This window comes from Flectobacillus rivi (assembly GCF_030056655.1).
In the GTDB taxonomy this organism is placed as follows: Bacteria; Bacteroidota; Bacteroidia; order Cytophagales; family Spirosomataceae; genus Flectobacillus; species Flectobacillus rivi.
In genome coordinates, this window is the sequence record NZ_JASHIE010000021.1 from 57,672 (window position 1) to 115,342 (window position 57,671).

Genomic DNA, 57,671 nt, shown 5'->3' on the forward strand with positions numbered 1-57,671 from the left:
TACGAATGTACGTAAGCACATTAGCAATGTCTTTATCACTTAAAAAATCATGAGAAGGCATTTCATTTGAATAACTTTCTCCTGCAACTTCTACGCCTTTCAAGCCATTTAGAACAACTTTAATCAGTCGTACTGAATCACCCAAAACCCATTCATTTTGAATCAGTGGAGGATTCAGATTGGGTACTCCACTCCCATCTTCTTGGTGACAAGCCAGACAATAGTTTTCATAAACTAGCTGACCTGAGTCTGCCTGTATGGCTTTATGTATTGTATTTTTTTGACCGTATCTTGCTGAAACTGCCGAACCTAACATTCCTACCAACAACAGACCAGTAACAATATATTTGAACATGAGATGATGTTTAGTTTTTGATAACTCTCCAAACTTTTCCTTTCACCGAATCACTGATATACAATGAACCATCAGGACCTTGTGCCAAGCCCATCGGGCGCGCCTTTGCTTCGTTAGGATTTTTGATTTCGCTACCACCAGCAAAACCTTCTGCAAATACTTCATATTCTCCTGATGGTTTTCCATTTTTACCAAAAGGAACAAAGGCCACAAAATAGCCTCCTTGTTTTAATGGAGCGCGGTTCCACGAGCCATGAAAACAAATAAATGCGCCATTTTTATATTTAGCTGGCAATAGATTTCCTGTATAAAACAACAAGGCGTTTGGTGCCCAGTGAGCAGGAAAAGCCATAATAGGCTGGTCTTTGCCTTCGCAACGTTCTTGAATTTTACCATCACCACCATATTCTGGCGCTAACATTTTTTTGTTTTGGAAACGATCATGGTAACAATATGGCCAACCGAAATCAGAGCCTTTTTTCACTAAACAAAACTCTTCAGAAGGTAATTCTGCATTTTGTTCGGCATTATACAAAGTCGAGAACATGGTATTCAACTGGTCACGACCGTGTTGCATTGCATACAATTCACCTTGTTGTTTGTTCCAATCCAAGCCTACTACGTTACGTAAACCCGTTGCATAACGCACGCCATCAGCTTGTTTTTGGTTTTTCTTGTTGGCATCAAATTGCCAAATACCACCATGCCATTCCAAAATAGGACAAGGATCCATTCCTTTAGAACCTTTTTGGCGGTTTTTCTCCTGACAAGCGTTTGATGGTGCACCAAAAGTTACATACAAATGTCCTTTGTCATCCAACTCGATAGACTTTGAACCGTGTTCGCTGTAGTGTTCCAACCCAGTTACGATTGTTTCTCCAGCAGCCTCATCGAACTTTCCGTCTTTCATTGGATAGCGCACTACCGATGTATCAGACGAAGCATATAAATAGCCGTTACCAATGACGATACCAGTACCCAAAAAATTACCAAAAGATGTATTTTGGTCTGCTTTCCCATCACCATCAGTATCTTTCAATACAACAGTACCTTTGCCGTTTACCAATTTGTTCAAACGAACATATACGTCGCCATTAGGAGCTACAGCCAAGTGACGAGCTTTACCCAAACCATCGGCTACTACTAGGGCGCCAATACCTTTTGGGAGTGTCAAACCACCGTTATCAACATCAGCTTTTAACTTAATAGATTTCTGTGCTTTAGGAGATTTCTTAGGAGCTGTGTTGGCCAACAAGGAAGTGTTTACTAATAGCCCAAACAAAGCGGAGAGAATAATGCTTTTTTTCATTGGAAAATGATTTTAATGCTGATTTTTAGTCTTTACCTATGGACATACGCCATAAGCTTGGTTAATGATGTTTTAACCAAAACTACAAAATTCGGTAAAATGTTCTATTGGGCTTTATTGGTTATGGCTGAATCTGGGGAAATACCTCGTTTTCTAAGGCAATAAAATTGACTAGCTCATACGATTTATTGAACATTGGAATAATCTGCACTTTACACAAATAAGGCTCTCCATCAGGTCGATAATTCGTCAAAACACCTTCTACAGGAATTCGCTTTTGGATATGCTCACGTATCAAAGTTCGCACTTCAGCTTCGGTATCTTTTCCTTGTAAAAACTTGGGCTTTTTACCTCTGGCAAATTTAGGCGTATAACCAGTCATACGCTCAAAACCAGTACTGGCTAACAGAATAGTTTGTTGAGGGTCTGTAATCACAACGGCATGAGAAGGATTTTTAAGGTGTAAACGAAAATCTGCCCAGCGAATCCAACCTTGTTTGATGGCATAACGGCAAATTAGTTCATAATCATTTTGTGCCTCTTCGGACAAGGCAATAGGTGGTGTCATAAATTCATTGCCAATCAGTAGTGGATGAATTAATCGGATGTTCATAAAAGCATCCGAACTACTGTCTGAGGACAAATCAAACATACAAGTTTTGTTTAAGGTCTATCGATATTTTTAGTAAAGAATAAAGAATGAATGTCTAAAAAAGGTCGATTTTGTTTGAGCTTTTTATAAAACAGTCAAACAAAACACAAAATTAATACATTGATTATCAATTACTTAATTTTAAATATACATGAAAACTTGCTATTTGATTCTCATTAGACCAAAGAAATTTTTTAGAGCAATACTCTAAACTTCCTTATATCTATTTGAAAGTCAGAGTGGTTATGGGAAGGGTTAGTATAAATTGTAGAGATATGAATCAGGACTATACAAAAGTTTTTATTTTGCTCATAAGAAGTCTGATTTATTGGTATTTTCTATCGTAGTGTCAACCTTTTAGATCAATTAAAACCTTTTTGTTACGGGCGAATAAATTCACCCACTAAGTAGAATCACATATTCACAATACAAAAAAAGAGTCCGTAAAACCCTAGTTCCACGGACTCTTTTTTATTGAAAAATCATTCACAACTCACTCATTCATCATTCACAATTATTCAATCGTTACGATTTTAGATAAGTGATTCCAGAAACTTGGATATGATTTTACTACCACATCTGGCTCTTCGATTACTACATCTTCTACCAATGCCAACGGAGCAAAAGCCATTGCCATGCGGTGGTCGTCATAAGTGTGCACCGATACAGGCACCACTTGACGCTCAGCCGCAGCAGGAGTCAATTGGTATTTATGATTGGTTTCGACTTCTTTTAAGGTTGCGCCAAACTTGATTAACTCATTTTGAAGCGCCATGATACGGTCTGTCTCTTTTACTTTCAAAGACTCAATTCCTGTCAAGGTCAATGGAATATTTTTAGCAGCAGCCACCACACAAATCGTTTGTGCTAAATCTGGACAGTTCGTAAAATCCCATTCTAATGAAGTAGCAGGCTCTATTTTAGTCAATTTAAACCCACGACCCGTGTACTCTGATTTCACGCCCAAGTGACTCATAATGTCAGTAACTACTGAGTCGCCTTGTAAAGAGTTTTCTTTTAATCCTAACAATTCCAAAGAAGCATCAGCATTATCTGACAAAGCCACTACCGAGAACCAATAACTCGCCCCAGACCAGTCTGATTCTACGGCATACTGGATAGGATTATAGGCTTGTGGTGCTACAGTGATCGTTTTTGCGTCCCAATCTGCCTGAGCTTGTACGCCAAATGCTTCCATTTGTTTCAAGGTCATTTCGATATAGGGTTTTGAACCCAACTCTCCTGTAATTTCCAAAGTTAAGCCTTCTGGCAACAAAGGCGCTACCATCAACAATGCCGAAATATATTGTGAACTTACATCGCCACGTATCGCCAAACGATTGTTTCCTTTAAAATCAAAACCATTTAATTGTAATGGAGGATAGCCTTCAGTTTTTACATAGTCAATTTGAGCACCTAACTCGCGCAAGGCATCTACCAAAATACCAATAGGGCGCTCGCACATACGAGGTGTACCTGTCATGGTTTTGATTTGACCAGTTACCGCATAATAGGCTGTCAAAAAACGCATGGTTGTACCAGCATCAATAACGTCAGCAATAGGGTCATTGGACGCTAATAAACGCATCATGGTTTGCGTATCACGAGCCTCTGCCAAGTTTGACAAATTATCATGCCCTTTGGCAAGTGCGTTGATAATCAAAGCACGGTTAGATTCTGATTTTGAAGACGGTAAAGGAATTTCCGTTTGGAAAGACTGTTGTACTTTGTGTAATAATAACTTTTTCAAGGTCAATGTCGGATTGTGGATGTCAAAGTCGAGCCTTGGCATCGTTTATTTGGTTAATTAGAATCTTCCAAAGCATTAGCAAACGCCAGCGTTTGGATTCTTTTCAGAAGAATAACAAAATTAATCCATGAACCTAATCTTTCCTAATTTGTTACATGAATCGCACGACCAAGCGTCGTTTCTGGCTGATTTTGTATTGAGGATAAGATAAAGGTTTGGCAATAAGACCTATTCCAATACATACCCCGCTAAACGCCAATAACCCTGGACTAAGTTTAATGGGTTGGTTGCGCTGCACTTGGTTAAGGACATCAATTAATGAAAACATTATCCCTCCTGCTGCGATAGTCCCCGCTCCTTTGGATACAAAAGGAATATGACGATAGGGTGAAAATATCATTGCGATATTCTTCAAGGCTATTTCGGAAGTAACATGACTTTCTTCATCTGTAAAGAAAAAAGTACTATCAGCAATCTGTTCAATACGACCAGTATAGCGGGTTTTGTTTCCATTCAATTGGAACGATATATCGCTTTCCTCAAAGAATCTTAGCTTTCGAGCATAGCCTTTAGCATACTCTATTGCCAAATATTTGATTGGTGTGTATTTACCCGTACTATCCACTGCTTTCCGAATACGCCCCAGACGAGTATTTTGGCTCAAAACACTCCAACTTATTAAACTCAATAATAATACAAGCAAAAATCTCATGGTGTAATGTTAAAGATGTTATCAGTTAATGGTATATCTGTTACAAAATCAAAAAAGTATCTTGTCGCTTGCCTAAGGGATATTGCCATTGGAAGTTACGGCTTGGAAGCCTTAGCATTTGCTAGTACTGGCTTGGAAGCCAGCACTAGCAAGACAGATATACCAATAACAGATAACGATTCATCCTATTCAGGAAACTGACTTTTATCTAATCCTGGAATAAGTCTTAAGGCATTTTTATAATAAACTTTTTTCAAGATACTATCTGAAAGACCTAAGCCATACATTCTCCAGAATGCGTGATATTTCTTGTGATAAGGAAAATACTCGTCGTTGGTTTCTAATACTCTAAAATAAGTAGCATACTCAGAAGGTACCCATGAGTCTTTTCCAAACAGGATTCGGTCTTGACGTTTTTCAAAAAATCTTTTAGCCGTATGTGGCTGACGACCCAACTCCGCTATCACCGCTCCAATTTCGACATACATATTGGGCATTTCGTCCATCAAGCTATCCAATTTGGGTAAGTTATTCGGATACCAGCCCATGTGCGCTGCGATAAAATTGGTTTTAGGATTTTTCTTAAAAACATTATGTTGTTGCTCAATAAGCTGCTCCCATGTAAAGTCATTAGACTTTTCGCCTGCATTTCGCTTTCTGTCTGGGTGCAATTTAAGTTCAAGCCAACGCTCATTAAAACGGTCGACAGGTTGCCAAAAACGCTCTGGGTCAGCCGTATGAATTAGTACAGGGATGCCTAATTCACCTGCTTTTTTCCAAATTGGATCTAGTCGTGGGTCATCGACACGCACCAATTTATCTCCATCTTTTACCGAAAAACCAAGGTTTTTATAAATTTTCAACCCTTTAGCACCACGCAGCTTTACATCTTCTTCTAAAGTTTTAACCGCTTTTTCAGTCCAGCCTTTGGTATTGATATTGGCAAAATCAATATTCGTAAATACCGCAAAACGACTTGGATAATACTGTTTTATCTGCTCGATTTGCTTGGTTAGAGTTTGAGTACTTTTGGCTTCGTCGCTTGTCCAACCTCTACCGCTCAAATTGACCATCAACTTCATATTGAGGGCATTCATATCGGTAATTAACTTGTCCAAATTTTCTTTTTCTTCATGCAAATTCCATTGATGATTATGAACGTCGATAAAAGGAAATTTGGCTTTTGTGGTAATATGCTCGGGTACTACTAAGGTAGATTTGGGCTCGTACTCTTCAAAATTTACTGTGATTTGTTGAGCATAAGAGCTCATACTCAGTAGTAAAGCAGACAATAGTAAATAATTAGATTTCATACAATTGGAGAAATTAATTCAGGTAGTTATGAAGGGGAAATATGATACAGACTATAACTATTCAAGGGATAATTGAGGTTTTTCTTCATCGTCGGGCAAAATCGTAACGGAGCCATAACGGAAACGGCCTTGATATATTTCGAGCAAATGCTCTAATCGCCACGAAGTAATATCGAGTTGGCTGATGGGTATTTCTTGAATTCGTCCGTTATTGACAAAAATCAGGTTTTCGGTATATACATTTTTCTTTACCTCTGGCTTGATATGTAACCCATGCACCAAAGCCCACGAAACAAAAGGTTGACCAAGCAATTGTATGCCTTCTTGCGAAAGAATAATTTTAGGTTGTGGTTTATTATGTTTCACATAAATCCAACCCAAATAAGAAGATAGTATCAACATGCAAAGCCCTGACCATAGTTCTGCTTGATTCAAAAAATACACCATATATAGCAGCGCCCCCAAAGCTCCAACCAATAACATATAGCGGTCTTGTGCTTTGGTAAAAATTGTGGTAAGCTCTGGAATATCTGGGTCATCTTCAAATACAGATAGTTCGTTAGGGTCCGTCATACTTGATTAATTATGAATTAGTGAATGATGAATTGTGAACTTTTTAACCTATTTCGAATTTGTTTTTTTGATTTCTTAAGTATAGCCAGTCCCCCGTTCACAACTTCGTTTTGGACTTACTTTTAAACAGTTTACAACTGTACTAATAAAAGTTGAGCGATCAAGTCTAAACACCTGAGTACTCCTTACTCGGTTTGTCCAGTAATAAGACTATTACCTAATCACTTCTTTTACTTATTCTGAATTATTGCTCTAAATAAAACATTTTCTTACCAGAATCATTCCATTTTTAGATACTTTAACATTTGTCTATAAAAATAGGGCAGCCAACAAACCTATTTGTCAGCTGCCCTATACTATGTCAAAAGTCTATTTCGAAAGCACACAACTTAGGGTGTTACAATTCCTCCAATATTAATTCAGTCGCGGATCTGTAGGATAATTGGCCATTACCTTAAAATCACCGCCCATTCCTTTAAGAACAGTTCGCCAAAAAGAATCTGAAGGCGTATCAAATACAATTTCGGAGGTAGCTGAAGCGACAATCCAAGAATCTTGTTCAAGTTCATTTTTGAGTTGCTCGCCACTCCAACCCGAATAGCCCAAAAAACAACGAATATCTTCGGGGTGAAGTACTCCATTGTTCAAAAGACGTTTGACTTGTTCGAAATTTCCACCCCAAACAACGCCTTTGAGTAACTCTTGCCCACCATCTATCAAATCAGGTCGACGATGCACAAAATGTAGGGTATTTTGTTGGACAGGCCCTCCGATAAACAAAGGAACGTCAGGATATACATTTTCTTCTAGGACATCGGCTAGTACTAGATTAGAAGTTTGATTGAGCACCAAACCAAAAGACCCGTAGGAATTATGATGCTCACAAATTAACACTACGCTTCGCTCAAAATTAGGGTCGCCCAAGAAAGGCTCTGAAATAAGCAAGTTGCCCCTATTTACATTCCTGTTCTTCATAATATTCCACGTTTGAGTGTTAAACTAGTACTACAAAAACTAACTTTGTACTGCTTTCTGGCAATAGAGTAAGCATCCAAAAATTAATTGCTGATAGGTTTATCAGCGTATATCGTTTATATTAAAAATACAATGCAAGCGCCAAAACTCCAAACGCTTTTTCTGTCTCTGGGCTCAAATTTGGGCAATCGTGAAGAGAATTTGAATCAAGCAATACAACTTATTAGACAAAACATAAGTACAAATCTTTCTATTTCAAATATTTATGAAACAGAGCCTTGGGGCAACTTAAATCAAGCAGGTTTTTTGAATTTGATATTAAAAATTGAAAATTCTTCTTTACTTCCACATGAGGTTTTAGAAAAAATCCAAAAAATAGAAATTGAACTAGGGAGAGTACGTGTAGAAAAATGGGGCGAACGTTGTATTGATATTGATATTATTTATTTCAACGACTTAGTTCTTGAGGATACTCAACTGGTGATTCCTCATCCATTTGTACAAGAACGCAAATTTGTGTTAGTGCCTCTTGCCGATGTTGCCCCTGATTGGGTTCATCCTGTTTTGCAAAAAACAACCTTACAAATGCTACAAGATTGCCCTGATGGCGGTTGGATTAAAGTATATGCAGGATTGTGATATTGGATAGCGGATTGGGAATTTCGGAAGTGACCTCACTTCATTAGGTAGATGGTTAAAACTAATCTATTACACCATAAAGAAAAGTTTGTTTGCAAGGAAAAATATCAAGAACGAATCATAAAAAAAGGCGGTCGAAATGAGTTTTTCGACCGCCTTTTTTTATGCTAAAACTTATGATGACAAACCTTTAAACGCAAATAGTGCGTCTCTACGGATGAAGTACATATTAAAAGTTCATCTATATTTCTTACAAGTTTTCTGAAACTTTTGATTTGTCCATAGTATCCATTGTACCAAAAACATAATCCCAAAGTGGAGAAGAAACCCCAAATACAGCATTACCATCTTTGTAATGGTGTACTGCGTGGTTAATCCACAATTGCTTCAAGAAATTTTTTGGTGGTGCATACGCATGAACCGCATAATGAACCAACAAATAACTAGCATATCCCCAAATAAAGCCAGGGAAGAAAGCATAAGCAGCCTCGCCCATCAATACAAAAAATAATGAAAACAAGGTTACAGCCACTACTATAGCTAATACAGGAGGCATAGCCAAACGAGTTTTATCTTTTGGATATTCGTGGTGTACGCCATGTGCTACATATTGGAATTTGGCACGAGCCTCAGTAGTTGGGTCAATATGATAAACACTTCTATGAACCCAATATTCGATAAAAGTAAATGTGATAGCACCAACACCAAACAGCGTACCTATCAAAGCGTTTGAAAGGTCTGTATAAGTAAAGGCATACCATCCTAAAACCGCTCCAGATACAAAGAACATCGTTACAGGAACAGCAATGTGAGTTCTAGACAGTTTCTCTAAAATTGGGTTTTCAAACAATTGTTTGGTTCCACTGTTTTTGGGTCTCATTTTTTTCTGATTCGCTTCCATATCGTGATATACGTGATGAGTAGTCCTTCTATTAAAATTGCACTAAAACAATAATTTTAATAGGAATGAGGTCTTATTATTGAATTATAACAACAAAGATACAAACTTTTAAAGTTCCTATTTCCTAATTTTTATTGATTTTTGTCACAATTCACTTTTTTTCCTACTGTTCTAATCTGTTTTATTCTTCATCAATCATCTACTTTGGGCGATTTTTGTTTGATGATTAGTCGCAAAGACTGATCATAGGTAACATAATTCCAAAGCCAGTTGATGAAGATTAAAAGACGATTTTTGACACCTACAATCGACATAAGGTGTACAAACATCCATGTCAACCATGCAAAGAACCCCTGAAATCTCCAGAAGGGTAAATCCACTACAGCCAAGTTACGCCCAACCGTAGCCATCGAACCCAAATCTTTGTAGGTAAATTCTTCCAATGGATTACCTCTTAAAAGTCTTGGAAGGTTTTTAGATAGTAACTTTCCTTGTTGAATGGCTGGCTGTGCCACTTGCGGGTGACCGTTTGGATAGGCATCCTCGGTCATAAAGGCAACATCGCCAATGGCAAAAATGTTTTGATAACCTTCTATTTGGTTGTATCTATTGACCTTAATTCGTCCTCCGCGAGCCAGTATTTCTGGGTTTAGTCCTTCGATAAAATTAGCTTTAATTCCTGCTGCCCAAACCAAATTATTGGTACGGATTTTTTCACCATTATTCAAATACGCATACTTGCCATCAAAGTCAGTTACACGGGTATTTAGATAAACGTTAACACCCAATTGCTCTAAATATTCCTTCGATTTGATTTGTGCATTTTTTGACATTGGTCCCAACAATTCCCCTCCTGACTCAACGATATATACTTTCATTAAATCAAAATCTAATTCAGGGTAGTCCTTCGGCAATACATGGCGTTTCATTTCAGCCAAAGTACCTGACACTTCCACACCCGTAGGTCCTCCTCCCACAACTACCACTGTCATCAATCCTTGACGGACATCGTCACTATCGGAAACCAATGCATTCTCAAAGTTTTCTAACAGCCTATTTCTCAAACCTAAAGCCTCTCCCACTGATTTCATCGGTAGTGCCTTTTCTTGGATATTTTTTTGTCCAAAAAAATTGGTATCTGCCCCTATCGCCAAAATCAGATAATCATAGCGAATAGCGCCCAATTGCGTAATAATCTCCTTCGAGTCGGTACGCAATTCGGTTACTTCGGTAATACGGACATGTACGTCTTTGTGATGATGAAAGGCCAAGCGAAGCGGAAATGAAATGGCCGATGGTTCTAAGCCTGCGGTAGCTACTTGGTAAAAAAGAGGTTGGAACTGATGATAGTTGTTTTTATCGATCAACACTATCTGAAAGTCTTCGCTATCGGCTAGGTCTCTGGCAATTTTTAAACCACCAAAACCTGCGCCAATGATTACCACACGCTTTTTGGTAGTTTCAGGAATATTGGGTGTCATAGGCATCAATGGAAGTGCTGAAAGTTTTCTATACAACACTCACGGTCTAGTTGTTAATGGATAACGAATCTTGTTAATATTAAATCGGATTTTTGACATCAAACTACAAGCCTAAATCTGATCTTTTTAGCATCCTTTTACTTTAAAATAGAATGTAGAGTGACCCAGTAGTCCCTCTACACTCATCTATACACTTTGTGCCTATTGTACATTTAAGTTTTTGCTATTTTAGTTGCTAGCATAAACAGATTTTAGTCTACAAACATTTTTTCGGGAAATTTCCAGCTCTTTGCTGTAATCTGTTCGTAATACTGTTCGTACAAAGGTAAAATATTAGCAATGTCAAATTCTTTAGCTCGGTCGAGGGCATTTCTCTTGAAGGTTTGCAAACGTTCTTCATCTTCAAGAATGTAAATAGTGTTTTTGGCCATATCTTCTACATCGCCAATTTCACTGATAAACCCAGTTACACCATGAACATTTACTTCAGGAATACCGCCAGCATTTGACGAAATCACAGGCACTTCGCAGGCCATAGCTTCGAGCGCAGCCAAACCAAAACTTTCTTTTTCTGACAATAGTAAAAAAATATCTGCTAGTGACAAAACTTCCTCAATAACATCGAGTTTACCCAAAAAGCGTACATCGTTTTGCACCCCTAACTCACGACAAAGCATTTCGATAGAAGTACGCTCTGGACCATCACCAACTAATAGCAATTTGCTTGGTATTTTCTGATTTACCAAATGAAAAACTCTCACGACGTCTTCAATACGTTTTACTTTTCTAAAGTTGGACGTGTGCATGAGCAGTTTTTCGCCATGTGGACATATCGCAATTTTAAAATGGTCTTTTCTGAGTTTTTTAAAACGCTCTAAATCGATAAAATTGGGAATCACTTGAATATTACTGATAATTTCAAACTCCTCATAAGTATCATTTTTGAGACTTTCAGACACGGCAGTCACTCCATCAGACTCATTAATTGAAAAAGTTACCACAGGCTCGAAAGAAGGGTCTTTTCCCACCAAGGTAATATCAGTACCATGAAGCGTAGTAATAAAAGGAATATGTACCCCTTTGGATTTCAGAATTTGCTTTGCCAAATACGTTGCCGAAGCATGTGGAATCGCATAGTGTACGTGCAACAAATCGAGCTTTTCAGTCAATACCACATGGACAATTTTACTCGCCAAAGCCGACTCATACGGCAAGTATTGAAACAAAGGGTAGCTTGATACACTTACTTCGTGGTAATAAATATTTTCATTAAAAAAATCTAAACGCGACGGTTGACTGTAGGTAATAAAATGTACTTCATGCCCTGCTTTGGCAAGTGCTTTTCCAAGCTCTGTGGCTACAACACCACTACCGCCATAAGTGGGATAACATACTATTCCGATTTTCATTGAATTACTTGAGATTGAGTGTTTGATGGTAGTCTGATGTACTTCACATTAGATAGTCGAGATAACGAACAAGCTAATGGGGATCGATTTTTATTACTCGTTACTGTTTAAAACTACAAAATAGAATAATATTTATGGAACAGTTACCATTTGGTATCATCATTTAGCCAAGAGTCTTAATCTCTGGGCTGTAATCATTTGGGAATAAGCCAAAAGGATAACGGATATATCATGAATCCTGAAAATCTTTTTGCTTAACAAGCGTAATTTATAATTTTCCTCCTTCTTTATTAAAACATGATTTGAGAATACAACACCGAAAAATCAAAATTTTCTCCCTAATCAATAGAATTTCTTCAAGGGTATTCATGTTAGGTAGATAATTAGTCATATTGCAGATAGCTAATAAATCTATTTTGTAAAAAACATTAGATTTTTTGTGGATTAGCTTTTAACAGATACCTCGTTAACTCATAACAACAAATAAAACAAAGCGTGTAATTTTGTTTTCATGGAAAATACTTCTCATAAAGTCACTTTGGGTCAATCTATCTTGGCATTTGTTCGGCTTATTCGATGGCCTAATTTGCTGATTATTGCTTTCACCCAATACTTCACTCGAATCTTCTTGATCCTAGAAGCCGATTTGACGTGGAGCAATGTAATCGAGGTATTGTTAGACTACAAGCTTGCACTGATTGTATTATCAACGCTTTTTATTGCGGCATCTGGCTATATTATCAACGACTATTATGATATAAAGATAGACTTAGTTAACAAACCTCATCGGGTTGTTATTGGACGATATATCAAACGCCGTTGGGCTATGGTTATCAACCAAATCTTTAATGTAGCAGGACTTCTTTTAGGTTTATTAGTGGGCAAAAAAGTCTTCTTAGTCAATCTTTTAGCCGTATTTTGTTTGTGGTTATATTCCAATCAATTGAAACGTTTGCCGTTTTGGGGTAACTTAATGATTGCAATTCTCACGGGATTTTCGTTGTTGGTATTGGCAGTACACTATCCTGGGCATCAGCGCGAGGTGTGGATTTATGCAATATTCTCTTTTGAAATCACCCTAATTAGAGAGATTATCAAAGACATGGAAGACCTCAAAGGTGACGAAAAACACGGTTGCAAAACTTTGCCTATCATCTGGGGAATCGCCCGCACCAAATTACTCCTTTATGGCCTTATCGCCATCTTCACTGCTTTACTTTTCATTTTGGCAACCCAGCTCCCACATAGCCGTATTGGATATGTTTTTATGGCATTGATGCTTCCTTTAGGCTTTTTGACCTACCGCTTGGTATATGCAGACAAATCAAAAGATTTTGCTTTTTTGAGTGATGCCTGCAAAATTCTTATGATACTTGGCGTGCTAAGTATGATGCTGGCTTAGGAAAGAAAAAAGGTTTCTCAAATTGCACTAGAATGCTGATAAGTTTTTCTGTATTTTTGTGGGAATTGGTCTTTTATTAACCAGAGAAAAAAGTAGGCCTTATTGCAAATAAGGGAACAGGCACAAAGGCACAGAGTTATTGGAGGGAATCAAGTACTCGAATAACTATCACTTTATGCCTTTGTGCCTTTGGTACTTATCCCTTAACTTACTTTAATCACTTCATACCCTAAAAATCATGTATCACGAATCTGTAATGCTTCATGAGTGCGTAGAAGGACTCAATATACGCCCCGATGGCGTGTATGTTGACGTCACTTTTGGTGGAGGCGGGCACTCTAAAGCAATTTTGGACAAACTTGGCGAAAAAGGCAAACTTTATGCTTTTGATCAAGACCCAGATGCTAAAAAGAATGCCAATCTTATTGAGGATAAACGCTTAGTTTTTATTGAAGCCAACTTTAGATATATCAAAAAATATCTTCGCCTACACGGTGTCAAACAGGTAGATGGAATATTGGCTGACTTTGGTATTTCATCGCACCAAATCGACGAGCCAACTCGTGGATTTTCAACTCGTTTTGACGGCGAGCTAGATATGCGTATGAATCAAAAAGCAGAAGTATCGGCCTATACTGTTATTAATAAGTACCCTGAAGAGCAATTGCATAAAATTTTTGGTATGTACGGCGAAATCAAAAACGCTCGTACACTTGCTGGTGCTATCTGCTCTGAACGAATGAATCAGCCTATCAATACTACTGGTGAGCTCAAAGCAATTTTGGAAAAATATGCGCCAAAATTTAAGGAGTTCCGCTATTTTGCACAGGTATTCCAAGCTATTCGTATTGAAGTAAATCAGGAATTGGATGTCATTCAGGAGTTCCTTGAACAAACACCAGAATTATTGCGCGATACCGACAGTCGTTTGTGTATTATGACTTTCCACTCGTTAGAAGACCGTCTTGTGAAAAATTATATCAAAGCAGGCAACTTCTATGGCGAACTTCAAAAAGACATCGTTTACGGAACTGTTGACAAACCGCTCGAAGCTGTGTCTCGCAAACCTATTGAGGCCTCTGCTGATGAATTAGCTCGCAACAACCGCTCTCGTAGTGCCAAACTTCGTATTGCAACATTGTCTAAGTAACGACTCTCAACCTTCTCCTACAATGGCAAGAAACGTTTCGAAGAATGTAACACCCAAATCTAGCTCAACTCGCAAGGGTAATGGCAAGGGACTATTTTCGATTATTGATGCAATTTTCAATATGGATCGCCTCCTTGGGGGGGAGTTCCCTGCTTATCAATTGCGCTATCTGCTTTGGCTATCTTTTTTGATTGTACTCTACATTGCGTCGTCGCTACACTCTGAGAGTTTGATTCACCAAATAGACAAAACCAAAGCTGAAGTAGAAGAGCTACGTGCTGACTATACCACTCAACAAGCTGATTTTATGAAAGCAGGAAAACAGTCTGAAATCATCAAAAGAGTGGAGTCTATGGGCATTGAGGAAAACAAAACCCCTCCTACCAAAATCATTGTTAAAGATTGGTAAGCTTTAAGCCTAATTCCTATGGCTTACAGTCCAAAACGTAATAAGGCACTCAACCAATAGAAGTTTATATCTATCAAGCATTTTGTAATCTCGTCGAGCCTGTATTAATGGGTTCTTCAATCAATAATCCCTTTGTTATGAATATCAAGAAAGACATCGTCATACGTATTCGTGCTATGTTTTTGTTTATGCTCTTATTGGCTGCGGGTATTATCTGGAAGATATTTTTTCTACAAACTATCGAGGGTAATAAATGGCGTGAAAAAGCAAAAATGTCTTATGTAGAAGAGCGTACGATTGAGGCTGTTCGTGGAAATATATTTGCCGATGATGGTAGTTTATTAGCTACTTCTCTTCCCAAATACAAATTGGGTTTTGACCCTTTGGTAAGTAGAAGGAATAAGAAAAATGCTAAAATCTATGACGATGGTATAGACTCACTTTGTCATTCTTTAGCCAATTTTTATCATGATAAAACTGCCGAAGAATATTATTCTCAAATTGACCTAGCAAGACGTCGTAAAATCACCTATATCGTCCTCAACAATGACTTAATTTCTTATCAGGATGTTAAGAAAATGAGAAAATGGCCAGTGTTTCGAGCTGGTAAGTATAAGGGAGGCGTTGTATTTGAGAAAGTAAATGTGCGCTATAATCCATTTGAAAAAATGGGTGTAAGAACCATTGGCTATAAAAAAGATAAAGAAAAAGTAGGTATCGAAAATGCTTTCGATGTTGAGCTTTCGGGAACATCTGGCAAAGGTGTCTTCGAAAAAATTGTCGGAGGAAGTTGGCGACCTGTAGAAGGTGGCGAAAAAAGTATTCCTGTGCAGGGGCTAGATGTTCACAGTACGCTCAATGTCAATATTCAGGACGTTGCCGAAACATCGCTCATGAATGCACTTCGCAAGTACCGTGCAGACAAAGGCTGTGTGATTGTGATGGAAGTAGCCACTGGCGAAATCAAGGCAATGACCAATCTCTCAAAAGTTGGCAAAGATAGCTCCTATTATTCCGAAACTTATAACCACGCCGTACTCAATCGTACCGACCCAGGCTCGGTATTCAAACTTCCATCAATGATTGCCATTATGGAAGAAGGAGGTTTAGAAAATACTGAATTGGTCAATACGGGCGACGGTACTATCAAAATCGGAACACTCACCACCGAAGATTCAAAAAAGGGCGGTCATGGAATGATTCCTGCGCAAGAGGTTTTTGAAGTATCCTCCAACGTAGGGATTATGCGCTTGATGCAGAAATATTTTGGTGATGCAAAGCAAAAAAAATATTATGAGTATCTGAAAAAGTTTCACTTAAATGAACCACTCAAATTTCAGCTCAAACCAGATGTTTCTCCCGTAATCAACGAGCCAAAAGCTGGTGACAAAACAGCCATGTATTGGAACTCTATTGGTTATGGCGAACTTATCACGCCATTACAAATGCTTACTTTTTACAATGCCGTGGCTAATAATGGCAAATGGATTCAACCCATCATTGTGAAAAGCACCAAAATTGCGGACGAAGTTGTGCAAGATTTTCATGTTGGGCAAACAGTTTATCCAGACCCAATATGTTCAGAAAAAACTTTAGAAAAAGTTCGTAAGATGCTAGAAGGTGTTGTTGAGCACGGCACTGCCAAAAACATCAACAATCCTATGTACAAAATTGCTGGAAAAACGGGTACTTCTCAAAAACTCATCAATGGCAAATACCGAGAAGGAATGTACTATACCTCATTTATGGGTTTTTTCCCTGCCGAATCACCCAAATATAGTATTGCCGTAGTGATTGACAACCCTCGTGGCGTTAAGTTAGAAGCCCTCTATGCCAGTGATGCCTGTGCTCCTGTATTTAAAGAGATTGCGGATAAAATTTATGCTAATGATATTCAAATGCATAAGCTATTGATTAAGGAAGACGGCTCAAAACTAAATTTTGCTAAACAAAAAGTCATTGCACATTCGTCAGACATTAAGGTATTCAATGATGAAATGTCTATCGACAAAAGCCCTCAAACTGAAGGCTGGACTGCTGTAAAACAAGACAGCCAAAACTCGTTCAATTACGAAATCAAATACAATAAGAAGAACCGTGTACCCGACACTCGTGGTATGTCATTGCGCGATGCTATGTATGTCTTAGAAAATAAGGGTTTAAAAGTACGAGTAAAAGGAATTGGGAAAGTCACAAGTCAGAGTATCCCTCCTGGCGCAAACTTTACCTCAGGGCGTACCATCGAGCTTATTCTTCAGTAAACAAGAGACGTTATTAGTTAATAGTAATTCGTTATTTGAAGACAGAAATAATAGGAGCTTCAGGCAGCATCTATATGCCATAGGCTAAAAATTGTGCTTGCCTAACGCCTACGGCTTATAGCCTAGAGCGTATTAATGCATTTTTTGCTATTTTTTCAATGTATGTAGGTAAATATTCGTATTTTTAGTTTCCCGTATTAAAAATCACAAGCTATTTATCAAGCCATTAATCGCATGACATCTTTTGTGCCGAACCCACAATCAACCGAACCACCACAAAAAAATAAGACCATACGAAACAGCGTTATAGTTGGAGCAGGTCTACTCCTAGGATACTTTCTTTATCATCAATATATCCAAGCACAACTCCAAGTGAGTCAGATGCAAATGAATACTGAGGAAATCAAAACCATCAATACCGATATGGGACGACTCAGGGAAGATATTCAGGATAACAGAGATGGAATTCAAGAAAAGCAACGTAAAATCGATGAGCTAAAACAACAACTTGAGACAGTTCAAAAAGAAAGTAAGGAACAAAGCGAAGAACAACGTAGAGAAATGGTTCAAATGCTCCAACGCCAAATCAATCAGCTTTCAAAAGAGAAAGATGAATTGCAGGTTCGTTTGAATAAAACAATTGGTGAATACGAAACTAAAATCACCAGTTTCCAGAAAATTATCAAGCAAAAAGATAGCATTATTTCAGGGCAAAATACTACCATTCATCAGCTAGAAGATGTACTTGCTCAAAAGCAAAATGAGGTAAAAAAGCTTGAATTTGAGCTGAAAGAAACCAATGATGTCATAGAATCTCTCGACGATAAACTTCACGTAACTATTACCAACGTGAGTTTTTATGCCAACGGTTTTGATGATGCCGACGACGACCTGAGCAATAGCAATAACAAATCAAAAATTACCGAAGTTGGGGTATTTTATTCGCTTAGTCGTGAAATCCGTGGCGCTGAGCATATTCTCGTAGAGCTATCCCTTGGTAATCAACGCATTATTGGTAAGAAAGAATTTTCGAGTAAAGATATTGAAGAAATCCAGAAACAATCAAAGCAAAACGGCGTAGAACGTCCTCTGAGTATCAAAATTCAGAAAGGCTCTTTTGATGTTCCGCTCAAAATCAACTTCTATGTCAAGGTAGGTAGCCACAAGCAACGACTATTCTTGATTGACTCGAAAGTGATTCCTGCGATTAAAAGTAAAAAGTTTATATAATTCCTGAAAAGCGCTCACAAAGCGCTTTTTATGTTACCTTATGAAAACAGTTACACAAATTTTCCAACAAGTAAAAACAATCTCTGTTTTGGGTAATCCCGAAGTAGAGATTTCTCAACTCACCATCGACTCTCGTCAGGTTGGTCCACAAACGCTTTTTGCTGCCCTAAAAGGCACTCAAACCGATGGTCATTCGTACATCGAAAAAGCCATAGAATTGGGTGCTAGCGCGATTCTATGTCAGGACTTACCAGAAGTGATTCATCCTAATGTAACCTATATTCAAGTAAGCGATTCGGCCGAATCGTTGGGTTATGCTTCATCCAACTTTTATGATAATCCTTCTAGCAAACTTAAGCTAGTAGGGATTACTGGCACAAATGGTAAAACGACCACGGTTACATTACTGTTTAGACTTTTCAGAAAATTAGGATACCGTTGTGGTTTGATTTCGACAGTTCAAAACCAAATCGACGATACCATAATTCCTTCCACGCATACCACTCCCGATTCTATCAATTTGAATAAGCTTTTGGCAGAAATGGTAGAGGCGGGTTGTACCTATGCATTCATGGAGGTGAGCTCACACTCGGTTGTTCAGCACCGTATTACGGGCTTATCATTTACAGGAGCAATTTTCTCAAACATTACCCACGACCATTTAGATTTTCACAAAACTTTTGACAACTATATCAAAGCCAAAAAAGGATTCTTTGATATGTTGCCCAAAACAGCTTTTGCTTTGGTCAATATCGACGACCGTCGTGGCTCAGTGATGGTACAAAACACCAAAGCAAGCATTAGCACTTACTCGCTCGAAACGCTTGCTACCGTAAAAGGTCGTATTGTTTCAGACAGTATTTATGGATTGGAAATGGAAATTGACAACAAAGAAGTTCATTTCCAATTAATTGGTACTTTCAATGCCTACAATCTGATGGCTATTTATGGCGCAGCGATACTTTTGGGTGAAGACAAAGATGAAGTACTCATTAATATGTCGAGTCTACAAACTGCACCAGGGCGTTTTGAGCAAATTGTTTCGCCTGATACTCGCAAAGTTGGTATTGTAGATTATGCACACACACCAGATGCACTCGAAAATGTTCTGAAGACCATCAAGCAAATCAAAGATGGAAATCAGCAAGTAATTACGATTGTAGGCTGTGGAGGAAATCGTGATGCGACTAAGCGCCCAATTATGGCAAAAATAGCCTGTGAGCTCAGTGATAAAGTTATTCTGACCTCAGACAACCCTCGTTTTGAAGACCCTGAGGAGATTTTGGCACAAATGCAAAAAGGTGTCCCTCCTATCGACTTCAAAAAAACTAAAACTATTATCGACCGAAAAGAAGCGATTCATTTTGCCATTAATGAGCTATCTGAAAATGGAGATATTATTTTGGTAGCAGGTAAAGGACACGAAACCTATCAAGATATTCAAGGAGTAAAACACGATTTTGACGATAGAGTTATCATCCGTGAAGCTTTTGGTATATAGTCTAGACTTGAGACGATCAAAATATTTAGCGGCAAATTGTCTTGTAGATAGCGCAATGCTCCTGTTTAGGCAAAACTTTTCCATTTTTTAACAAAGTTTATTCAACAAAAAAGTAGAAATTTGACAAATAAAACATCCCTTTTTCATCAAATTTCTATCCACTGAACCATGCTTTATTATCTTTTTGATTATTTAGATAAACATTTTGACTTCCCAGGTGCAGGGGTATTTCAATATATCACATTCCGTGCCATTGCTGCCACGATAACCTCATTGGGTATTGCAGCAATCTGGGGCAAAACGGTTATTAACATGCTCCGTAAACTTCAAATCGGTGAGGATATCCGCGATTTGGGTCTTGAGGGACAAATGCAAAAAAAAGGTACGCCTACTATGGGTGGCTTTATTATCCTGTTATCATTGTTGGTACCAACCTTACTTTTTGCTAAGCTTCACAACGTCTATATTATTTTGTTGATTACAACAGCCGTATGGTTAGGCGCAGTGGGCTTTTTAGATGATTATATCAAGGTATTTCGTAAAAATAAAGAAGGACTTTCAGGACGATTTAAAATAGTTGGACAAGTTGGGCTTGGACTAATTGTTGGACTTACAATGTGGTTTAACGACGATATCAAAGTACGTACTTACGAAAAAGCGACTATTGCTGCCAATATTGGAGAAGTTCAAAAATTTACCGATTCCAAAGACTTAATCACTACGGTTCCTTTCTTAAAAAATAACCAGTTTGACTACAGTTATTTGTTGCCCGATTCGATGGACCAATACACATGGATCCTATATGTTCTTGTAGTTATTATCATCATTACAGCTATTTCAAACGGTGCTAACATTACTGATGGTATCGATGGACTCGCTGCAGGTACTTCAGTTATTATCGGTATAGGTTTAGCGATTTTGGCTTATGTGTCTGGGAATAAGGTTATTTCACAATACCTCAACATCATGTTTATTCCAAACAGTGGCGAGCTGGCGGTCTTTTGTGCCGCCTTTGTGGGAGCTTGTGTCGGATTTTTGTGGTATAATGCCTATCCTGCACAAGTATTTATGGGAGACACGGGTAGTTTAATGCTGGGTGGCGTAATTGCTACATTGGCCATCGTAATCCGTAAAGAGCTCTTGATTCCTGTATTGTGTGGTATTTTTGTAGTCGAAAACTTATCCGTAATCATTCAGGTAAGTTATTTTAAATACACCAAGAAAAAATATGGCGAAGGACGTCGTGTTTTCTTAATGTCACCTCTCCACCACCACTACCAGAAAAAAGGCTATAACGAATCCAAAATCGTAACCCGCTTCTGGATTGTATGTATTATCTTGGTTGTGGTATCATTGGTAACCTTAAAATTACGTTAGAAATAAAGGATAGACTATCTTTAGTCCCAAGAAATAGAGACATTTGTTATTCGGTTGTGACAAATTTCTCACCTAAAAAGGAGTTAACGCACAACGTTAACTCCTTTTTTTATGTCCATAATTATGGAGGTTCACCTCCGAATACAAAATCATTCGGCATTGATACCTTTGTTTATGCCTGTGGTCTAATCAAACAACCGTTTATAAAAACTTGTTAATTAGCCATAAAGTCAACTAAACATTTGATTAACTTTGATGTCAAAAGCCCAAGAAACCATTAATGGGAATTTATCGGTCATTTATCAAAACTGTTTATTGAAATGCTCAAATTCGTTCTTATAGTAGTGCTCATTTTCTTTGTATTTCCAAAATTATTGAAATGGGTATTGAGAGGCTTTGTGGTTTCACAAATCAACAAAGCCCAACAGGATTTTCAACAACAATATAATCCCAATACAAACACCAACCGTCCTAAAAAACGTGATGGTCAAGTAGATGTGGATTTTGTACCACCAAAGTCAGGCAAAAACTCAGATGACTTTAATGGCGGCGAATATATCGATTACGAAGAAGTAAAATAATAGTATTAGCGATTGGTAGTCAGCTTTCAGCAATATCCAAAGCATATTCCTTACAAGGTATCTGCTTTTTCATTTCTAGCTTTATAGAATGTTGTTATTTATCTGATAGCTGACTGTCCAAATCATTTTACTTAAAGACTAGCAAGTACTTGATTAATTGGATAATTCAAATATTACCCAACCACGATTTAAATACCTATTTTATCAGTGAACATCATTTTTCATCTATAAAAATAGGCTTTTCAAATCCTATTTTTATTCATTTATCTAAAAAATCACACAAACATCGACTTTTATCAACTATAAAATCGTATTTTTGTAAAAATCAGTAGAATGATTAAGTGTAAACCACATATAATATTTTCTATTTTCATTCTATTATTGATGTTCATACACATTAATTCAGTTGTAGCTCACAATAGTCAAAATTGTACAAAAGAAAGATTTTATACGCCAAAACGATTATACAAGTCTTTTCAATTGGCTCCTCTTAGCTCACAACAAACACAACATCCATCGGATGATTTTGACCTAACGACTTCTGATTCAAATCAAGAAGACGAAAATCAAGATTTTTCATCCAATACAAATTTGTGTTTGTTAGAAGAACCGAATCATTGGTTAGGAGTATCAATATTGACACGAATCACAACTGGGTATTTCTTAAACTATTATGGTGTAGAACTAAAGCAGTTTACACCCCCTCCTCGGTTATAACATATTATCTTTCCACTAGAATACCTACTAGATTCAAAAAACAGCCTCTGTTTCAGAGATGAAATAGAAAATGATACTTTTTGAATTATACTTCATCCAATTAATCAACAAACAAAAAACAACTGTTGGAGGTGCTTGTCGGAGCATCTCCAGCTACTTTCCTATTCAACACAGTAGGCTATAGCTCATAATTTCTCCTTTCCATAATCTTTGAATTTATAAAATTGTTACAGTTTGTTAGTAATAGCGTAGCATTGAAAAACCACATAATCAATGGTTTAGCTCCATATGACACCTTAACTCAACTAAAGCAATAAGCACTTTGATTCAATATATTGATAAGCTCAAAAGACAGGAGGAGTACATCCTTTTGTCACTTGAAGATTATCTCATTCAGACAAATAGAAAAATTATGAAGAGAATTCTGTTCGCAGCCAGCCTTTGCGTACTATTGGCATCCTGCAACAAAAAGGAAGAAAAAGCTGACATCACGCTTGAAAACTTTACAGTAACCTCGCCAATTGTGGTAGATACTTTTTTGCACAATGATTACGTAGCCGAAATCAATGCGGTACAAAATGTAGAAATCAGAGCTCGCATTAAAGGCTATTTAGAGAAAATTTACATCGATGAAGGTAAATATGTACAACAAGGTCAGTTGTTATTTACCATCAACAACCCCGAATTGAAAGAAGAGTACATGCGTACCAAGGCAGTAGTCAGAAGTACCATGACAGAACTCAAAGCCGCTGAACTCGACTTTAGTAATGTAAAAAAACTAGTTGATAAAAACGTAGTTTCGAAAACTGAACTTGAACTTGCTCAAAACAAAGTAGAGCTTGCTAGCGCCAAAGTAGAAGAAGCGCAAGCCAATGAGTCTTTTGCCAAAATCAAACTCACTTATCTTCAAATAAAAGCACCCTTTAATGGGATTGTCAACCGTATTCCAAACAAACCTGGGAGTTTGATGGAAGATGGAACTTTATTGACAACCATTTCTAAAAACGATGAAGTTTTTGCCTATTTTGATGTTTCTGAAAAAGAATATTTAGACATTGCTGATAATGCTCGAAAGCAAAAAGACACAGCACCACAAGTAACGCTCCTACTAGCCAACGGTGAAGAACATGATTACAAAGGTCATGTAGAAACTAGTGAAGGGGAATTTGATAAAAGCACTGGTAATATTGCCTTCCGTGCACGCTTTCCAAACCCTCAAAAAGTCTTAAAACATGGTGCAACGGGTAAAGTTCGCATTTTGCAACGCTACCGCAATGCAATGATTATTCCTCAAAAAGCTACTTTTGAGATTCAAGACCGCATGTATGTGTATGTAGTCGATAACAAAAACAAAGTAAAATCTAGGGCTATTAAAACCTCCAAACGTTTACCACATTTCTATATCATAGACTCAGGACTAAACACAGACGACCGAGTGGTATATGATGGTATTCAAAACTTAAAAGAAGGTTCGGAGATCAAACCGAAGTTTGTGGCACTCAAAACGATTGCCAAAGAGCTTTCTAAAACAGATTCCAATTAGTAGAGACCCTAAGATTTTTCACTATGTTTAGTAATTTCATCAATAGACCCGTGCTATCGTTGGTAATATCCATCTTCATTGTGATTTTGGGTTTATTATCAATGACTAGCCTCCCTGTGACGCAATATCCAGATATTGCTCCTCCAGCCGTAACTGTTACAACCAAATATACAGGCGCCAACGCCGAAGTTTGTGCCAAAGCTGTAGTGACTCCTCTCGAACGAGCCATCAATGGTGTGCCTGGCATGACCTATATGACTTCGGTATCGGGTAACGACGGTACGAGTATTATTCAAGTGTATTTTGAAGTAGGTACCGATCCCGACGTAGCAGCGGTAAACGTACAGAACCGTGCGACTACCGTGCTTGATGAATTACCTGAAGAAGTAATCAAAGCTGGGGTTGTAACCGAAAAAGAAGTCAATAGTATGCTTCTTTACATCAACTTGATTAGTGAAGATACTACGCTCGACGAAAAATTCATTTACAACTTTGCAGACATCAATGTTCTTGCCGAGTTAAAGCGTATCAATGGTGTAGGTTTTGTTGACATCATGGGTTCCCGAGAATATGCTATGCGTGTATGGCTTAAGCCAGGGCGTTTAGACGCCTATCAACTTTCGGCAGAAGATGTTATCAAAGCACTTCGTGAACAAAACGTAGAAGCAGCCCCAGGTAAAATCGGTGAAAGTTCTGGTCGTCAGGCTCAATCACTTCAGTATGTATTGCGCTATACGGGTAAAATGACCCAAAAAGAACAGTATGAAAATGTAGTGATCAAAGTAACTGATAGTGGTGAAATGCTCCGTCTAAAAGATGTGGCTGATATTGAATTTGGTTCATTGGATTATGATGTACTATCAAAAGAAAATGGAAAGCCATCAGCTGCTATTGTACTTAAACAGCGCCCGGGCTCGAATGCAAGTCAGGTTATTGCAGATATTAAAGCTCGTCTGGAATTTTTGAAGGAAACTTCTTTTCCTCCAGGAATGACTTATACGCTAAGTTATGATGTATCCAGATTCCTAGATGCCTCGATTCATGAAGTAGTCAAAACTTTGTTTGAAGCATTTATCTTGGTAGCTATTGTGGTATTCTTATTCTTACAGGATGTCCGTTCTACCTTGATTCCTGTGTTTGCTGTACCTGTGTCGTTGATTGGTACATTTGCTTTTATGCAATTGTTTGGCTTTTCGATTAACCTACTTACTTTGTTCGCATTGGTTTTGGCGATTGGTATTGTAGTCGATGATGCCATTGTTGTGGTAGAGTCTGTCCATGCCAAAATGGAAGAAAAGCATCTGAGCGCTAAACTTGCCACTATCGAATCTATCAACGAAATCAGTAGTGCTATTATCGCTATTACGTTAGTAATGTCAGCCGTATTTATTCCTGTAGCATTTTTGGATGGTCCTGTTGGGGTATTCTATCGACAGTTTTCAGTGACTATGGCGATTGCGATTGTAATTTCGGGGGTCAATGCTCTTACGCTTACACCAGCTTTGTGTGCCCTGATTTTACAGAATCCTCATCATGGTGAGAAAAAGCAAAATATTGTAACTCGTTTCTTTGATGCTTTCAACCATCAATTCAACCGACTGACTGGTCGCTATGGCTCATTACTCAAAGCGATTGTCAATCGTAAATTGGTTACGTTGGGAGTACTAATCGCATTTAGTATTGGCTCGTGGGGTGTAGCCAGTATCTTACCTACCAGCTTTATTCCTACCGAAGACCAAGGAACGATCTATGCTAGTGTAACCACACCTGTAGGTGCTACGCTTGAGCGAACAGAAGAGGTCATGAACCAAATTGATAAGATAGCTCAAACCTTACCAGAGGTATCTTCTATATCAAGTTTATCAGGTTTTAGTATGATGACCGACGGTGTGGGTGCCTCATTTGGCATGAGTACCATCAACCTTAAACCTTGGGAAGAAAGAAAAGCTACCGCAAACAAATTGATTGATGAGTTAATTACTAAAACAAAACATATCAAAGGCGCCGATATTCAATTTTTCCCTCCTCCTGCTGTACCTGGATTTGGTAATGCCAGTGGTTTCGAAATGCGTTTATTGGATAAAACAGGGACAGGTAATCTTCAAAATATTGCCAAGGTGGCGGATGATTTTATGGAAGAACTCCAAAAGCGTCCTGAAATCAAGAATGTATTTTCGAGCTTTAACCCTAACTTCCCTCAGTATCTCATTCATGTTGACCAAGATTTAGCCGCCAAAAAAGGTATCTCGGTAGACAACGCCATGAGTAACCTTCAATCTCTGATTGGTAGTTTTTATGCAACCAACTTTATTACTTATGGACAAATGTACAAAGTAATGGTTCAGTCTGACCCTAAATTTAGAGCACAGCCTGAGGATATTATGAAGTTGCGTATCAAAAACAAAAATGGAGAAATGGTTCCTTACGCCATTTTTAGTAGAATCGAGCGCGTGTATGGACCAGAGCAATTGACACGATATAATATGTATTTTTCGGCAATGCTCAATGGTGAGCCTGCCCCAGGCTATAGTACAGGTGACGCCATCAAAGCTATCAAAGAAGTGGCAAAAGCTAAACTTCCTCGTGGTTATACCTACGAATGGTCGGGCATGACACGTGAAGAAGTTTTATCTGGCAACCAAGTAGTTTATGTCTTCTTAATTTGTTTGTTGTTTGTGTATTTATTGCTTTCTGCACAATACGAAAGCTTTATTCTACCTCTAGCTGTATTGATTTCATTACCTATTGGGATTTTTGGCTCATTGTTTTTCTTGTACATCTTCGGTCTGGAAAACAATATTTACGCCCAAGTTGCCATGGTTATGTTGATCGGGTTGTTGGGTAAAAATGCCATTTTGATTGTAGAGTTTGCTATGCACGAACAATCTCAGGGACGAACCATAGTCCGAGCAGCAATTTCAGGAGCTATAGCTCGTTTCCGCCCAATTTTGATGACCTCTTTTGCTTTTATTGCTGGATTACTACCCCTTATGTCAGCGTCAGGTGCTGGCGCTATTGGTAACAGAACCATCGGTACGGCTGCGGCAGGCGGAATGCTATTTGGTACTGTTTTCGGTATTGTGATTATCCCTGGGCTTTATGTACTTTTTGCAAGCCTAGCTGGTAAAAAGAAATCCAAAAACAATAAAAAAATTGAAGAAGCTTATGTTTAGATATAAAAAAGGTCTTTTATTCGTCCTTGTAATGCTTGGATTCAGTGCTTGCAAAATCAAGCCTGAAATTCCACAAAACAAGCCTTTACTGGTAGCTTCTAGTACTTTTACCAGTTACTCTGATTCAACACAAAAAGAGATACCCAATATTGGGACATTTTTTGCTGATACTACGCTATCTGCGCTAATTGATACAGCTTTGCAAAACAACTTTGACTTGCAAGTAGCTATGCAACGTGTAGAAGTCGCACGAGCAGGGATTCGTTTTAGTCGAGGATTGGGTATTCCAGAAGTAAGCGCTGGCGTCGTTGCAGGTGGAAAAAAGTTTGGAGATTATACCATCGACGGGGTTGGGAATTATGATACTCAATTTTCAACCAATATCAACGATAAACAAAGTATCCCACAACCCTTCATTCCAGATTATATGCTTGGATTGCAGTCTTCATGGGAAATTGATATATGGGGAAAACTCAAAAGTCAAAAGAAAGCAGCTTTGGCTCGATTTCTTTCTTCAGAATTTGGGAAAAATTTAGTGCAAACTCAGCTAGTAGCCGAAATTGCAGATGCCTATTTTGAGCTTTTGATTTTAGATAATGAGTTAGACTTTTTAGAAGAAAACATTAAACTACAGCAGTTTTCGCTCGACATTGTCAGAGTAATGAAGCAAGCAGGTGAAGCCAATCAGCTAGGGGTAGAACTACTGAAAGCTCAATTATTGAGCTCAGCTGCAATGAAAGTGGAAGTAAATCAACAAATTATCCAGAATGAAAGTCGAATCAACTTTTTGATGGGTCGTTATCCACAGCCTATCAAGCGACCAAAATTTGCTTGGGAGAAAGTTATTCCACCAACACTTTCGGCTGGAGTACCATCTGGATTACTTAAAAACAGACCCGATATTCGTCAAGCGGAGTTGGAGTTGCAGGCACGAAATGCCGATTTATTTACGGCTAAAGCGGCATTCTATCCTTCTTTCAACATCAATGCCAACTTAGGCTTACAGTCTTTCAAGGCATTGCTTTTACTAAATCCAGCCTCAGCTGCATACGGTCTTGCAGGGAGTCTAATGGCTCCTATTGCCAATAGAAGAGCCTTGGCCGCAGATTTGATGGCGTCACGTGCCGAACAAAAAACCGCTTATATTGGCTATCAGAAAAGTATTGTAAATGCCTTTACTGAAGTTTACAATTACCTTTATTTGATAAAAACCAACGCTGATATTTATAAATTAAAATCAGAAGAAGTTAACACGCTGAAAAATTCGATTGGGATTTCGACAGACCTTTTCCGTTCGGGTCGCGCTACGTATTTGGAAGTAATTACTGCTCAAAAAAATGCACTACAGTCACAAATTGAGCTAATTAACGTGAAGAAAAAGCAATACAATGCCGTAGTGGGATTATACCGAGCACTGGGAGGTGGCTGGAAGTAAAGTTAGTTATGAATTTTAGAATTGAGATTATTCTCTAAATTTTCATCAAAAAAGCGGTCGGAAAATATTTTCCGACCGCTTTTTTGATAATATGACTCGGCTTAAGACGCAATCATTGCGTCTCTACCGCTAGAATACAAATTTTAAAATAATCACTCATTCGCTCAATCTCAATTCACTCAATAATTAAGAATGACTCATGATTAAAAGTCTCTTATCTTAAATCTCTTCTTTCAACAATTTTTCTACGACTTCAGGAAAGTGTTTATGTTCTAATACCTGTCCTTTTTTAGCTACATCTTCAGGAGTATCAATAGATGTTACAGGATAAGATGCTTGAAAAATGATAGCACCTTCATCATAATGCTCATTCACATAGTGAATTGTTATACCTGATTCGGTTTCTTTATTTTCTACCACCGCTTCGTGTACAAAATGCCCATACATACCTTTTCCTCCAAATTTTGGTAATAATGCGGGATGAATATTGATGATTTTGTTAGGAAATGCCGCTACCAAATTCGAAGGAATCAGCCACAAGAAACCTGCTAAAACTACCCAATCAATTTCGTTTTCTTTCAATAAGTCTACAATCTTATCTGACTTAAATTCGCTTCTATTAAACAATACCAAAGGAATATTTAAACGTTCTGCACGTTGGATTACACCAGCAGAAGGATTGTTACAAAGAATCAGTTTGACTTGAGCCAAATCTGAATCTTTGAAATATTCTACCAAACGCTCAGCGTTCGAGCCTGATCCAGAGGCAAATACGGCAAGATTTTTCAAGATTTTTGAGGGAGTTTTATTCTACATTTTTTTACAAATTTATAGGATACGTTCCAACCATACTACTGCAATTGTACTCTTTATTCAAAAATGAAAAAGATTCTAAACGCATTAACTTCAAAAATTATGAAAATTAGGCTTCTATTTTTGCTTATTATGATTGGAGCAAGTGCTTGTCATCCAATAGAGAATGATGCCACTGCTAAGGGAAGTATCAGTAATTTGGATAGCCTAAAAGGCACTTGGACACTCAAATATGTTTTCCTAGGTGATGTTATCGATCAACCATGTTCATCTAGCAAAATGCCACATGATATAACACTCAACATTACCAGCCAATTGGTCGAAAATACTTCTGACACTTATATTATAAATGGTCAATCTGCTGTCAATTCGATTTTTGGAGGACTGAAAATCCTATCGTTTGATGAGAATACTCAGACTGGGAAAGCAACTGTAACACAATTAGGAAGTACCAAAATGGCAGGACCAGAAGATTTAATGAATTGTGAGTTGAGATATTTCACTCTCTTAAATGCCACCAAAGATTTTAAGATATTTAAAGATACTGATGGGAAAACTTACTTACACCTTGGTGACTTCAAGACTGATAATCAACCCTCTAGGAATGGAGGAATGTATTTAATTTACACCAAAAATTAGGATAGACGTTTTTAAACCTTTTTTGAAAAAGTTGTCTTACTAATTAAATTTTGAAATTACATCGATTGAGATACCAAGATATTACACCTAAAGAGGTTCTAACACACAATATGCACCTCTATTAAAGTTATCATTGAATGGGCTAAATACAAGGATGATTTGCTTTGTGGAAACGCTCCAACTATCTTATTTAGATAGTATACTAGCAAGAATTCCTGCCTTTCCTATTCATTTTCAGACATTACACCGCTTAATGTATAAAAAATTGCTTACTTCTAACCTATCGATGGGGCTACTTTGGTAGCCCTTTATTTTTGTTATCCTGAATTTTAGTATTATGTCACTAAGTGGAATCGTCAGTCAAGAGCTAGTCATATTGTTTACTTTAACACCCAAGTGGTACTAAGCGTTAACCCAAGCATTTTTTATCTTTAATCAAAAAAAGCGGTCGAAAAATAATTTTCGACCGCTTTTTTTGATACTACATTTCAAATAATGTCTCTTAAGACGCAAGGCATTGCATCTCTGCTAGTGAATTTCTTCTTAAAATAATCACTCATTCGCCAAATCACTCAGTCACGATTTTTTACAAAATATAGTCCAAACGCCCATGATTTCTATGCCAAACTAAAACTCTAATAACTTTCTAAAATTTAGTATTGAAAAAATTCCTCTAATCACTATAACTTGCAATAAAAATACCACTTAACCATTTATGAGACCTCTGTTTATATTATACTTCATCAGTTGTACTGCATTTCTGACGGGCTGTGTCGTTGAGGAAAATCTCAATGTAAGTCCGCACGAGTTTGCAGACATAGTTAAGAATAATCCTGATATACAAATCATTGATGTGCGTACTCCTCAAGAATGGAAGGAAGGAAAAGTAACATCAGCCAAATGTATCGACTATTTCGACCCAGATATTTTAGAGAAAATTGAGTCATTAGATAGAGACAAACCCGTGTTGCTATATTGTGCTACTGGTGGAAGAAGCTCTGAGATAGCCGAGCTTTTGAAGGAATATGGCTTCAAAAAAATTTATAACCTTAGAGGTGGTTACAAAGATTTGCTGAAAGAAGGTCTACATTAAGACCCGAATCATACGATAGTACATACCACGTACTTACTCTAAATCTATTTTTTTTCAAAAATAAATACCTTTAAATAGCTTTCTTTTTCTACTATCCTATCCAATCTAAATTGATTTGCTTCTAGTAAATTTACGAGTTGAGTTTCTGAAAAAAGAGGTAACCCACAGCCTTCATGTATTTGTCCTTGAGTCAAGGCTATTTCTTCTTCAATAATAAGTTTTCCTACTGGCTTGAGAATTTGTGATACTTCATGCAACATTTCTTCCAGATATTGAAACTCGTGAAAAGCATTGATAATTAACACTTTATCGAAAGTACTCTTAGGTAAATTTGTTTTTTGTGGGGTTCCTAATATTGCGTAAAATGTCCCGTCTATTGCTCGCCCAAGTTGACGTTCCCAATACGCTTTTGCATAAGCGACTTCTTCGTCATTACAACTGTATTCATCAATATCTTGGATATAAAATGTTAAGCCCGATTGCATGCTGGCTAAGCCTATTTCCCACACCCCAGAGGCAGCTCCTATCGAGGCGATGACATCGCCTGTATGTAACTGGTATGCTTCAAATGATTTTTTCATTGGTCATAAAAACACAAAACCCTCACCGAAATGAGGGCTTTATTAGTTTTTTTCTGAAAATTAGACTAAATACTTTCTAATTCAATATGCTCTGGCTCTGCTGTTTCTGCAAACAAGCGAGCTTTCATTACATCTTCTAGTTTTACATTAAAGAATACCTTGTGAATATCAAAAGGTTCAATTCCTAAATCTTCTGGATTAGCCAAATGCTTGTATGAACCATCCTCTTGCATTTCATACGTATTGACGTTGTCACGTAAATTACATTGTAAAATATGAATCGCCTGTTGACGTACTTGGTTGGTCACCAACTCAAATAGCGACTCAATACGACGGTCAAAGCTTCGTACCATAACGTCGGCAGAACCACCATATACTCTAGGACTTCCATTGTTATGGAAATAATATACACGAGTATGTTCCAAGAAATCTCCTACGATTGAGCGTACTTTGATATTATCTGATAAACCTTTGCGTCCTGGACGAATACAACAAATCCCACGCACAATTAACTGGATTGGCACACCAGCCTGAGAAGCTTTGTACAGCTCATCGATGGTGATTTTATCCTGTAATGAGTTTATTTTGATACAAATACCGCTAGGCAAACCCGCTTGAGCATTTTTGGCCTCATTACGAATCATATCTACCAATTTATTACGCATCTCACGAGGAGCCGTAATCAAGTATTTATAACTATGAGGCTGCGAATGCCCTGTGATTACATTAAAAAATTCAGAAATATCACGTGTAATTACCTCATTGGTTGTCAACAAACCAATATCGGTATAAAGTTTTGCTGTATCTTCATTATAATTCCCTGACGACAAGTGAGCATAACTTACCACTTGATTACCTTCAGAACGAATCACCTGCAAAAGCTTCGTATGTGTTTTTAGACCTGGAATACCATAAATTACAAAACAGCCTGCATTTTGAAGGCGCAAGGCTTCACGGATATTGTTTTCTTCATCAAAACGAGCTTTCACCTCAAACAATACCGAAACGTGTTTACCATTTTCGGCAGCATGAAGGAGCGCATCTGCAATACGAGAATTTTTAGAAATACGATACAACGTAATCTTGATTGCCAAAACCTGAGGGTCGTCGGCAGCTTGTTCAAGCAATTGCAAAACAGGTTCAAAATTGTTGTACGGATGGTGCATCAAAATATCCCCTTGGCGTACTGTCTCAAAAATATCGGCCTGTTTTACCGTTGATAAGCCCAATGGAGGTACCGCAGGATGCTGCTGCACCAAACGACTTTTAAACTCTGGATATTTAATAATTTGCCAAAAAGCCGTAAAATCGATGAGGTTTTCATAGTAAAAGATACCATCTTTTTCTAGCTTCCAACGCTTCATCATCATTTCGAGCATCCATGGCGAACAATCAGGTTCGATTTCGATACGCGTTACACGACCCAAACGACGGTCTTTGATTTTCTTCTTGATTTCGTCGATAAAATCTGTTTCTGAATCTTCATGCTCTACCACATCAAAATCACCATTACGTGTGATACGGAAAAGGGCAATCGATTCAATTTCTACATTTTTGTAGAGTTTCCACATTTCATGACGAATAATCTCTTCGATTGGGAAGAAGACAATTTCATCCTCACGCTCAAAAACAAAAAAACGTTTAAGGTTTTGTGGAATTTGCACAAAGCTGATTTTACTATTATCACCTTTGAGAGGTTCATTTTTGATAAAATCTATTTCACCAGAAGGTATGCGAGTAACCACCCCAAAAATTAGCGTTTTGGCCAGCAAACTTGGAAAAGTGTGCGTTTGGTCAAACACCATTGGGGTAAGCATTGGATATATCGTGCGATTGAAGTAATCGGTTACTTTCTCAAGTTCTTCAGAATACAAATCACCAATCTTAATAATTCTAAAGCCGTTTTCAGTACATAGTGGTACGATTTCTTCTTTATAAAGGCGTTGTTTTTCTTGGACAAAAGCTTGAGTAGCAGCCATCAAAGTTTTTTTGAATGGAATTTCTCTCAAACCAGAATAGTCGCTACGCTCCTTACCAAAGTCGATGTAGTTATATAAAGAACCAACTCTAATCGAAAAAAACTCATCAAGATTTGAAGCCGTAATCGCCAAAAATTTCAGTCGGTCAAATACATTTCTTCGTGAGTCACGTGCTTGGTCTAATACCCTCTCATCGAATTTTAACCAACTCAAATCTCGACTGATATAATCCGACTTCTCTATAACGTCATAAGAGCGATTTATGACTTTTTCAAGACGACGTTTTTCCTCTGGTGTTTGTTTCGTATTCATAAAATTACCCAAAAATGAAAAAAGATTCTCGACTAGAGAACCTATTTCACCGCGTTTACGATATTTTCTTCTTAGTCGTTGCATAAATTTTCAGAGGTTATACTATAAAACCTTAACGAAAACCTTGCTATTTTATTCTTGCATCCCACCCTTAATTGCTTCATAATCAGAACGTAAACGACCCATTTCTTTTACCAAAAAGGTTTGTAATTGTGCATTAAATTCCTTTTGATCTTCTGGAGATAAAGAAGCGTATAAATCCTTCAATTCTTGGTTTATTGAGGCTCTTTCCTCAGCAGAAGAGGCATTCATTGAACGAATGTGAAACTGTTTAAAATTAAATTCTGACATTGTAAATGGTGGAATAGACAAATTTAAGGTTTATCATTCATTGTAATATTAACAAAACGTTAAATTAACAAATGCCAAGCCTTTTAAAAAATTTATGGAGCGAAATGTTTACCCTATTATAGAAAAAATATGATTCTATCATCAATAGAAAGGTATAAGGGACATAGATAGGGCTCTTGCGACTCATTTTTTTAAAGTCAGTCTCCTACTCTTGCTAAAACTATAACTTGTTACTCGCTTACTTTATTTCAAAATTGTATTTAAAAAAGATTACTCCTCACTTTGTCTCTCATTAACATCAAAGCCATGAGTCTTTCCTGATTGAGTGAATGGTGGTTGAGTGATTATGCAAAATTTGTATTCTCGCAGTAGAGACGCAATAATTGTGTCTTAAGCCAAGTCATATCTAACATAGTAGCATCAAAAAAGCGGTCGAAAAATATTTTTCGACCGCTTTTTTGATAAAAACTTGGAGAATAACCCTATCCTAAAAATTCGGGATGACTCATGTTTGATAATCTGTGAAGATAAATCTGTTGATTTTCTCGTTTGCGAAGCTTTATTATCTTTTGTAGTAAGATACGATAGACGCTTTCGCTAAGGTATTTTGCCACAAATAGAATCCTACAATCTCAGGATTTGTATTTTCGTCTAAGCCCAATTTATCTGTTTTCAAAGCATGAATTGTAAAAATATATTGGTGAATGCCATGTCCTACTGGTGGACAAGCTCCTCCAAATCCTTTGGCACCATACGAAGTAATACTCTGGATAGCACCTTTTGGAGCTAATCCTTTTGTCAAGTCACCTGCACCTGATTTTAATTCTTTAACATTAGCAGGAATATCAAAAACTACCCAATGCCAAAAACCACTTCCTGTTGGTGCATCTGGGTCATATACCGTAATGGCAAAGCTCTTTGTTCCTTCTGGAGCATTTTCCCACAACAATTGAGGTGAAATATTTTCACCACTACATCCGAAACCATTAAACTCTTGTTTTTTGGTAAACTGTCCACCAATATCGTTACTTTTTAAAGTAAAAGTTTGTGCATAAGTACCTGCAAAAGCTGTTAAAACAAAAGCTACAATAAGTAATAATTTTGAGCGTAACATATTAATAAGGTTTTAATTGATAAGAATAAAGGTTTTTAGCTAGTAAGATTATTCTTTCTGCTAATATCCTTTTGTACACTACAAAATTACAGGATTGAAATCTAATAGGGGTATTGCTTTCGGTTTAATTACTTATGAAAAAAGGTCAAACTAGGCAATCTGTCTTGGACTTACGCCAAACTGATGCTTAAAGGCAGCGCTGAAATTAGATAAATTCTCATAGCCAAATAACTGGTATATCTCCGAAGCTTTCATTTCCCCTTGGCTTAACATTTCCTTGGCTCGTGCGAGGCGCTTGGCTTGTAACCATTTACCAGGGCTTTCATGGTAGATACTCATAAAATGACGTTTGAAAGTAGACAAACTCATATTACACAAAAAAGCAAGCTCTTCTAAATTAAGATTGGTATAAAGATTATCCTCTATGACTTTTCTAAAGGAAACTTCTTGCTGATTGAGTAACAGTCCTTGTAGAAACACCACAAACGAGTCGCCATATTTGTCTATCAAATAAAGCATAATTTCTTCCCATTTTAAGGTCAATATAGCCGAATTGAGCAACTGAGGCTTTTGAAGATACAACCTCAGCGACGTAACCAAATGCTGAATGTAGTTATCTTGTTCTAGGACAAAAAAAGCATTTTGTCCTTCTGCTTTCGCTCGAACAAACTGAGGGTATTTCAGAAAAAAGTTAGATACATTTTCTGATGAAAAGAATAACAACACACTCTGATAAGAACTACTATCGCCCAAACATTCGGACATCAAACAATTGCCTGATGCCATCACTACAGCATATTGCCTATCAACCTGTACAGTATCATTCGAAAAATGTATTTTCTTTTGTCCATGTACCAAAAAACTAATCACATGCTGACGCAAAGTCACTTTGCTATTAAGATGATCTTCGGCAGCATGATAATCAAAGACATTCAATTCAGGTAAATCTCCCGTCTGAAACAAATCTTGTGGTATGGTATGCGTGGTCGCCTGCATGGATAATAGCTGATTGAGTGGGTGAGTGATTTAGTAATTTTTAAAAATCTGTATTCCAACAGTAGAGACGCAATGTTTTGCGTCTTAAGCCGATTCATTTCTGGTATATATTAAAAAGGCGGTCGAAAAACCAATTCCGACCGCCTTTTTAATAGAATATTTTAGCAAATAGTTCATGAGCTTTAGACACAAAATATTGTATCTCTACGAGTAAAAGTCATAAAAAACAATCACTCATTCACTCAATCACAACTCAAAAATAGTAAGATGACTAAACATCTACTTTCGCATATTTGGCATTTTTCTCAATAAACTCACGACGAGGAGCTACTTCATCGCCCATCAACATAGAGAACAAGTGATCTGCCTCAGCAGCCGATTCGATCGTTACTTGCTTCAAGGTACGGCTTTCTGGATCCATGGTTGTTTCCCAAAGCTGTTCGGCGTTCATTTCACCCAAACCTTTGTAACGTTGTACACCTACCGAACTTTCTTTATCACCTCCTAATTCACGAATCGCTTGGTCACGTTGTGGTTCAGTCCAACAGTAACGTGATTGTTGACCTTTTTTCACTAAATACAAAGGAGGTTGAGCAATATAGATATAACCATTGTCTACCAAATCCTTCATATAACGGAAGAAGAACGTCAAAATCAACGTACGGATGTGAGAACCATCGACGTCGGCATCGGTCATGATAATGATTTTGTGGTAACGCAACTTTTCGATATTCAAAGCACGCTCATCACCATCTTTACCAAAGCTTACACCCAACGCCGTAATCATATTCTTGATTTCGTCGTTTTCGTAAATTTTATATTCTTGCGCTTTTTCTACGTTCAAGATTTTACCACGCAAAGGCAAAATTGCTTGGAATGCACGGTTACGACCTTGTTTTGCCGTACCACCCGCAGAGTCCCCTTCTACAAGGTACAACTCACAAGTAGCAGGGTCACTATCCGAACAGTCAGCCAATTTACCTGGCAATGAGTTACCACCCAATACCGTTTTACGCTGCACCATTTCACGAGCCTTACGAGCTGCATGACGAGCTTGTGCTGCCAAGATAACTTTAGCAACGATTTGGCGAGCCTCTTTTGGATGCTCTTCCAACCAAGTTTCAAGCATATCAGACATCGCTGCTGATACCGCACCCGAAACTTCACCATTACCTAATTTTGTTTTAGTCTGACCTTCAAATTGCGGTTCAGCTACTTTTACTGAGATTACGGCAGTCAAACCTTCACGGAAGTCATCACCAGCAATATCAATTTTTAGTTTATCTAAAGCACCTGATTTATCTGCATAGTTTTTCAAAGTACGAGTCAACGCACCACGGAAACCAGCTACGTGAGTACCACCCTCGATGGTATTGATGTTGTTTACATACGACACAACGTTTTCTGAATACGAAGTGTTGTACATCATTGCCACCTGTACAGGAACGCCATTTTTGTCACCCTCCATGTAGATTGGTTCTGCAATCAAACGTTCACGAGTAGAGTCCAAATAAGTTACAAACTCACGCAAACCACCTTCAGAGAAAAATTCGTCTGATTTTGGCACGCCATTTTCATCCAAATCACGAAGGTCTGTCAAATATACTTTGATACCTGCATTCAAGAACGAAAGCTCACGCAAACGGTTTGCTACGGTTTCGTATTTGTACTCAGTAACCGTAAAAATCGTATCATCTGGTTTGAAATGTACGGTTGTACCTGTACGGTCTGCAATACCGATTTCTTTTACAGGGTATTGAGGTACCCCGATTTTATATTCTTGTTGGAAGATTTTTCCTTCACGATATACCGTCACTTTCAAGTCGGTAGACAAGGCGTTCACACAAGATACACCTACACCGTGCAAACCACCAGATACTTTATAGGTATCTTTATCAAACTTACCTCCTGCGTGTAATACTGTCATTACAACCTCCAAAGCAGACTTTTTCTCTTTAGAGTGCATTCCCGTAGGAATACCACGACCGTTATCTTCTACTGTAATCGAGTTATCTACGTTGATGGTTACTTTGATTGTATCACAATGACCCGCCAAAGCCTCATCAATTGAGTTATCTACAACTTCCCAAATTAGGTGGTGAAGTCCCTTAATACCCGTATCTCCAATATACATGGATGGGCGTTTACGTACTGCCTCTAAACCCTCTAGAACTTGGATATTGTCGGCACCATAGTTTGCTTTGTTGTCGATTGTTTCTTGAATTTCTGACATATCTTCTTTGAAGTTGTTACTTTAATTAGGGCGCAATAAGCATGCGTAGCTTGTTATAAATTACAGTTTGTTAATGATAAAACGTACCAGAAAGTAAAGGAAGTATAAGGTGCTTCCTTGAGTGGACTTGGGTAGCGATTGAAAACCTGAGCAATTCGTGGGTTTGTATGCTGAAAATTTTGTAAGGATAACAAGTCACTTTCTTTGAAATTTTGCTTTAAAACGTAAAAATACGAAAAAAGTATTGCTTTACCTACAAATAACGGCACTTTAAGGGCTTTAAAAGCCTAAAAAAAGGGCATTTTCAAGGGCTTGACTTTCGAAATTTTCAGGAAATATTTTTTTGAAGATAAAATCAAAAATAATTGAAGAAAAAGGAAGTGTTTTTACGATTCTTTTGAAGCCTACATATTGTGTAAGTGGTAGTACTGGAACCTACCCAATAGAGCATAAAAACGCCTCAATCTGGCTGATTGAGGCGTTGGATATTTTCTAGTGTTTGAAGTGTCTCACACCAGTCATTACCATTGCTAAGCCATTGGCATCGCAATAGGCAACAGAATCTTTATCTTTAATAGAACCACCAGGTTGTACAACCGCCGTGATTCCTGCTTTGTGAGCAATTTCAACACAGTCAGGGAATGGGAAGAACGCATCCGATGCCATTACTGAACCAGTCAAATCAAAACCAAACTCATTTGCTTTTTCGATGGCTTGTTTCAAGGCATCCACACGTGAGGTTTGACCTACACCTGAGGCGATTAATTGACCATCTTTTGCCAATACAATTGTGTTAGATTTTGTATGCTTACAAACTTTCAACGCAAATTCTAAAGCTTTCAATTCTGCTTCAGTAGGAGCTTTTTCAGTTACAGTACGCATTTGAGGAGCTGTTTCAGTAGCCAAATCTTTATCTTGCTCTAAAACACCATTCAACAAAGTTTTGAACATTTTCTTACCAAATGCCACTTCATTGCGTCTCAATAAAATACGATTTTTCTTTGTTTTCAAAATCTCAAGTGCTTCTGGTGTGAACGAAGGAGCAATCAAAATTTCGAAGAACAATGAGTTCATTGCCTCAGCTGCTTCAGCATCTACTTCGCCATTAGTCGCCAACACGCCACCAAACGCTGAAATAGTATCACAAGCAAATGCATTCAAGTACGCTTGTTTTACCGTTTCGGCAGAAGCCACACCACAAGCATTAGTATGCTTGATGATCACAAATGAAGTTTGAGTAAACTCATCCAACAATGTAATACAAGCATCTACGTCAACCAAGTTGTTATAAGAAAGTTCTTTACCATTTAATTTCTCGAAAAGCGCTTCCAAATCGCCATAGAATGTAGCAGTTTGGTGAGGGTTTTCACCATAACGCAACGAGTGGTTTGGTAAAGCTTTGAAATCATAAATATCTGTTGTGTTGCCAGAGAAATACGCATGAATAGCCGTATCATAATGAGATGACACGCCAAACGCCAACATGGCAAAACGCTTACGGTCTGCTAAGTCAGTTCCACCATTTTTAGCCTCTAACAATGCTAATACTTCTGCATACTGTGTACGAGAAGAAACAATCAATACGTCATTGAAGTTTTTAGCAGCACCACGAATCAATGAGATACCACCGATGTCGATTTTCTCGATGATGTCGTCTTCAGAAGCACCACCTGCTACAGTTTCTTCAAATGGATAAAGGTCCACAATTACCAAGTCAATCGAAGGAATTTCGAATTGAGCTGCTGTTTGCACATCGCCTTCATTGTCACGACGGTATAAAATTCCACCAAATACTTTTGGGTGCAAAGTTTTTACACGACCACCAAAAATAGAAGGATAGCTAGTAAGATCTTCTACGGCAGTTACAGGAATACCCATTTCTTCGATGAAAGTTTGAGTACCACCTGTTGAGTAAATTTTTACCCCGTTCTTGTGGAGGAGTTCAACAATTGGAGCGAGTCCGTCTTTGTAATAAACCGAAATGAGGGCTGATTGGATTTTTTTGGATGACATTGTTTTGATACATTTTCGGCTAGTTGCTCGTTAGGGCTTTAGTTTATGTGTGTTACCCTACAACTAACCTCGTCAGAATGAAAGTGCAAAAATAAGCAATTTTGTATTTTTCGTAGTGCTTTAAGGCAATTTTATCTAAAACAAATAACTATTTATAGGTCATTTAGATAAATCGTCTATCCTATCTACACAAGAGTTTGTGTAAAATTGACACAGCCAGCCCTTTTGTTTAAAGTCTTTTGGCTATATTTGAATGATGCTGTAACCTTCAAGGTGGTTAGCAAATGGCTTTATGCTGTTTTGCTTTCTGAGAGTCAACAGTCCACACCCAAATATCATAACCCTGTTATCCATTAAAGTCATGTTTTGGTACGAAGAAGAAGTTAAACGATTAGAGAAATTACAAAAAACCTTAGAATATCAACCCCAAACGGCTTTTTATGGAAGTTCGACTTTTACGCTTTGGCAATCGCTTTACCAAGACTTTGCACCTTTCCAACCTGTAAACTTAGGCTTTGGTGGCTCTACATTAGCAGCCTGTACTTGGTATTTTGATAGAGTATTCAAATACCAAAAGTCTCTCGATAATATTATCGTGTATGCGGGAGACAATGACTTGAGCAATAATCGCCATCCAGAGGAAATTTATATTTTTCTTTTTCAGCTTTTTGAAAAAGTCAAAGAACGCTATGGCGATATTCATTGCTCTTATGTTTCGATTAAGCCCAGTCCGATTCGTTGGTATCTCAACGACCAAGTAAAATATACTAATATGATTATCAAAAACGAGATTGAAGCTCGTCAGAATCCCTATTGGCATTTTGTAAATATTTATGATAATTATTTAGGATACGACAATCGTCCCAATCCACAATACTACGAAAACGACGGATTGCATTTCAATACACAAGGACATACTATTTTGAAGGAAATTTTATTGAAACATTTATCTCAAATTAAACAAGTTTAAAAGATTTCCTATTAAATTTCTGACCTATCAATCCCTTTTAAAATTCCGCTATCATGACCCGCTCATACCACCAATGGTTTAGTCCAAACCTTCAAAAAAACATGGAGTTACTGGTATTTGGGCATACTGGAACACGTGTACTATTTTTTCCTACAAGGGCTGCAAGGTTTTATGACTATGAAGACTGGGGAGTAATTGCTGCCATTCAAGACAAAATCGAAGCTGGATATTTACAGGTCTTTTGTGTAGATAGTGTAGACGCCGAAAGTTTATACAACGAATATATCACTCCTCGCGAACGCATTGTACGTCATATTGCTTACGAACAGTATATTATACAGGAGGTGATTCCGTTTATGCATCAAATCAATCCTTTTAGTGATATGATTTCGGCAGGTTGTAGCTTGGGGGCTTACCATGCTATCAATGTAGCAATGAAATATCCTCATTATTTCTGTAAAGCGGTAGGCATGAGTGGACGCTATGACTTGACTTGGGCGACAGGATATTTTAGGGATTTGTTTAGCGGCTACCACGATGAGGATATTTATTTCAACACGCCTATTCAATTTATTCCGAATCTTCAGGACGAGCAAACACTTGCCGATTTACGCAAAATGGATATTATTTTAGCCATCGGACAAGAAGATGCGTTTTTGGAAAATAACATTCATTTTAGCGAAATTCTTAACCATAAAGATATTCACCATCATTTGTACGTCTGGGACGAAGAAGCTCACAAAGCTCGCTATTGGCGCAAAATGGTACAGATATATCTTTAAATTGAGTGAATTGATATTGAGTGATTGAGTGTTTTACATTTACACAATCATTTATTTTACAGATAGTTAATCATCCATATAGGATTACACGAAGGATTTCTAACTATTACAGATTTGAGATTTCTGATTTCGAAAATACTGAAAAGTAAGTTACATTTCCGTAATCCAACATCCGATATCTGAAATGGGTAATTTTTAAAATCATTCATAAAGCACCAATACTCAACTCCTTTTATTTTACTAACAATCTATGTTTCTTAAAAAAGCTCCAGTGGTCAAAGGTGTGTTTTTCTTTGGACACGCATTAGAATTTGGACGGGATCCTCTTACTTTTTTGCTTAAACTTCAAGATAACTACGAGCGTATTGCACAATTACGGATTGTGTACCTCAAAGTCAACTTGCTGCTCAACGCAGAGGACATCAAATATGTGTTACAAGAAAACAGCAAAGCCTTCGTCAAAGGACGTGCTTACAGAGTTCTTGGACAGGTGTTAGGAAATGGTATTTTGACGAGTCATGGTGAATTTTGGCATCGCCAACGTAAGCTAGCACAGCCTGCTTTTTATAAGCAGCGTTTGGCCTTGTTAGTCGATATCATGAACGACGAGACGATGACTTTGATTAAACGTTGGGAAGCTAGCCTCCAACAAGAAAATGGTTCTTCTATCCTACCTATGACCAAAGAAATGATGGCGACTACCTTAGTAATTGTCACCAAATCGTTGTTTGGCACGGGTATAGACGCCAATAAAATCGCTCATATTTCTCAGGATATTGATACCCTCAATGAAATTTTGAGCTTACAGATGCGTACTCCTGTAAGATTCCCAATGTGGGTTCCCACCACAATCAATCAGCGCTTCAAAGCTTCGTCTCAGCGGTTAGATGCTGTCATTCAAGAAATTATTAGTACCCGCAGAAATGCCCTTGAATCTAATCCAGAGGCACAATTTGATGATTTATTGCAAATGCTTATCACTGCCAAGGACGAAGAAACGGGCGAACAAATGACCGACAAGCAACTACGAGACGAGATAGTTACGCTGTTTATTGCTGGTCATGAAACAACCGCCATGGCAATGTCTTGGGCCATGTATCTGTTGGCGCAACATCCTGATATAGTCCAAAAAATGCGTCGCGAGTCGAACGAGGTATTAGGAGAGAATTTACCCAATTTTGAGAATATCCGACAACTAACTTACACCGCACAAGTAGTGAACGAGGTACTAAGACTATATCCTCCAGCATGGGCAATTAGCAGACAAGTGATGAATGACCAAGCACTTGGAGAGTATTTGATTCCTGCTAAAGAACAAGTGTTTTTTTGTCCGTATTTGTTACACCGCAACAAAGCCTATTGGACAAATCCAGAGGAATTTAATCCTGACAATTTTTTGCCAGAGCGAATAAAACAACGCCCAAGTTATGCGTATTTACCATTTGGAGGCGGACCTAGACTTTGTATTGGAAACAATTTTGCCTTGATGGAAATGCAAATTATGTTAGCCCTATTAGTCAAACATTTTGATTTTGAAAAAATGGAAAATGTGATTCCTGATCCACAAATTACCCTCAAACCAAAAGGTAATATGCCCATCAAAGTAAGAATGAGTAGTGAGTTTTGAGTGTATTTTTTGATTACTAATATTTTACCAACTTAATTCTATACGACGGTTTAAAGCGGTAGGCTAAAAATTAAAAAGTATTTCTCATGAAGTAATAGAAACTTCTTTGCCTAATGCCTACTGCTGATTGCTAAAAGCAAACATTATAATAATCCAGTAAATGGTATCACTTACATGATGCTTATATGCTTAGAAAAACGTACATTAGTAAAGCTTTCTGAGTTATAAGCCTTATCCTTGTTTCTGCTAATTTCCAATTTGTCCATCTATATCCACGTTTGGATAGTTTTGCAACACGCACCATTACATTGAATTTCAATCAATAATCCCTAATTTTCATCAATACGCACAAAATATTGATATTTCAAATGAAAATTTATTTCGGTTCAAAACTTTATCTATTATTGCAACCGTAATTTATGGTAAAATATATCTTTTCATTTTTAGTACTTTATTATTATGAATAATCAAAATTCGCCTAACTCAAGCAACAATAGCCTTCTCAAAATTCTTTTGGGACTTGCGGCTGTTGTTATTTTGGTTTTAGGCTATATGCTATTTAATGCAAATCAAAAAACTGAAAGTCAGGAATCTATCATTAATCAAAAAATTGAAGAACTGACTGCGGTACGTACTCGTTTGGATTCTATTTCAACACAACTAGATGCCAAAATCGCTGAAATTAAGGAGCTTGGCGGCAAAGTTGAAGAACTGGAACACTTGAAGGCTCGCTTAAATCATGACAAAGCCGAACTAAAAAATACCAGTAAGTTTGACAAAAATACCTACGAAGAGAAAATCCAAGAATACATTGCTTTACTATCTGAAAAAGACCAACAAATCAATAAGCTTCGTTCAGAGAATGAAAGTTTGGTGAAGGAAAAAGGTATTCTTACACAAGAGAAGGAAGGCGTTGTACGTGAAAATACAGGCTTACGTGCCGAGCGTGAAGTCCTTACTCAATCTGTTACTGAAGAACGTAGTAAAAACGAAGAACTAAGCAAAAAAGTTAGAATTGGTGCTCAATTAAAAGCCATCAATATTCAGGCACTGGCAGTGAGTTCTCGTGGAAAGGTACAAGATGGAGGCAATTATAAATCAAAGAAAATGAACCAGTTATTGATTATTTTCACGCTTCCTTCTAACCCTTTAACAGAGCAAAATGAAAAGGAAATCATTCTTCGTATTCTAGATCCAACGGGTGCTGTGATTTCGGATAGTGCATTAGGCTCTGGAATTTTCCAATTTAATGGCATCGAAACGGCTTACACTTCCAAAAAAGTCATAGAATATACGAGTAATGACCAACGTGTTGAAATGCTTTTTAGTCGTGGCGAAAACTCAAGGTATAATGCTGGTAATTATACAATAGAATTGTATGCTGAAGGATTTAAAATTGGACAAGGCGTATTTAGCGTTAAATAAATTGAGTGAATAGAGATTGAGTGAATGAGTGATTATGTTAAAATTGGTATATCAACCGTAGAGACGTAATACTTTACGTCTAAAACTGAGTTCTATCTAGCATCAAAAAAAGCGTTCGAAAAACAATTTTCGAACGCTTTTTTTGATAAAAATTATTGAATCATGTTTGTTTCAAAATTCAGGATGACTCATGTTTTGATACTACTACGCTACCTCTGACTCGGCTTAAGACGTAAAATATTACGTCTCTACGAATTCAAATAATCACTCATTCACTCATTCACTCAACCACTAAATACTACAGCGTAATCTCTAAACCAGCTACAAAATTCTGCTGTGCTTGGCATGTTGATAAGATTGTGGATAAGTCTATTTCTTCCACAGTTCCAACCAATTTACCCGTAAAATGTAGTGTAATTGCCTCCGCATTGATTCGAGTCTGAGTAATCAATGGATGAACTGAACCATCTAATGCCTTCACAATATCTTCAGCAAATTCTTTAAACATGATGTTCGTAGGAAGTTTATAATATTTGGCTGAAGAAGCGTCATTTCCTGTCACAAAAATAGGAACAGGAAGCGAATCCGCGCTAGCTGCCAAACGACCATACGCTTTTTTTGCTTCGGCATAAGATGCCTCTTGCGCTTCGGCATCGAACCCACCAAACAAAAAGGCTACTTGCTTACGAGAAGCCAAACCTGCAATACGTGTAGCAATAGCTACATCTAATTTTTCCAATAATAACTGAAACTTGATGGTATTTTTTCCTGTACGAATACGCTCACGAATCGATTGACGAATGAAATAAGTAATCGCATCGGTCACATTCAAACCGATTTCAGCCATTTGCTTAAAAATCAAGGACGTTGGTGACATACCAGGAATAGTATTTGGGTCGTGCAATAGCACTTCGCCTTCTGGTGTCAAGAAGCCATCGATACGTGTACAAACGCCAAATTTTAAGGAGTCAAAAGCTTTCTTGACATCTGCTTGTACCTTATGTAGATTATCTAACGTAGTTTCAATAGGAATACGTTTGCGTGTTGCAGAAGATTGATATTTTGCTTTAAAATCAAAAACCTCTACACCAGCAATGATCTCGGTTGGTGGTAATGCCACCGACACGCAATCTGGCGTTTGGATTACCCCACAACTAAATTCTTGTCCTTTTACAAAACTTTCAAATAAAACAGCATCTTCAGCATTACTAGAAATCAACTCAGCTTTGGTATTTGCCTGTGCAAAATGTGCATCAAGTTTCGTCAATAATTCCGCAGGATGATATACTAATTCGTTGTTCAATGCCACTGGTAAACCGATCCCTTCATCGAGATTCGCCATTTTCTGAACATATTCTTTCTTGTCAGAGGTATTCCATTCTTCAGCACTTACTTCTCTAATAAAGAAGCACTGTTTTACCGCTTTTACAAAATCACTTACCTCATCTTTTTTCACAAAAGCTACCCCAATAGATGACCCTTGGTGTGGAGCTTTTACCACAAATGGTAATCCAACTTGTGCTTTGATTTGTTCGAACAAAACACTAGCCTCTTCTTGCTCAAAAGATTGACGAGTCAATGTTGCTGTTCTTTTGTTAAGACCTACTGCCAAGCGAATCAAATCATTTTGGGCAATTTTATCAATCCCAATCGAAGAGCCCATCACACTTGGACCTGAATATGGAATACCGTACCATTCCAACAAACCTTGAATACTGCCATCCTCGCAACCAGGACCGTGCATAGCAATAAAGGCAAAATCGAAGTGAGACTTAAACTTGTCGGGTGAAATACGTGTACCAATGGTTTGAAGCATGGTATCAAGTTCTTCATCAGACAATTGCCCTAACGATTCTGAGTATATCGTGTAGTCGCCTTGATAAGATTTTGGGGGATAAAAATCACGAATAGCGCTAGAATATACCAGCGACTCATTGAGAATGATGAAGTTTCCTGTGCCGTCTACAAAAATTGGAACAGGCGTAAAAAGTGATTTGTCGATGTTTTCCATCGCCGTTTTACCACCTGCAAAACTAATTTCACGTTCACGAGCGGGCCCGCCAAAGAAGATACCTATATTCATGCTTGAAACGCCCGATTAAGCAATCGGGATTAAACGTTGAAGAGAATGCTATTTTTGGCGTGCAATATAGCAAATTTAGACGAGACAGCAGGGTTTTGAAGAAGTTGAGGCAATAAAAATGAAATAGAAGCAAGAGAGAAGATATAGGAGTGATCGTTTCTTATTCTTCTACTTGCTTCTATTTTGATGATATTCTTGATATGATTAGCTTACTTCTTCTTGAAAATCCAGTCTAGTTTTTCAAGTGCTGCGGGATTAGTTGTTTTTGTTTTGACAAAATTCTCGATAAATGCTGCATCTTTCTTATCGATTTGCTTTACATTTTTACAAAAAGCATCTATCAAATTAGCTGCTTCTATGTCTTTGCCTGCCTTGAAAAGGATAGTCGATTCGGTCCATACAAAACGCCCACGAATGGATTGCTCGTCGATACCCAAACGACGAAGATATTCTTTCATTTGAGTGAATTTTTCAGGCGAATATTGTTGTGCTCGGCTGCAATACAAACTATACATCACGATATTTTCGGCTGTAACTTTGACATTTTGCGCACCAAACTTTTTATTAAATTCCTCCAAATGATTCATCATGTTGACAAACAAAGGGTTTTCGTCGTCCATGATGATTTTCTGTAAAACCACAAAATTGGTTGGACTAGACAGCATCTCTGGTTTTTGCTTTTGTGCATACGTGCGCATTGCCGCAAGATTGTCGGTTGTATCACATAGCAAACGGCAAGTGTAGGCATATTCAATCAAGAAATTATCATCATTCATTCCCTGTTTGAAATAGCTTTTCCAAATGGCCGATTGCATTTGTGGATTAATAGCACGCTCGCCCATATTGATGATATAAGCTTCGTTGTTTTGCTCATCACCAGCCGACTGGATATGCAGCAATTTTTCGTCTTTATCCCAAAAACTCATCAGGGGTGTTGACAATACATAAATATTATGTTTTTGACGAAAAGCTCTTGCCTCAGGAGAGTTTACTTCCAATTGGTAATTGATAAAGGTTTTATTGTAAAAAGCCCCTACTTTGGCATTAGCATCAAAAGTCTTCTTGAAATTTTCACAGTGAGGACAACCAATCGCATAAATTTCAACAAAAAGTGGTTTGTTTTGAGCTTGAGCTAGGGCAAAGGCACTTTTGAGTGTTCCTTTAAAGAAATTAATACCTCCTCGTACCTGTGCTTGCACCTGTACCAAACCTACTACAAAGGCAAATAGTAAAGCAATTTTTTTCATACGGTTGTTATTGAGTGAATGATTAAGTATTGCGGATTTCAGATATTTGATTTCGGAAGTATCTATTTTATAAACAAATACTATTATTAAAATCCGAATTTGCGAATGATTAAGTATTGCGAATTTCGAATGTTTGATTTCGGAAGTATCTATTTTTATAAACAAATACTATTATTAAAATCCCAAATCCGAATTTGCGAATGATTAAGTATTGCGGATTTCGGATATTTGATTTCGGAAGTATCGTTTATTATAAACAAATACTATTATTAAAATCCGAATTTGCGAATGATTAAGTATTGCGGATTTCGGATGTTTGATTTCGGAAGTATCTATTTTATAAACAAATACTATTATTAAAATCCGAAATCAAAAATCCCCAATCCAAAATTGATTATTGCTCCTACACAACGAATAGCCCCTGCAAAATAATTTGCAAGGGCTATATATATTTTGGACAAAGCTTTAAGTGAATTAAGCCACAACAGCTTCGATACGAGCAATTTCAGGAACTTCACGACGGATGGTTTCCTCTATACCAGCTTTGAAAGTCATGGCAGACATTGAACACGAACTGCATGCGCCCACAAATTGTAATCGAAGAACCAAATCGTTTGTGATTTCGATAACTTCCACATTGCCACCATCAGCTACCAAATAAGGACGAATCTTATTCAAGGCCGATTCTACTTTTTCTGCTAGAGAATTCTCAAACGTTGTTTCCATGCTTTATAACAAGTTGGTTGTATGGTCTTTTAGCAAGATCCATAAATATATTCAAGCTAGAATTTTGCTTCTGCCCTATTCGATTTTGCTAGTAATACAAATATCGTAATTATTTGATACCAAAGCCGACAGATGGCTAGGAAATTTAGCTATATGTATTTATCGTCTACACTTTCAACTGCACTGGCGTAGTTTTGTCTATCGTTGCATTACGAATAGCTACTTGTTGTGCTACGTTTTCGGCAAGATCTTTAAAGGCTTGTGTCATAATCGAATCACCCATTACTACAGGTTTGCCTTCATCACCACCTTCACGGATTCCTTGTACCAATGGAATTGAGCCTAATAATTCGGTTTCGTATTTTTCAGCCAATGCTTTACCACCATCTTTTCCGAAGATATAATACTTATTATTAGGTAATTCTTCTGGTGTGAAATAAGCCATATTTTCTACAACACCCAATACAGGAACATTGATTTGCACTTGACGGAAGAACATCAAACCTTTAGTAGCATCGGCCAAAGCTACTTTTTGTGGAGTTGTTACTACCACGGCACCTGTTACAGGCACAAGCTGTACCAACGACAAGTGAATATCTGAAGTACCTGGAGGAAGGTCAATCAATAAGTAATCTAATTCTCCCCAGTGTGTATCACCAAAGAACTGACGCAAAGCTTGTGTAGCCATCGGACCACGCCAAGGCACAGGGTTGTCTTGAGGAGCCAAAAAGCCCATCGAAATCATCTTGATGCCGTACTGCATGATTGGCTGAATCATGTTTTTGCCGTCTATCTGCTGTACCATTGGTTGCAAATCTTCAGCGCCAAACATCACAGGAATCGAAGGGCCAGAAATATCGGCATCGATAATACCAACCTTAGCACCAGACAATTTAAGCGCCATGGCTAAATTAGCTGTTACTGTAGACTTACCCACACCACCTTTACCTGAAGCCACTGCGATAATATTTTTGACATCAGGCAACAAGGTAGAATTACCAAAACGGGTCGTTGTTACGTCAGCAGTCATATTAATAACCACTCTCAGATTGGGGTCTACGTGTTCGTGGATCGCGTTTTCGCAGTCTTTTCTGATTTTTTCTTTCAAAGGACAAGCTGGTGTTGTAAGTACAACGGTAAAACGTACCTCTCCGATACCCAGCTCAATATCCTTAATCATATTGAGGGTAACAAGGTCTTTTTTCAAATCTGGTTCAGGAACCGTAGATAAAGCCTTGAGAATTTCTTCTTTATTGATTTTTAAATCGCCCATGATTGTTTTTCGAAATTAGTGGCAAATAACATTTATGCCATTTAGATAAGAATTGGTATCTTATCACTATCGTTTATTAAACTTAACCGCAAAGATAGCTTGTAAGTTTCTTTAAGCGATAGGAAGTAAAGAGGAAATTGCCAAATTGGAGATAGCTATAAATTACAAAGGACTCAACAAGTGAGTCCTTTGAAGGGAAAATAGGAGTAGAGACTATTAACTTTAAATGCTTTTGAGGTGTACTCATACCAAATATTATTTGGAAATCAAATTTCAATATTAATACACAATTCTAAAAATTATTTACGTAGACAGGTATATAAAGAGGGTCAACAAGTCAGATTTCTGTGTGAAGCTATTCTCAAAATAGGGCTAAATAAATGTTTCTCTTAACTTAGGTTATGAAATTCATAAAATGATGTTTTTTTTGATGGTAAGTGCGTTTCTTCATGGTAAATTTGGGAATGAATAACAAATTGAGGCTTATCTGGATATATCTTTTGGTATGGTTGTTATACATGTTTTGTGAAGTAGCAGTGTACTATGGACTAATAGAAGTACCCTTCAGCTTCAAGACGATTGTACCAATCATATTACACGGTGTTTGTAAGCTTTGTGTCTTTATATTAGTTACCCAATATGTACTCCCTCGCCAAGCCCAACCAAGCTCAGCAGGAATTTTAGTACCACGATTGGGGCTCAGCATTGGAATGGTTGTTGTATGGACTTTAACGGTTCATTTTGTCTTTATCCCACAATGGTTTGACCCCTCTCAATATTCGCACTGGCGCAAAGACCTTTGGTTTCAAGCCAGTACTTATACAGTTATTATTTCTTGGGCACTAGCCTTTTGGTATGCTCAAAGCTTTTTTGAACAAGCACAACAACAGCAAATTGAAAAACTAGAAAAAGAACGCTTGAACGACGCCATCAAACAAGCTGAGTTAACTAATCTAAAAAAACAAATCAGTCCACACTTTTTTTACAATACGCTTAATTTCTTTTATGCGCAGTCGGTGCAATATTCAGAAAATCTCTCACGAGGTATTTTATTATTATCTGAAATTATGCGTTATGCGATAAAAGATGACGACGAAGAAGGAAAAGTTCACTTGAATAAGGAGGTTGCTCAAATTCAGAATTATGTCGAACTCAACCAACTTAGATTCGATAATCAGTTGCATGTTCAGGTAGAAATAAAAGGCAATTTAGAGTATCGTCGCATTGTGCCTTTGATTCTATTAACCTTTGTAGAAAATGCTTTCAAATTTGGAGATTTATCGAACCCAACTCACCCACTTTTGATAGAAATTTCGGTCAAAGAAAACCACTTAACATTTAAAACTTATAATAAAAAGTGTTCCGAAGCTAAAAAACAATCAGGAGGTATTGGCTTGAGCAATACCCGCCGCCGTCTACTACTCGCCTATCCTAACAGGCACAAACTAACCACCAGTGACGAAGGCGATTTCTTTAGCTTGACGCTGCACTTAGTACTTTAAATACTTTATTAGAATGTTGAATTGTATCGTTATAGATGATGAACGCGCCGCCATTGATGTATTAAGCAACTATGTCAATCGTTTGCCTCAACTAAACTTACTAGCCACCTTTACAAGTCCCGTTGAAGCACTCGAATTAATCAGAACCCAGGCCGTTGATTTAGCTTTTGTAGATATAAGAATGCCTGAACTATCGGGCATTGAACTCATGAAATTGGCGGGCAGTCGCTGCCGATTCATTATTACTACTGCCTATGAAGAATATGCGCTTGAAGGATACCAATATCATAATATCGACTATCTGGTAAAGCCTGTTCCGTTCGAACGATTTGTACGTGCCATCGATAAAACTCAGTCTATTTTGAGAAGAAGCACAGAAAGCGAGCGCTCGGGTACAGCAGATGACTATGTTTTTATCAAAACTGAAAGTAGAATCCAGAAAATTGAACTCAATGACATACTCTTTGTAGAAGGCTTAGGAAATTATGTAACGGTGCATACCACCCGTGGAAAATTCGTATCACTGCTCAATGTAAAAGACTTAGAGGAAGCACTTTCGCCAGACTTATTTTTGAGGGTTCATCGCTCTTATATTATTTCTTTGGGTAAAATAGATTTTGTGGAAGGCAACCAAATTTTCTTGGATAACGAAACTTCTATTCCTCTCGGAGATACCTATCGTAACCAACTTTGGACAGCTTTAGATAAGAAAATTATTACTGGACGAAAATAAAGTCGTGAATCTTTCCGAACTTTGCTGAAATATACAATAGTCTAAATCGAAAGTGGATGTTGAATTCTTCACTCCTCTCTCTTGATTCAGCGCTATTAAGAATTCCCCCATTCAAAGAAACTATTCTATCGGCTGGGGGAGTTTATGTGTATAAGCATAGTTCATTGCCCGTTTGGGTAGAATTCTAGTAGTAAAATTTCTTTAACATTAATCCAATCAATGGCTATTCCCCAACGACCGTATCTCGTAGGTATTACTGGTGGCAGTGCTTCGGGCAAAACTTTGTTCCTGAAGCGATTGCTTGAGGCTTTTCCAGAAAATGAAATTTGTTTGATTTCTCAAGACAATTATTATCGCCCACGTCATCTTCAATTGAAAGATGAAAATGGTGTTGAAAATTTTGACCTTCCCGAATCAATTGATGGAGAGGCTTTTGCCCACGATGTTGAGCTGTTGAAAAAAGGATTGGAAGTACACAAAGAAGAATACACTTTCAATAATAAGGCTGTAACTCCTAAAATGTTATGCTTTAAGCCAGCTCCAATTGTAGTTGTTGAAGGTATTTTCGTATTCCATTACCCTGAAGTAGCCAACCAGTTGGATTTGAAGGTATTTATTGATGCCACCAACAAAATCAAACTTAATCGCCGTATCAAACGCGACGCCGAAGAAAGAGGATATGATTTGATGGACGTGATGTATCGTTGGAAAAATCACGTAAACCCTACCTATAAGAAATTTATTAAGCCTTATAGAAAAGTAGCCGACATCGTAATCCCAAACAATCATAGCTTCGACCTTGGTTTGGATGTGCTGATTAATTTCTTGAAAGCAAAAATTCATCAGTAAGCTTTAAGACATTTACAAGAAAAGGGTAGAATATAGACTAATGGTTTATATCCTACCCTTTTCATTTTTTCTAGCTCTTATTCTAAAATGATATACCTACCGACAGCTTGGCAAAAAATGGTGTTCCTGCCGTAAAATGGATTTCATTTACGGGTTCTGTTTCATTTTTCAACTGACTTTCGGTAGCAAACTGCGTTTCTTTCCAACGCACATTAGCAAGGTTTTGGATAGATAAGCCAAAGTTGTATGCCTTGTATTGATAATTGACCTGCATATCATTGACAAAATATCCTTTGGCAATAATGGTATTATCGTCATTGGCTGGTCGGTCAGCCATGTATCTGTATCGCAACGAACCACTCCAGCCATTCTGTGTTCTTACATTCAAGCCTCCTGTTGAAGTTCGGGTTGGAGCCAAAGGCAAAAATGCTTGTAATTCGTTTACACCTAACGCTCTTGGTTTGGCTATGTTCCAATCCATATCAGCATACAACCAATCTGTAATTTGATAACGCAACGAAAAATCTAGTCCCATACGACGGGTTTTGCCACTTGGTTCTACGACGGCTTCGTCACCCACATATACAAACTCTTGGTCGAGCCATAAATACCATGCCGACATATTGAGCAACAATTTAGAAAACGGTTTCCAAACAACTCCCAAATCAGAACCGTAAGCTGCTGGCAATATCTCACGTCCCTGGGTAGCTACCACTACACGTGTATCGTTTGAGTGAAAACCTTTACCCGTATTCAAATACAATTGCAGGCGATTGTTTGGTGTGTAATATAGGTTGAATTTAGGACTTAATATCGAAGCATTGGCTTTCAAAGTATATTTACTCGAATCACTCAAAAAGTTGTTATAACGATTCCAGAACATATCATATCGCAAACCTACATTGGCTGTCAATCGCTCTGATAATCGCATGGTGTAGTCGTAATAAAAACCTAAGTTTTGTTCCATAACTTTGCCGTATTTCAACGAATCACTGACAAAAGTGCGGTTTACAGTTCGTGATAGTTCGAGGTTATTGACAAAATCTTGTCGATAATCTATACCAATATTCGAACTCGCACCATTACCATGTTCCAACGAATAGCTGGTGTTTCCTCCCCAAAGATTACGGTTTTCATGCTGCTTTATCTGGTCTCCATTTACAGGATCTTCTTTGAAAAAGGTAAAGTTGGAAAATAACAAAAAGTTGTAGTTGGAGTAAAATAATTGGTTTTTCAATACGCCATTGCCTAATTGTGTTACCAATTGCGCATTGAGATTCGTTCTACTGGTTTCGCCACCTTCGGTGTCATCGATGGCTCCATAAAATGAAATTTGCCCAGCATCTACCGCACGATCGGGGATTTGTCCTGAGTGATTCCATTTACTCCAGAAGGTAGAAGCAGTCAAAGTTAGTTGTGATTTACTCGAAAATTGTCGATTGTATTTGGTAACAGCATTGACACGACGAAAATGCTGAGGCGAGTCAAAATAACTATCAGAATAACTATATTCCCCTCCTACATACATTGATTCATTGCGCTCTTTGGCTTTTTGTCCTAAAAGATTAAAAGCACCTACAGCACGGTAAGTATTGAATTGCCCTGCTTCAACCTTTACAAAGTTTTTGTCCAAGACGTTTCTTGTTCTAAAATCTACCCAACCTGCTGTCGTAAAATTACCTTTATCGGCATAATATGGTCCTTTTTTGAAATCCACTCTTTCTATCAATTCAGGAATCACAAAGTGCAAATCGGCATATCCTTGTCCGTGTGCATGCGATACCATATTTACGGGCATACCATCCACTGTCAAGCGAATATCTGTACCATGATCAAGGTCAAATCCTCGTAAAAAAATCTGTTCAGCTTTGCCTCCTCCTGCGTGTTGACCAATAAATAATCCTGGCACCGAACGCAATACTTCTTGTGAGTTATTAATAGGACGCAATTGCAAATCTATACTGCTGATTGTTTGTTGTTGGTGCGCATTTTCGGGATGTACCTCTACCTCATCGAGCTGAACCATCGCTACGGGCAAAGCAATTTTAAGCGTTTGATTAGTTTTTACTTTGGCTTCGTATTTCTGATAACCAATATGCGAAACTTGCACCTGTACTTCAGCAGAAGTCAGTTTTGAGATAGAAAATTCTCCCAAAGAATTGGTAATCGCATAACCATTGGGCGTGGTTCGAACAATTGCCCCTTCGATAGGCAACTGCGTAGCTTGATTGATAATTTGTCCTTTTAGGGTAAAATTTTGCGCAATAGTACCAAAAGACAATAGCCATAATAGCCCCACTAAGGTTGTAAAAAGTTTTTGCATGTGATAAACATCGCTTTGTCTGAGCGAAAATAGGATTTAGTCTGTTATGAATGTTGGTTACTTATTCACAAAGATACTATCTGAATGCTCAAATATGTGGTTGGATTTACTATGAAATATTGACTGATATATAGGAAGTTTCGTTACCAAGAAGTCCTAATATACTGGTGAACAGGAAATTATTAGCCCTGAATAGGGTCTCTGAGGTATTTTGAAATACATTTTTGCGAAAATATATATTTTAGCGAAATTTCGCTTGTATTTAATTTTTACATTTATTAGATTTGATATAAGAACTCAAACAAGTAAAAAATACGACTATGGAAAGATTAATGTATCAAATCGCACAACATCAAGAAAAATTAATGCAAATGGGTGGCACAGTTCGTTTTGACTTGCCAGAAGGAAGTATCATGATTTGTACAAAGGGTCATGTAAGCGACGACTACCAAACAGCAGATTGTTCATTTAGAACAACCACTACAGTATTACAGAGCCTTATAAATGGTCATATTGACCCTATGAGCGCAGTAATCACAGGAAAATTAAAATTTGCAGGAAATGTTATGGTTGCCCTTAAACTAAAAGAATTGTTTAGCTAATGATATGGAGTGATTGTTTTCTAACTGTTCACTAAACATGAGGCATACCGAATTTGGAGATTGAGCAAATGAGTGATTATGTAAAAATTTGTATTCTCGCAGTAGAGACGCAATGATTGCGTCTTAAGCTAATTCATATCTAACATAGTAGCATCAAAAAAGCGGTCGAAAAATATTTTCGACCGCTTTTTTGATAAATCCCAATCCTAAAAATTCGGGATGACTCATGTTTGATACTATATTTCAGAAAGATACATCTTCAAATGCAAGTATTGTGTATCTACTGATGGAACGTAGATTTAAAGAATAATTTTCAAAACTCTTCACTCTAAACTCCTCACTTATCTGATATTATCTAAGTTATAATGCAAGCCTCTATTTTCTTTACGAGCAATGGCGTGTTTAATCACCAAATAAGCTGCATTAATCATATTTCTCAATTGACAAATCTGTACTGATAGTTTGGATTCACGATATAACTCTTCGTGTTCAATATAAATCAGTTCCAGACGGTCATACGCACGCTTCAAACGACGGTCAGTTCTTACAATACCAAC

The 57,671-nt window shown here is 37.6% G+C and carries 48 protein-coding genes (2 of these 48 cut by a window edge); 23 read left to right on the plus strand and 25 right to left on the minus strand.

The features are described 5' to 3' along the window. The 8 genes from QM481_RS23210 to QM481_RS23245 all read right to left on the minus strand — a co-directional run. On the minus strand, positions 1 to 355 hold the 5' portion of the coding sequence (locus tag QM481_RS23210) for a c-type cytochrome (RefSeq protein WP_283371980.1). Its footprint begins 68 nt before the window's first position; 355 of the gene's 423 nt are visible here — the first part of the coding sequence; its start codon is at positions 353 to 355; its stop codon lies beyond the left edge, outside the window. Between the two features lie 10 nt (positions 356 to 365). Continuing rightward, complete coding sequence (locus tag QM481_RS23215) at positions 366 to 1,664, minus strand: PQQ-dependent sugar dehydrogenase (protein WP_283383554.1); 1,299 nt, start codon at positions 1,662 to 1,664, stop codon at positions 366 to 368. 121 nt (positions 1,665 to 1,785) lie between these two features. Further along, the gene (locus QM481_RS23220) at positions 1,786 to 2,316 is read right to left on the minus strand and encodes a PAS domain-containing protein (RefSeq protein WP_283383555.1); all 531 of its coding nucleotides are present in this window, start codon (positions 2,314 to 2,316) and stop codon (positions 1,786 to 1,788) included. Positions 2,317 to 2,830: 514 nt separating this feature from the next. Further along, positions 2,831 to 4,066 (minus strand): 3-phosphoshikimate 1-carboxyvinyltransferase, encoded by a 1,236-nt coding sequence (locus QM481_RS23225; protein WP_283383588.1) that lies wholly within the window; start codon positions 4,064 to 4,066, stop codon positions 2,831 to 2,833. Between the two features lie 151 nt (positions 4,067 to 4,217). After that, positions 4,218 to 4,778 carry a hypothetical protein gene (locus tag QM481_RS23230; protein WP_166551632.1) on the minus strand — a complete coding sequence of 187 codons (561 nt, stop codon included), beginning with the start codon at positions 4,776 to 4,778 and terminating at the stop codon, positions 4,218 to 4,220. Between the two features lie 185 nt (positions 4,779 to 4,963). Further along, positions 4,964 to 6,091: an amidohydrolase family protein gene (locus QM481_RS23235; protein ID WP_283383556.1), complete on the minus strand. Its 1,128-nt coding sequence runs from the start codon at positions 6,089 to 6,091 to the stop codon at positions 4,964 to 4,966. 57 nt (positions 6,092 to 6,148) lie between these two features. Then, complete coding sequence (locus QM481_RS23240) at positions 6,149 to 6,664, minus strand: hypothetical protein (RefSeq protein WP_283383557.1); 516 nt, start codon at positions 6,662 to 6,664, stop codon at positions 6,149 to 6,151. 414 nt (positions 6,665 to 7,078) lie between these two features. After that, entirely contained in the window at positions 7,079 to 7,639 is a 561-nt protein-coding gene (locus tag QM481_RS23245; protein ID WP_166551635.1) for a YqgE/AlgH family protein, read from the minus strand. A 132-nt stretch (positions 7,640 to 7,771) separates the two neighbouring features. Here QM481_RS23245 and folK point away from each other — a divergent pair, with 132 nt between their 5' ends. Further along, positions 7,772 to 8,278, plus strand: a complete 507-nt coding sequence (folK, locus tag QM481_RS23250; protein ID WP_283383558.1) for a 2-amino-4-hydroxy-6-hydroxymethyldihydropteridine diphosphokinase — start codon at positions 7,772 to 7,774, stop codon at positions 8,276 to 8,278. A gap of 250 nt (positions 8,279 to 8,528) precedes the next feature. Here folK and QM481_RS23255 read toward each other — a convergent pair whose 3' ends face one another. From QM481_RS23255 to bshA, 3 genes are all read right to left on the minus strand, one after another. Continuing rightward, a complete protein-coding gene (locus tag QM481_RS23255) occupies positions 8,529 to 9,158 on the minus strand; it encodes a sterol desaturase family protein (protein WP_240915659.1) in 630 nt (209 codons plus the stop codon). Between the two features lie 212 nt (positions 9,159 to 9,370). Then, a complete protein-coding gene (locus tag QM481_RS23260; RefSeq protein WP_283383589.1) occupies positions 9,371 to 10,660 on the minus strand; it encodes an NAD(P)/FAD-dependent oxidoreductase in 1,290 nt (429 codons plus the stop codon). 251 nt (positions 10,661 to 10,911) lie between these two features. After that, positions 10,912 to 12,069 carry an N-acetyl-alpha-D-glucosaminyl L-malate synthase BshA gene (bshA, locus tag QM481_RS23265; protein ID WP_166551638.1) on the minus strand — a complete coding sequence of 386 codons (1,158 nt, stop codon included), beginning with the start codon at positions 12,067 to 12,069 and terminating at the stop codon, positions 10,912 to 10,914. A gap of 511 nt (positions 12,070 to 12,580) precedes the next feature. Between bshA and QM481_RS23270 the strand changes: the two genes are divergently transcribed. From QM481_RS23270 to QM481_RS23325, 12 genes are all read left to right on the plus strand, one after another. Further along, on the plus strand, positions 12,581 to 13,471 hold the full coding sequence (locus tag QM481_RS23270) for a geranylgeranylglycerol-phosphate geranylgeranyltransferase (protein WP_166551639.1): 891 nt from the start codon (positions 12,581 to 12,583) through the stop codon (positions 13,469 to 13,471). A 238-nt stretch (positions 13,472 to 13,709) separates the two neighbouring features. Further along, positions 13,710 to 14,621 (plus strand): 16S rRNA (cytosine(1402)-N(4))-methyltransferase RsmH, encoded by a 912-nt coding sequence (gene rsmH, locus QM481_RS23275; protein WP_283383559.1) that lies wholly within the window; start codon positions 13,710 to 13,712, stop codon positions 14,619 to 14,621. Positions 14,622 to 14,643: 22 nt separating this feature from the next. Continuing rightward, on the plus strand, positions 14,644 to 15,030 hold the full coding sequence (locus QM481_RS23280) for an FtsL-like putative cell division protein (protein ID WP_283383560.1): 387 nt from the start codon (positions 14,644 to 14,646) through the stop codon (positions 15,028 to 15,030). A 137-nt stretch (positions 15,031 to 15,167) separates the two neighbouring features. Next, positions 15,168 to 17,291 (plus strand): PASTA domain-containing penicillin-binding protein, encoded by a 2,124-nt coding sequence (locus QM481_RS23285; RefSeq protein WP_283383561.1) that lies wholly within the window; start codon positions 15,168 to 15,170, stop codon positions 17,289 to 17,291. Between the two features lie 234 nt (positions 17,292 to 17,525). Next, positions 17,526 to 18,521 carry a coiled-coil domain-containing protein gene (locus tag QM481_RS23290; RefSeq protein WP_283383562.1) on the plus strand — a complete coding sequence of 332 codons (996 nt, stop codon included), beginning with the start codon at positions 17,526 to 17,528 and terminating at the stop codon, positions 18,519 to 18,521. A 40-nt stretch (positions 18,522 to 18,561) separates the two neighbouring features. Beyond that, positions 18,562 to 20,022, plus strand: a complete 1,461-nt coding sequence (locus tag QM481_RS23295; RefSeq protein WP_283383563.1) for a UDP-N-acetylmuramoyl-L-alanyl-D-glutamate--2,6-diaminopimelate ligase — start codon at positions 18,562 to 18,564, stop codon at positions 20,020 to 20,022. A 168-nt stretch (positions 20,023 to 20,190) separates the two neighbouring features. After that, positions 20,191 to 21,399 carry a phospho-N-acetylmuramoyl-pentapeptide-transferase gene (gene mraY / locus QM481_RS23300; RefSeq protein ID WP_095164149.1) on the plus strand — a complete coding sequence of 403 codons (1,209 nt, stop codon included), beginning with the start codon at positions 20,191 to 20,193 and terminating at the stop codon, positions 21,397 to 21,399. Between the two features lie 320 nt (positions 21,400 to 21,719). Beyond that, entirely contained in the window at positions 21,720 to 21,980 is a 261-nt protein-coding gene (locus QM481_RS23305; RefSeq protein ID WP_283383564.1) for a DUF4834 family protein, read from the plus strand. Between the two features lie 384 nt (positions 21,981 to 22,364). Continuing rightward, positions 22,365 to 22,697 (plus strand): hypothetical protein, encoded by a 333-nt coding sequence (locus QM481_RS23310; RefSeq protein WP_283383565.1) that lies wholly within the window; start codon positions 22,365 to 22,367, stop codon positions 22,695 to 22,697. A gap of 412 nt (positions 22,698 to 23,109) precedes the next feature. Continuing rightward, positions 23,110 to 24,240 carry an efflux RND transporter periplasmic adaptor subunit gene (locus QM481_RS23315; RefSeq protein ID WP_166551647.1) on the plus strand — a complete coding sequence of 377 codons (1,131 nt, stop codon included), beginning with the start codon at positions 23,110 to 23,112 and terminating at the stop codon, positions 24,238 to 24,240. 23 nt (positions 24,241 to 24,263) lie between these two features. Continuing rightward, complete coding sequence (locus tag QM481_RS23320; protein ID WP_283383566.1) at positions 24,264 to 27,413, plus strand: efflux RND transporter permease subunit; 3,150 nt, start codon at positions 24,264 to 24,266, stop codon at positions 27,411 to 27,413. Beyond that, positions 27,406 to 28,848: a TolC family protein gene (locus QM481_RS23325; protein ID WP_283383567.1), complete on the plus strand. Its 1,443-nt coding sequence runs from the start codon at positions 27,406 to 27,408 to the stop codon at positions 28,846 to 28,848. The genes QM481_RS23320 and QM481_RS23325 overlap by 8 nt, the downstream gene beginning before the upstream one ends. 219 nt (positions 28,849 to 29,067) lie before the next feature. Here the strand turns inward: QM481_RS23325 and purN are convergent, their stop codons facing one another. Next, positions 29,068 to 29,637, minus strand: coding sequence for a phosphoribosylglycinamide formyltransferase (purN, locus tag QM481_RS23330; protein ID WP_283383568.1), 570 nt, complete (start codon positions 29,635 to 29,637; stop codon positions 29,068 to 29,070). Between the two features lie 126 nt (positions 29,638 to 29,763). On the opposite strand from purN, the gene QM481_RS23335 reads away from it, so the two are divergent. Then, a complete protein-coding gene (locus QM481_RS23335; RefSeq protein ID WP_283383569.1) occupies positions 29,764 to 30,300 on the plus strand; it encodes an META domain-containing protein in 537 nt (178 codons plus the stop codon). 715 nt (positions 30,301 to 31,015) lie between these two features. Further along, positions 31,016 to 31,393, plus strand: a complete 378-nt coding sequence (locus tag QM481_RS23340; protein ID WP_166551652.1) for a rhodanese-like domain-containing protein — start codon at positions 31,016 to 31,018, stop codon at positions 31,391 to 31,393. 44 nt (positions 31,394 to 31,437) lie between these two features. On the opposite strand, the gene QM481_RS23345 is transcribed toward QM481_RS23340, so the two are convergent. From QM481_RS23345 to purH, 7 genes are all read right to left on the minus strand, one after another. Continuing rightward, positions 31,438 to 31,974: a methyltransferase domain-containing protein gene (locus QM481_RS23345; protein WP_283383570.1), complete on the minus strand. Its 537-nt coding sequence runs from the start codon at positions 31,972 to 31,974 to the stop codon at positions 31,438 to 31,440. 65 nt (positions 31,975 to 32,039) lie between these two features. Continuing rightward, a complete protein-coding gene (ppk1, locus tag QM481_RS23350) occupies positions 32,040 to 34,349 on the minus strand; it encodes a polyphosphate kinase 1 (RefSeq protein WP_283383571.1) in 2,310 nt (769 codons plus the stop codon). Positions 34,350 to 34,397: 48 nt separating this feature from the next. Then, positions 34,398 to 34,616 carry a hypothetical protein gene (locus tag QM481_RS23355; RefSeq protein ID WP_283383572.1) on the minus strand — a complete coding sequence of 73 codons (219 nt, stop codon included), beginning with the start codon at positions 34,614 to 34,616 and terminating at the stop codon, positions 34,398 to 34,400. 562 nt (positions 34,617 to 35,178) lie between these two features. After that, the gene (locus tag QM481_RS23360) at positions 35,179 to 35,730 is read right to left on the minus strand and encodes a YbhB/YbcL family Raf kinase inhibitor-like protein (protein WP_283383573.1); all 552 of its coding nucleotides are present in this window, start codon (positions 35,728 to 35,730) and stop codon (positions 35,179 to 35,181) included. Positions 35,731 to 35,880: 150 nt separating this feature from the next. After that, positions 35,881 to 36,726, minus strand: coding sequence for a helix-turn-helix domain-containing protein (locus QM481_RS23365; protein WP_283383574.1), 846 nt, complete (start codon positions 36,724 to 36,726; stop codon positions 35,881 to 35,883). Between the two features lie 271 nt (positions 36,727 to 36,997). Continuing rightward, positions 36,998 to 38,959 carry a DNA topoisomerase (ATP-hydrolyzing) subunit B gene (gene gyrB / locus QM481_RS23370; protein WP_283383575.1) on the minus strand — a complete coding sequence of 654 codons (1,962 nt, stop codon included), beginning with the start codon at positions 38,957 to 38,959 and terminating at the stop codon, positions 36,998 to 37,000. A 492-nt stretch (positions 38,960 to 39,451) separates the two neighbouring features. Continuing rightward, positions 39,452 to 40,972 carry a bifunctional phosphoribosylaminoimidazolecarboxamide formyltransferase/IMP cyclohydrolase gene (gene purH / locus QM481_RS23375; protein ID WP_166551658.1) on the minus strand — a complete coding sequence of 507 codons (1,521 nt, stop codon included), beginning with the start codon at positions 40,970 to 40,972 and terminating at the stop codon, positions 39,452 to 39,454. Between the two features lie 361 nt (positions 40,973 to 41,333). Here purH and QM481_RS23380 point away from each other — a divergent pair, with 361 nt between their 5' ends. The 4 genes from QM481_RS23380 to QM481_RS23395 all read left to right on the plus strand — a co-directional run bounded on the left by QM481_RS23380 (position 41,334) and on the right by QM481_RS23395 (position 45,776). Beyond that, a complete protein-coding gene (locus tag QM481_RS23380) occupies positions 41,334 to 41,942 on the plus strand; it encodes a GDSL-type esterase/lipase family protein (protein WP_283383576.1) in 609 nt (202 codons plus the stop codon). Positions 41,943 to 41,995: 53 nt separating this feature from the next. Further along, positions 41,996 to 42,724, plus strand: coding sequence for an esterase family protein (locus QM481_RS23385; protein ID WP_166551660.1), 729 nt, complete (start codon positions 41,996 to 41,998; stop codon positions 42,722 to 42,724). Between the two features lie 250 nt (positions 42,725 to 42,974). Next, positions 42,975 to 44,351 (plus strand): cytochrome P450, encoded by a 1,377-nt coding sequence (locus QM481_RS23390; protein WP_166551661.1) that lies wholly within the window; start codon positions 42,975 to 42,977, stop codon positions 44,349 to 44,351. Positions 44,352 to 44,810: 459 nt separating this feature from the next. Next, positions 44,811 to 45,776, plus strand: coding sequence for a DUF8428 domain-containing protein (locus QM481_RS23395; protein ID WP_283383577.1), 966 nt, complete (start codon positions 44,811 to 44,813; stop codon positions 45,774 to 45,776). A gap of 298 nt (positions 45,777 to 46,074) precedes the next feature. On the opposite strand, the gene QM481_RS23400 is transcribed toward QM481_RS23395, so the two are convergent. From QM481_RS23400 to QM481_RS23415, 4 genes are all read right to left on the minus strand, one after another. After that, complete coding sequence (locus tag QM481_RS23400) at positions 46,075 to 47,859, minus strand: D-alanine--D-alanine ligase family protein (RefSeq protein WP_283383578.1); 1,785 nt, start codon at positions 47,857 to 47,859, stop codon at positions 46,075 to 46,077. Between the two features lie 209 nt (positions 47,860 to 48,068). Next, a complete protein-coding gene (locus QM481_RS23405; RefSeq protein ID WP_283383579.1) occupies positions 48,069 to 49,106 on the minus strand; it encodes a thioredoxin family protein in 1,038 nt (345 codons plus the stop codon). 474 nt (positions 49,107 to 49,580) lie between these two features. Beyond that, positions 49,581 to 49,832, minus strand: coding sequence for a NifU family protein (locus QM481_RS23410; RefSeq protein WP_283383580.1), 252 nt, complete (start codon positions 49,830 to 49,832; stop codon positions 49,581 to 49,583). Between the two features lie 166 nt (positions 49,833 to 49,998). Beyond that, positions 49,999 to 51,105 carry an Mrp/NBP35 family ATP-binding protein gene (locus QM481_RS23415; protein ID WP_283383581.1) on the minus strand — a complete coding sequence of 369 codons (1,107 nt, stop codon included), beginning with the start codon at positions 51,103 to 51,105 and terminating at the stop codon, positions 49,999 to 50,001. A 464-nt stretch (positions 51,106 to 51,569) separates the two neighbouring features. Here QM481_RS23415 and QM481_RS23420 point away from each other — a divergent pair, with 464 nt between their 5' ends. From QM481_RS23420 to QM481_RS23430, 3 genes are all read left to right on the plus strand, one after another. Continuing rightward, positions 51,570 to 52,607 carry a sensor histidine kinase gene (locus tag QM481_RS23420; RefSeq protein WP_283383582.1) on the plus strand — a complete coding sequence of 346 codons (1,038 nt, stop codon included), beginning with the start codon at positions 51,570 to 51,572 and terminating at the stop codon, positions 52,605 to 52,607. Between the two features lie 13 nt (positions 52,608 to 52,620). Beyond that, positions 52,621 to 53,340 (plus strand): LytR/AlgR family response regulator transcription factor, encoded by a 720-nt coding sequence (locus tag QM481_RS23425; RefSeq protein ID WP_283383583.1) that lies wholly within the window; start codon positions 52,621 to 52,623, stop codon positions 53,338 to 53,340. 219 nt (positions 53,341 to 53,559) lie between these two features. Next, positions 53,560 to 54,189, plus strand: coding sequence for a uridine kinase family protein (locus tag QM481_RS23430; RefSeq protein WP_283383584.1), 630 nt, complete (start codon positions 53,560 to 53,562; stop codon positions 54,187 to 54,189). Between the two features lie 82 nt (positions 54,190 to 54,271). On the opposite strand, the gene QM481_RS23435 is transcribed toward QM481_RS23430, so the two are convergent. Continuing rightward, positions 54,272 to 56,512 carry a TonB-dependent receptor gene (locus tag QM481_RS23435; protein WP_283383586.1) on the minus strand — a complete coding sequence of 747 codons (2,241 nt, stop codon included), beginning with the start codon at positions 56,510 to 56,512 and terminating at the stop codon, positions 54,272 to 54,274. A gap of 320 nt (positions 56,513 to 56,832) precedes the next feature. Between QM481_RS23435 and QM481_RS23440 the strand changes: the two genes are divergently transcribed. After that, positions 56,833 to 57,114 carry an SCP2 sterol-binding domain-containing protein gene (locus QM481_RS23440; RefSeq protein ID WP_166551669.1) on the plus strand — a complete coding sequence of 94 codons (282 nt, stop codon included), beginning with the start codon at positions 56,833 to 56,835 and terminating at the stop codon, positions 57,112 to 57,114. Between the two features lie 341 nt (positions 57,115 to 57,455). On the opposite strand, the gene nadB is transcribed toward QM481_RS23440, so the two are convergent. Next, positions 57,456 to 57,671, minus strand: partial view of an L-aspartate oxidase gene (nadB, locus tag QM481_RS23445; RefSeq protein WP_166551670.1) — the 3' end only. 1,368 nt of this gene lie beyond the right edge of the window; the window shows 216 of its 1,584 coding nt (coding positions 1,369-1,584); its start codon lies beyond the right edge, outside the window; the stop codon is at positions 57,456 to 57,458.

Bases quoted from the DNA above. Each gene is read 5' to 3' on its own strand.
- QM481_RS23310 (WP_283383565.1), top strand. From the start codon at position 22,365: ATGTTCATACACATTAATTCAGTTGTAGCTCACAATAGTCAAAATTGT.
- QM481_RS23295 (WP_283383563.1), top strand. From the start codon at position 18,562: ATGAAAACAGTTACACAAATTTTCCAACAAGTAAAAACAATCTCTGTT.
- QM481_RS23345 (WP_283383570.1), bottom strand. From the start codon at position 31,974: ATGAAAAAATCATTTGAAGCATACCAGTTACATACAGGCGATGTCATC.
- QM481_RS23320 (WP_283383566.1), top strand. From the start codon at position 24,264: ATGTTTAGTAATTTCATCAATAGACCCGTGCTATCGTTGGTAATATCC.
- bshA (WP_166551638.1), bottom strand. From the start codon at position 12,069: ATGAAAATCGGAATAGTATGTTATCCCACTTATGGCGGTAGTGGTGTT.
- QM481_RS23365 (WP_283383574.1), bottom strand. From the start codon at position 36,726: ATGCAGGCGACCACGCATACCATACCACAAGATTTGTTTCAGACGGGA.
- QM481_RS23280 (WP_283383560.1), top strand. From the start codon at position 14,644: ATGGCAAGAAACGTTTCGAAGAATGTAACACCCAAATCTAGCTCAACT.
- QM481_RS23335 (WP_283383569.1), top strand. From the start codon at position 29,764: ATGAAAATTAGGCTTCTATTTTTGCTTATTATGATTGGAGCAAGTGCT.
- gyrB (WP_283383575.1), bottom strand. From the start codon at position 38,959: ATGTCAGAAATTCAAGAAACAATCGACAACAAAGCAAACTATGGTGCC.
- ppk1 (WP_283383571.1), bottom strand. From the start codon at position 34,349: ATGCAACGACTAAGAAGAAAATATCGTAAACGCGGTGAAATAGGTTCT.
- QM481_RS23305 (WP_283383564.1), top strand. From the start codon at position 21,720: ATGCTCAAATTCGTTCTTATAGTAGTGCTCATTTTCTTTGTATTTCCA.
- QM481_RS23230 (WP_166551632.1), bottom strand. From the start codon at position 4,778: ATGAGATTTTTGCTTGTATTATTATTGAGTTTAATAAGTTGGAGTGTT.
- mraY (WP_095164149.1), top strand. From the start codon at position 20,191: ATGCTTTATTATCTTTTTGATTATTTAGATAAACATTTTGACTTCCCA.
- QM481_RS23380 (WP_283383576.1), top strand. From the start codon at position 41,334: ATGTTTTGGTACGAAGAAGAAGTTAAACGATTAGAGAAATTACAAAAA.
- QM481_RS23430 (WP_283383584.1), top strand. From the start codon at position 53,560: ATGGCTATTCCCCAACGACCGTATCTCGTAGGTATTACTGGTGGCAGT.
- QM481_RS23260 (WP_283383589.1), bottom strand. From the start codon at position 10,660: ATGACACCCAATATTCCTGAAACTACCAAAAAGCGTGTGGTAATCATT.
- QM481_RS23410 (WP_283383580.1), bottom strand. From the start codon at position 49,832: ATGGAAACAACGTTTGAGAATTCTCTAGCAGAAAAAGTAGAATCGGCC.
- QM481_RS23390 (WP_166551661.1), top strand. From the start codon at position 42,975: ATGTTTCTTAAAAAAGCTCCAGTGGTCAAAGGTGTGTTTTTCTTTGGA.
- QM481_RS23435 (WP_283383586.1), bottom strand. From the start codon at position 56,512: ATGCAAAAACTTTTTACAACCTTAGTGGGGCTATTATGGCTATTGTCT.
- QM481_RS23235 (WP_283383556.1), bottom strand. From the start codon at position 6,091: ATGAAATCTAATTATTTACTATTGTCTGCTTTACTACTGAGTATGAGC.
- QM481_RS23360 (WP_283383573.1), bottom strand. From the start codon at position 35,730: ATGTTACGCTCAAAATTATTACTTATTGTAGCTTTTGTTTTAACAGCT.
- QM481_RS23385 (WP_166551660.1), top strand. From the start codon at position 41,996: ATGACCCGCTCATACCACCAATGGTTTAGTCCAAACCTTCAAAAAAAC.
- QM481_RS23325 (WP_283383567.1), top strand. From the start codon at position 27,406: ATGTTTAGATATAAAAAAGGTCTTTTATTCGTCCTTGTAATGCTTGGA.
- QM481_RS23355 (WP_283383572.1), bottom strand. From the start codon at position 34,616: ATGTCAGAATTTAATTTTAAACAGTTTCACATTCGTTCAATGAATGCC.
- QM481_RS23420 (WP_283383582.1), top strand. From the start codon at position 51,570: ATGAATAACAAATTGAGGCTTATCTGGATATATCTTTTGGTATGGTTG.
- QM481_RS23425 (WP_283383583.1), top strand. From the start codon at position 52,621: ATGTTGAATTGTATCGTTATAGATGATGAACGCGCCGCCATTGATGTA.
- QM481_RS23290 (WP_283383562.1), top strand. From the start codon at position 17,526: ATGACATCTTTTGTGCCGAACCCACAATCAACCGAACCACCACAAAAA.
- QM481_RS23340 (WP_166551652.1), top strand. From the start codon at position 31,016: ATGAGACCTCTGTTTATATTATACTTCATCAGTTGTACTGCATTTCTG.
- QM481_RS23215 (WP_283383554.1), bottom strand. From the start codon at position 1,664: ATGAAAAAAAGCATTATTCTCTCCGCTTTGTTTGGGCTATTAGTAAAC.
- QM481_RS23270 (WP_166551639.1), top strand. From the start codon at position 12,581: ATGGAAAATACTTCTCATAAAGTCACTTTGGGTCAATCTATCTTGGCA.
- QM481_RS23400 (WP_283383578.1), bottom strand. From the start codon at position 47,859: ATGAATATAGGTATCTTCTTTGGCGGGCCCGCTCGTGAACGTGAAATT.
- QM481_RS23415 (WP_283383581.1), bottom strand. From the start codon at position 51,105: ATGGGCGATTTAAAAATCAATAAAGAAGAAATTCTCAAGGCTTTATCT.
- rsmH (WP_283383559.1), top strand. From the start codon at position 13,710: ATGTATCACGAATCTGTAATGCTTCATGAGTGCGTAGAAGGACTCAAT.
- QM481_RS23245 (WP_166551635.1), bottom strand. From the start codon at position 7,639: ATGAAGAACAGGAATGTAAATAGGGGCAACTTGCTTATTTCAGAGCCT.
- QM481_RS23220 (WP_283383555.1), bottom strand. From the start codon at position 2,316: ATGTTTGATTTGTCCTCAGACAGTAGTTCGGATGCTTTTATGAACATC.
- QM481_RS23405 (WP_283383579.1), bottom strand. From the start codon at position 49,106: ATGAAAAAAATTGCTTTACTATTTGCCTTTGTAGTAGGTTTGGTACAG.
- purH (WP_166551658.1), bottom strand. From the start codon at position 40,972: ATGTCATCCAAAAAAATCCAATCAGCCCTCATTTCGGTTTATTACAAA.
- QM481_RS23255 (WP_240915659.1), bottom strand. From the start codon at position 9,158: ATGAGACCCAAAAACAGTGGAACCAAACAATTGTTTGAAAACCCAATT.
- folK (WP_283383558.1), top strand. From the start codon at position 7,772: ATGCAAGCGCCAAAACTCCAAACGCTTTTTCTGTCTCTGGGCTCAAAT.
- QM481_RS23315 (WP_166551647.1), top strand. From the start codon at position 23,110: ATGAAGAGAATTCTGTTCGCAGCCAGCCTTTGCGTACTATTGGCATCC.
- QM481_RS23395 (WP_283383577.1), top strand. From the start codon at position 44,811: ATGAATAATCAAAATTCGCCTAACTCAAGCAACAATAGCCTTCTCAAA.
- QM481_RS23440 (WP_166551669.1), top strand. From the start codon at position 56,833: ATGGAAAGATTAATGTATCAAATCGCACAACATCAAGAAAAATTAATG.
- QM481_RS23285 (WP_283383561.1), top strand. From the start codon at position 15,168: ATGAATATCAAGAAAGACATCGTCATACGTATTCGTGCTATGTTTTTG.
- QM481_RS23240 (WP_283383557.1), bottom strand. From the start codon at position 6,664: ATGACGGACCCTAACGAACTATCTGTATTTGAAGATGACCCAGATATT.